This is a genomic window from Actinomadura kijaniata NBRC 14229 (genome assembly GCF_001552175.1).
Lineage (GTDB): Bacteria > Actinomycetota > Actinomycetes > Streptosporangiales > Streptosporangiaceae > Spirillospora > Spirillospora kijaniata.
In genome coordinates this window covers 1-45,125 of the sequence record NZ_BCQR01000096.1, presented here as the reverse complement: position 1 = coordinate 45,125, position 45,125 = coordinate 1, and the positions used below count along the sequence as shown (strand labels likewise).

36 protein-coding genes are annotated in these 45,125 nt (G+C 72.3%); 13 read left to right on the top strand and 23 right to left on the bottom strand.

Translation table 11 applies throughout. From position 1 onward, the window contains the following. From AKI01S_RS27975 to AKI01S_RS27945, 7 genes are all read right to left on the bottom strand, one after another. Nucleotides 1-455: MFS transporter (locus tag AKI01S_RS27975; protein WP_157420197.1), on the bottom strand; the 455-nt coding region annotated here is incomplete at its 3' end. A 100-nt stretch (nt 456-555) separates the two neighbouring features. After that, on the bottom strand, nt 556-1,344 hold the full coding sequence (locus AKI01S_RS27970; protein WP_067824465.1) for an Fpg/Nei family DNA glycosylase: 789 nt from the start codon (nt 1,342-1,344) through the stop codon (nt 556-558). Between the two features lie 61 nt (nt 1,345-1,405). Further along, nucleotides 1,406-1,870, bottom strand: a complete 465-nt coding sequence (locus tag AKI01S_RS27965) for an RrF2 family transcriptional regulator (protein WP_067824463.1) — start codon at nt 1,868-1,870, stop codon at nt 1,406-1,408. A 99-nt stretch (nt 1,871-1,969) separates the two neighbouring features. Continuing rightward, the gene (locus tag AKI01S_RS27960) at nt 1,970-3,412 is read right to left on the bottom strand and encodes a glycoside hydrolase family 3 protein (RefSeq protein ID WP_067824461.1); all 1,443 of its coding nucleotides are present in this window, start codon (nt 3,410-3,412) and stop codon (nt 1,970-1,972) included. After that, a complete protein-coding gene (locus AKI01S_RS27955) occupies nt 3,409-4,251 on the bottom strand; it encodes a carbohydrate ABC transporter permease (RefSeq protein ID WP_084000326.1) in 843 nt (280 codons plus the stop codon). Before AKI01S_RS27955 ends, AKI01S_RS27960 begins: the two co-directional genes overlap by 4 nt. Beyond that, complete coding sequence (locus AKI01S_RS27950) at nt 4,248-5,219, bottom strand: carbohydrate ABC transporter permease (RefSeq protein ID WP_067824459.1); 972 nt, start codon at nt 5,217-5,219, stop codon at nt 4,248-4,250. Before AKI01S_RS27950 ends, AKI01S_RS27955 begins: the two co-directional genes overlap by 4 nt. Before the next feature lie 30 nt (nt 5,220-5,249). Continuing rightward, nucleotides 5,250-6,521, bottom strand: coding sequence for an extracellular solute-binding protein (locus AKI01S_RS27945; protein WP_067824457.1), 1,272 nt, complete (start codon nt 6,519-6,521; stop codon nt 5,250-5,252). Between the two features lie 252 nt (nt 6,522-6,773). Between AKI01S_RS27945 and AKI01S_RS27940 the strand changes: the two genes are divergently transcribed. Beyond that, complete coding sequence (locus tag AKI01S_RS27940; RefSeq protein WP_067824455.1) at nt 6,774-7,994, top strand: ROK family transcriptional regulator; 1,221 nt, start codon at nt 6,774-6,776, stop codon at nt 7,992-7,994. A gap of 97 nt (nt 7,995-8,091) precedes the next feature. Here the strand turns inward: AKI01S_RS27940 and AKI01S_RS54375 are convergent, their stop codons facing one another. Continuing rightward, on the bottom strand, nt 8,092-8,226 hold the full coding sequence (locus tag AKI01S_RS54375) for a hypothetical protein (RefSeq protein ID WP_281186153.1): 135 nt from the start codon (nt 8,224-8,226) through the stop codon (nt 8,092-8,094). A gap of 243 nt (nt 8,227-8,469) precedes the next feature. Between AKI01S_RS54375 and secA2 the strand changes: the two genes are divergently transcribed. Both secA2 and AKI01S_RS27930 read left to right on the top strand, forming a co-directional pair. Next, entirely contained in the window at nt 8,470-10,767 is a 2,298-nt protein-coding gene (gene secA2, locus AKI01S_RS27935; protein ID WP_067824469.1) for an accessory Sec system translocase SecA2, read from the top strand. Nucleotides 10,768-10,855: 88 nt separating this feature from the next. Next, nucleotides 10,856-12,367 carry a serine/threonine-protein kinase gene (locus AKI01S_RS27930; RefSeq protein WP_169814028.1) on the top strand — a complete coding sequence of 504 codons (1,512 nt, stop codon included), beginning with the start codon at nt 10,856-10,858 and terminating at the stop codon, nt 12,365-12,367. Between the two features lie 91 nt (nt 12,368-12,458). On the opposite strand, the gene AKI01S_RS53725 is transcribed toward AKI01S_RS27930, so the two are convergent. After that, a complete protein-coding gene (locus AKI01S_RS53725) occupies nt 12,459-17,939 on the bottom strand; it encodes an Lhr family helicase (RefSeq protein WP_245681810.1) in 5,481 nt (1,826 codons plus the stop codon). Between the two features lie 119 nt (nt 17,940-18,058). On the opposite strand from AKI01S_RS53725, the gene AKI01S_RS27915 reads away from it, so the two are divergent. Then, nucleotides 18,059-19,327, top strand: coding sequence for an alpha/beta hydrolase (locus AKI01S_RS27915; RefSeq protein WP_067824451.1), 1,269 nt, complete (start codon nt 18,059-18,061; stop codon nt 19,325-19,327). A gap of 29 nt (nt 19,328-19,356) precedes the next feature. Further along, on the top strand, nt 19,357-19,551 hold the full coding sequence (locus AKI01S_RS27910; protein ID WP_067824449.1) for a DUF3046 domain-containing protein: 195 nt from the start codon (nt 19,357-19,359) through the stop codon (nt 19,549-19,551). A gap of 17 nt (nt 19,552-19,568) precedes the next feature. On the opposite strand, the gene AKI01S_RS27905 is transcribed toward AKI01S_RS27910, so the two are convergent. From AKI01S_RS27905 to AKI01S_RS27890, 4 genes are all read right to left on the bottom strand, one after another. Then, nucleotides 19,569-20,036, bottom strand: a complete 468-nt coding sequence (locus AKI01S_RS27905; RefSeq protein WP_067824447.1) for a DUF350 domain-containing protein — start codon at nt 20,034-20,036, stop codon at nt 19,569-19,571. A 16-nt stretch (nt 20,037-20,052) separates the two neighbouring features. Continuing rightward, a complete protein-coding gene (locus AKI01S_RS27900; protein WP_067824445.1) occupies nt 20,053-21,210 on the bottom strand; it encodes a glutathionylspermidine synthase family protein in 1,158 nt (385 codons plus the stop codon). A 4-nt stretch (nt 21,211-21,214) separates the two neighbouring features. Continuing rightward, nucleotides 21,215-21,532, bottom strand: coding sequence for a hypothetical protein (locus tag AKI01S_RS27895; RefSeq protein ID WP_084000324.1), 318 nt, complete (start codon nt 21,530-21,532; stop codon nt 21,215-21,217). Nucleotides 21,533-21,796: 264 nt separating this feature from the next. Further along, entirely contained in the window at nt 21,797-22,657 is an 861-nt protein-coding gene (locus AKI01S_RS27890) for an ATP-grasp domain-containing protein (protein ID WP_067824441.1), read from the bottom strand. A 245-nt stretch (nt 22,658-22,902) separates the two neighbouring features. On the opposite strand from AKI01S_RS27890, the gene recA reads away from it, so the two are divergent. From recA to rny, 3 genes are all read left to right on the top strand, one after another. Next, nucleotides 22,903-24,030 (top strand): recombinase RecA, encoded by a 1,128-nt coding sequence (recA, locus tag AKI01S_RS27885; protein ID WP_067824439.1) that lies wholly within the window; start codon nt 22,903-22,905, stop codon nt 24,028-24,030. A 1,475-nt stretch (nt 24,031-25,505) separates the two neighbouring features. Next, the gene (locus AKI01S_RS27880) at nt 25,506-26,813 is read left to right on the top strand and encodes a RecX family transcriptional regulator (RefSeq protein ID WP_369688746.1); all 1,308 of its coding nucleotides are present in this window, start codon (nt 25,506-25,508) and stop codon (nt 26,811-26,813) included. Between the two features lie 367 nt (nt 26,814-27,180). Then, nucleotides 27,181-28,737, top strand: a complete 1,557-nt coding sequence (rny, locus tag AKI01S_RS27875) for a ribonuclease Y (protein ID WP_067824438.1) — start codon at nt 27,181-27,183, stop codon at nt 28,735-28,737. 17 nt (nt 28,738-28,754) lie between these two features. Here the strand turns inward: rny and AKI01S_RS27870 are convergent, their stop codons facing one another. Continuing rightward, the gene (locus tag AKI01S_RS27870; RefSeq protein ID WP_067824437.1) at nt 28,755-29,300 is read right to left on the bottom strand and encodes a hypothetical protein; all 546 of its coding nucleotides are present in this window, start codon (nt 29,298-29,300) and stop codon (nt 28,755-28,757) included. Further along, the gene (locus tag AKI01S_RS27865) at nt 29,300-29,524 is read right to left on the bottom strand and encodes a hypothetical protein (protein ID WP_067824436.1); all 225 of its coding nucleotides are present in this window, start codon (nt 29,522-29,524) and stop codon (nt 29,300-29,302) included. The genes AKI01S_RS27870 and AKI01S_RS27865 overlap by 1 nt, the downstream gene beginning before the upstream one ends. A 105-nt stretch (nt 29,525-29,629) precedes the next feature. Here AKI01S_RS27865 and AKI01S_RS27860 point away from each other — a divergent pair, with 105 nt between their 5' ends. Continuing rightward, nucleotides 29,630-30,574, top strand: a complete 945-nt coding sequence (locus AKI01S_RS27860; RefSeq protein ID WP_157420196.1) for a trypsin-like serine peptidase — start codon at nt 29,630-29,632, stop codon at nt 30,572-30,574. Between the two features lie 88 nt (nt 30,575-30,662). Here the strand turns inward: AKI01S_RS27860 and AKI01S_RS27855 are convergent, their stop codons facing one another. The 6 genes from AKI01S_RS27855 to AKI01S_RS27830 form a co-directional block, all read right to left on the bottom strand. Next, nucleotides 30,663-32,627 carry a S9 family peptidase gene (locus tag AKI01S_RS27855; RefSeq protein ID WP_067824434.1) on the bottom strand — a complete coding sequence of 655 codons (1,965 nt, stop codon included), beginning with the start codon at nt 32,625-32,627 and terminating at the stop codon, nt 30,663-30,665. An 88-nt stretch (nt 32,628-32,715) separates the two neighbouring features. Next, nucleotides 32,716-33,810, bottom strand: a complete 1,095-nt coding sequence (locus tag AKI01S_RS27850) for an NAD(P)-binding domain-containing protein (protein ID WP_084000323.1) — start codon at nt 33,808-33,810, stop codon at nt 32,716-32,718. 78 nt (nt 33,811-33,888) lie between these two features. After that, the gene (locus AKI01S_RS27845) at nt 33,889-34,902 is read right to left on the bottom strand and encodes an amino acid ABC transporter permease (RefSeq protein WP_067824432.1); all 1,014 of its coding nucleotides are present in this window, start codon (nt 34,900-34,902) and stop codon (nt 33,889-33,891) included. Then, the gene (locus AKI01S_RS27840) at nt 34,899-35,585 is read right to left on the bottom strand and encodes an amino acid ABC transporter permease (protein WP_067824430.1); all 687 of its coding nucleotides are present in this window, start codon (nt 35,583-35,585) and stop codon (nt 34,899-34,901) included. Before AKI01S_RS27840 ends, AKI01S_RS27845 begins: the two co-directional genes overlap by 4 nt. A gap of 77 nt (nt 35,586-35,662) precedes the next feature. Then, entirely contained in the window at nt 35,663-36,535 is an 873-nt protein-coding gene (locus AKI01S_RS27835) for a glutamate ABC transporter substrate-binding protein (RefSeq protein WP_067824429.1), read from the bottom strand. Nucleotides 36,536-36,573: 38 nt separating this feature from the next. After that, on the bottom strand, nt 36,574-37,296 hold the full coding sequence (locus tag AKI01S_RS27830; protein WP_067824428.1) for an amino acid ABC transporter ATP-binding protein: 723 nt from the start codon (nt 37,294-37,296) through the stop codon (nt 36,574-36,576). A gap of 299 nt (nt 37,297-37,595) precedes the next feature. On the opposite strand from AKI01S_RS27830, the gene miaB reads away from it, so the two are divergent. Then, complete coding sequence (gene miaB, locus AKI01S_RS27825) at nt 37,596-39,119, top strand: tRNA (N6-isopentenyl adenosine(37)-C2)-methylthiotransferase MiaB (RefSeq protein ID WP_067824427.1); 1,524 nt, start codon at nt 37,596-37,598, stop codon at nt 39,117-39,119. Between the two features lie 78 nt (nt 39,120-39,197). Here miaB and AKI01S_RS27820 read toward each other — a convergent pair whose 3' ends face one another. Then, nucleotides 39,198-39,413, bottom strand: a complete 216-nt coding sequence (locus AKI01S_RS27820) for an antitoxin (RefSeq protein ID WP_067824467.1) — start codon at nt 39,411-39,413, stop codon at nt 39,198-39,200. Nucleotides 39,414-39,524: 111 nt separating this feature from the next. Here AKI01S_RS27820 and miaA point away from each other — a divergent pair, with 111 nt between their 5' ends. Then, nucleotides 39,525-40,412 (top strand): tRNA (adenosine(37)-N6)-dimethylallyltransferase MiaA, encoded by an 888-nt coding sequence (miaA, locus tag AKI01S_RS27815; protein ID WP_067824426.1) that lies wholly within the window; start codon nt 39,525-39,527, stop codon nt 40,410-40,412. 67 nt (nt 40,413-40,479) lie between these two features. Beyond that, complete coding sequence (gene dapF, locus AKI01S_RS27810; RefSeq protein ID WP_067824425.1) at nt 40,480-41,322, top strand: diaminopimelate epimerase; 843 nt, start codon at nt 40,480-40,482, stop codon at nt 41,320-41,322. Nucleotides 41,323-41,589: 267 nt separating this feature from the next. On the opposite strand, the gene AKI01S_RS27805 is transcribed toward dapF, so the two are convergent. Next, the gene (locus AKI01S_RS27805) at nt 41,590-43,560 is read right to left on the bottom strand and encodes a sensor histidine kinase (RefSeq protein ID WP_067824424.1); all 1,971 of its coding nucleotides are present in this window, start codon (nt 43,558-43,560) and stop codon (nt 41,590-41,592) included. A gap of 160 nt (nt 43,561-43,720) precedes the next feature. On the opposite strand from AKI01S_RS27805, the gene AKI01S_RS27800 reads away from it, so the two are divergent. Beyond that, on the top strand, nt 43,721-45,125 hold a 1,405-nt coding region (locus AKI01S_RS27800; RefSeq protein WP_157420195.1), incomplete at its 3' end, for a S1 family peptidase.

Here is a 45,125-nt window from a genome sequence, read left to right as displayed (position 1 = left end):
ACCGACGCGGCCGACACGCCGCCGAAGACGACCGCCGTGGCGCGGGCGACGCGGCGTTCGGGCACCAGGCGCGCGGCCAGGCCCCCGGCGACCGCCCAGAACCCGCCGACGCTCACCCCGACGGCCAGCCGGGCGGCCAGCACGACGCCGAAGTGCGTGGCGGCCGCGCAGGCCAGGTTCGCCGCCGCCATCAGGGCGAGCAGGGCCGCCAGCAGGACCCGCCGGTCCACCCGCGCGGCGGCCGTGGTCAGCACCGGCGCGGCGACCGCCGCGACCAGGCCCGGCGCGGTCACCATCAGCCCGGCGACGCCCTCGGACACCTCCAGCGCGGTGGCGGCCGGGGTGAGCAGGCCGACCGGGAGCAGCTCCGAGGTCATCAACGCGAAGATCCCGAGCGTCACCGCGGCGACGGCGGCGCGGCCGTCGGTCGCGGGCGGGTCCGCGATGGTGGTCATGGGATACCTCGTCTCCGGTCGGTGATCACAATACCTTAATCGGGATAGGAATCATCCAGATTAAGGCGCCGGAACGCAAGAGGGCCCGAGCGGGTGCGGATCAGGGGGCGGGCTGGCAGCGCGGGCACCAGAACGTCACGCGTTCGCCCGCCTCACCGGCCTGGTCGGCGCGGCGGACGCGGGTCCCGCAGCGCAGGCACGGCTTCCCGGCCCGGCCGTAGACCCAGTGGCGGCGGCCGGGGCGCAGGTCGCCGGTCGTGATGTGGCCGTCGCGGTCGCGGTTGGCGTACAGCAGGCGGTGGGACAGGTCGACCATGGCGCGCAGGTCGGGGACGTCCGCCACGGGCGTCCAGGGGTTCACGCCCCGCAGGAAGCACACCTCGGCCTTGTAGATGTTGCCGACGCCCGCCAGGCGCGTCTGGTCGAGCAGGGACTCGCCGACGGCGCGCTCGGGGCGTTCGGCCAGGCGGCGGACGGCCTCGGCGGCCAGCCCGTCGTCCCAGCCGGAGGAGAGCAGGTCGGGGCCGAGATGACCGACGACCGCGTCCTCGTCGGCGGTGCGCAGCAGGTCCACCACGCCCAGCGCGTGGCCGAGCGCGTGCCACTCGGCGTTGCCGAGCACGAGGCGGACGCGGTGGTCGCGGGGGAGCGGGCCGGGGCGGCGGATCCGCCAGCTCCCGTCCATCCTCAGGTGCGTGTGGACGGTCAGCCCGCCCTCCACGCGGACCAGCAGGTGCTTGCCGCGGGAGACGGCCCGCTCGACGGCGCGGCCGCGCAGGTCGGCGGTGGCGTGGCGGGGGACGCGGAAGTCGCTCACCGTCAGCGTCCGCCCGGCGAGCGCCTCGTGCAGGCGCCGGGCGGTCCGCCAGACGACATCGCCTTCCGGCACGTCAGATCACTTCAGGTCACGTCGGATCGGGTCAGATCGGGTCAGGTCAGATCGGGTCAGGTCAGATCAGGGAGGGGCTCTCCCAGGCGGCGGGGTCCTCGGTGAGCTTCTTGACCGGGCCCGGCAGCTCGCCGGAGGCGATGTGCTGGAGGTTCACCCGCTCCAGGATGCCGCGCTCGCTGGCGCGCAGCGCGATCCACACCTCCTGGAGCGCGTGCGCGGGGCCCTGGTAGCCGACGTTCTCGGGGCGCTCGCCCCGCACCCCCAGCAGCGGCCCGTCGATGGCGCGGATGATGTCGGCGAGGGAGATCTGGTCGGCGGGGCGCGCCAGCCAGTAGCCGCCCTCGGGGCCGCGCTGGCTGCGGACCAGGCCGCTGCGGCGCAACTGGCCGAGGATGTTCTCCAGGAACTTGGGTGGGATCTCCTGCGCTTCGGCGAGCTGAACCGCCGTCACCGGGTGACTCCCGGCCACGGCGAGTTCGGCGGCGGCGCGCAGCGCGTAGTCGACCCGGGCGGACAATCTCATGAACGTATTATCTCTTGCCGATCGGACTGGTCGGGCTTACCCCGGGGGTTGGCCCACGGCCCGGCGCGCGCAGCGGTCGCACGCCGGGCCGCGGTCGTCTCACGCCGGGGTCAGGCCCAGCAGCTCGGCGGCGGCCCGCGCGTTGGCGTCGGCCGCGCCGTAGGTGGCCAGGTGCACGGCCCCCTCGGGCTGCCACACCGGCAGCCCCATCTCCACCAGCACCGCGTCCGGGCGGGCCGCCAGCAGGGCGGTCGCCAGGGCCCGCTGCCCGGTGTGCCGGTGCGCGTCGCGCAGCACGACGACCAGCCCCCGCCCGGTGGCACGTTCCAGCAGGGTGGCGGCCTCGGCGGCCGTTCCTTCGGCGGGAACGGTCTCCGGCGCGAACGGTCCGAGCCCCCACGGCGTCGGCCCGACCGCGATGTTGCCGGTCGCGGCCAGCTCGACCACCAGCGGGGCGCCGTCCCAGGAGGGCAGCTCGCCGGTGATCCGCACGGCCCGGCGCGCCGCCTCCAGCCCCGCCGACCGGTCCACGGCGGCGGGACTGTACCCCGCCAGCCAGCGCCGAACGGCCCCTGTGCGTTCGGCGGCGTCGGCGAGACGTTCGAGGGGCAGCCGCCCGGAGCGGACGGCCGCCTCGATGGCGGCGAGGGTCGCGCGGACGCTGTCCTCCTGCTCGCGCGGCCCCAGGCACAGCAGGTCGGCGCCCGCGACGAGGGCGCGCACCGCCGCCTCGGGGATGCCGATCTCGCCGCTGGCGCCCCGCATGTCCAGGGCGTCGGTGACGATCACGCCCCGGTAGCCCAGGCGTTCGCGGAGCAGCCCGGTGATCACGGCGGGGGACAGCGTCGCCGGGACGCCGTCGGTGATCGTCGGGAGGTTCAGATGGGCGGTCATCACGGCCTGCACGCCCGCCGCGATCGCGGCCCGGAACGGCACCAGCTCGCGCCGCTCCAGCAGGTCCAGGTCCGCGTCCACGATCGGCACGCCCAGATGGGAGTCCTCGACGGTCGCGCCGTGCCCGGGGAAGTGCTTGGCGCACGCCGCCACGCCCGCCTCCTGGGTGCCGGTGACCGCCGCGACGGCGTGCCGGGCCACCAGCTGCGGGTCGGACCCGAACGCGCGGGTGCCGATCACCGGGTTGTCGTCGGCGGTGTTGACATCCACCGACGGCGCGAAGTTGAGGTTGACGCCGACCTCGACCAGCTCGGCCCCCAGCGACCGGTACACCCGCCGGGTCAGCTCGACGTCGTCGGCCGCGCCGAGCGCCGCGTTGCCCGGATAGGGGCTGGGGACGGCGTGGCCGCCGAGACGGGTGACGTCGCCGCCCTCCTCGTCGATGCCGATCAGCGGGTCGCCGACCTTGCGCATCTCGGCGGTCAGCGCGGCCAGCGCCTCGGTGTTCGGCACGTTGCCGTTGAGGGCGAACAGCGTCACGCCGCCGAGGCCGCGCTCCAGCTCGTCCAGCAGCCAGCGCGGCGCGGTCGCCCCCGCGAAGGAGGGCAGCAGCGTCCCGCGCGCCAGGCGGGAGATCTCGTCGCTCATCCCTTCACCGCCCCGGAGGTCAGCCCGGACACCATGCGGCGCTGGACGAGCAGGAAGAAGATGATGACCGGGATGGTCAACAGGGTCGAGGCGGCCATGATCGGTCCCCAGGCGTTGCTGCTGCGGCCGAAGAAGAACTGCAGCATGATCGGCAAGGTGTACTTCTGCTGGTCGTCGAGGAACGTGTAGGCGAAGATGAACTCGTTCCAGGCGGTGATGAAGGAGAAGATGCTGGTCGCCACCAGGCCCGGCGCGACCAGCGGCAGCAGCACGGTGAAGAAGGTGCGCACCGGCCCGGCGCCGTCGATGGACGCCGCCTCCTCCAGCTCCTTCGGCACCGCGGCCACGAAGCCGCGCAGCATCCAGATCGCGAACGGCACCGCGAACGCGATGTAGACGACCACCAGGCCGACCAGGCTGTCGAGCATCTGGAGCTGCTTGAGGTCCAGGAACAGCGGGATGACCAGCGCCTCCAACGGCACCATCTGCACCACCAGCAGCATCACCAGGAACGTGGTCCGGAAGCGGAACCGGAACCGCGCCACGGCGGTGGCCGCCATCAGCGCCAGCAGGCCCGACACCAGCACGGTGACGACGGCCAGCACGAGGCTGTTGGCGAAGTACCCCCAGAACGTCCCCTCGGCGATGCGGCCGTTGAGGACGAAGTCGAAGTGCTCCAGCGTCGGGTGCGACGGCAGCGGCCTCGGCGTGCTGCTGAAGATCTCGTTGTTGGGCTTGAAGGCGGTGGACGCCATCCAGAAGACAGGGAACACCGCGGCCAGGAACACCAGGACCCCGGTCCCGTTCAGGGCGATCCGGCCGATCGTTCGCGACTTCACTTCGTCTCCCCCTGACGGACCATGACGCGCACGTACACCGCGGTCACCACCAGCAGGATCACCGTCAGCACCAGGGCGATCGCCGAGCCCGCGCCGAGCTTGGGATTGAGCGACCCGAACGCCTCGGAGTAGGCGTACAGCGACAGGTTGAACGCGTCGCGGTTGGCCATCCCGGACATGATGAACAGCTGGGTGAACACCTTGAAGTCCCAGATGATCGACATGACCAGCAGGACCAGGAAGATGGGCTTGAGCAGCGGGAAGGTGATGCTCCAGAACGACCGCCACGGGCCCGAGCCGTCCACCCGGGCGGCCTCGTACAGCTCGCTCGGCACGCTCTTGAGCCCGGCCAGCACCGACACCGCCACGAACGGGCACGCCTGCCACACGACGCAGACCGTCAGCACGGTGTAGGTGGACAGCGGGGTGGAGAACCAGTTGTAGTCGTTCCAGCGGGACCCCACCAGCCAGTCGGGCAGCAGGTCCAGCAGCCAGTTGACCAGGCCGCCGGTGGAGCCGAACAGCCAGGTGAAGATGATGGCCGCGGTGACGGGCGGGGTGGCCCAGGCGACCATCACGCCGCCGGCGACCACGTTCGACATCCGCCGGCCCAGCTTGTGCAGCAGCAGGCCGACCAGGGTGCCCACGACCAGCGTCAGCGCGACCGCCACGACGGCGAACAGCACGGTGTGCTTGAGCGTCGTCCAGAAGAACGGGTCGCCGAAGATCCTGTCGAAGTTCTCGGTGCCGACCTGCTCGGCGGGCTCGCCGCGCAGCTGGCGGTTGCCGACCTTCTGGAAGGACATGATCCCGATCTGGACCATGGGCCAGAACATCAGGACGGCGATGACGATCACCGTGGGGGCGATCAGCAGGTAGGGCCCCACGCGGGGCCGGCGGCGGGGACGCGCCGGGCCGGAGTCGTTCCGGCCCGGCGTGTTCCGCACCGCGGGTGCGGTGTCGAGCATGGACTCAGTCCGTTCGGGAGCGGTCGGGGCCTACGGGTTCAGCAGGGTGTTGGCCTGCTCGTTGGCCTTCTTCAGCTCGTCGTCGACCGGCTTGCCCTGCATGATCGCCTTCATGGCGTTCGGCAGCACCTTCTTGGCCTGCTCGAACTCGCCCCAGCCCGCGCTGATCGGCGGGAACTTGGTGTTGCCGGCGATCGCGGTGAAGACCTCCAGCTTGGGGTCGGAGAACTTCACGTCCGAGCGCATGGAGGAGAAACCGCTGTAGTCGGCCCACGCCTTGGCGTTCTTGGCGTTGTTGAGGACCGTGATGTAGTCGAACGCCGCGTCCTGGGCCTTGGAGTCCTTCCAGACCGCGAGGTCGGAGCCGCCCGCCATGACCGGGGCGTTGCCGCCGGACTTGGCGGGGATCGGGAAGACCGCCCACTTGTCGACGTTCTTCTCGGAGATCTTCTTCATCTCCTTGAGCGCCCAGGAGCCGTCGATGTACATGCCGAGCTTGCCGAGCGCGAAGTCCTGCTGCGGGCCCTGCAGCTCGTTCTTGCCGACGAACTTCTCCGGCGCGACCTTCTCCTTGGTCACCAGGCCGGTGTAGAACTCCACGGCCTCCTTGACCTGGGGCTGGTCGAGCTTACCGGCCCACTTGTCGCCCTCCTTGACGGCGATCTCGCCGCCGTTGCCCCAGACGAAGCTCATCAGGGCGTTGGTCTGGTCGCTCGGCACGCCGATGCCCGGGACCTTCTTGGCGTCCTGGACCTTCTTGGCCGCGGCGGCCAGCTCGGCCCAGCTCTTCGGCTGCTCGATCTTCAGCTCGTCGAACCAGTCCTTGCGGAACCACACGCCGCGCACGCCGCCGTACCACGGCACCGCGTAGGTCTTGCCGTCCTTCTGGTCGTTGGCCAGGGCGTTCTTGCTGAGGGCCTTGCCGTCGGCCCAGGCGTTGAACTTCTCGGTGACGTCGGCCAGCGAGCCCTGCTCGATGTGCGACTGCACGTCGGTGTTGCCGAGCTCGGTGACGTCGGGGCCCTCGCCTCCGGCGGCGGCCTTCTGGAACGTGGTGGCGACCTGCGGCCACGGCACGTACTTGACGACCACGTCGGTCTTGGGGTGCTTCTGCTTGAACTCGGCCTCGACGTCGTCGAGGAACTTGGTCTGCTCGGGCGTGCCCTCGCCCATCATCCAGACCTTGAGCTGCGCCGGGTCCGATCCGCCGCCCGCGCCCTCGGTCTTCTTCTCGCCGCCGCCACAGGCCGCGGCGGCCAGGGCGATCGCGGCCGTGGCGGCCGCAACCTTGATGTACTTCACCGGGGTTCCTCTCCTCCATCACCACGCGGCCGGATGGCCTGCGATGCCGTCGGTCGGGCCCGGAACCTTTAGGGTCCGGTCATGCCCTGTCCGTGCCGTGCACCGCTCGCGGGCGCCCTGCTCGCCAGTCGGCGCAGTCTCGCGTTCGCCCTCCCGGGTCGCGGGGCGGCGGGACGCTTGCGCGTAAACTAACAAGAAACTTTCCTAAACAAAACCGCTCGTTAGCGGATTGAGACGTCAGGGGGACCCAGCATGGTCAACCGCCCGGGGACGCCACGGTTGCTGCGCGAGCTGAACGACCGCGCCGCTCTGGATCTGCTGGTCAGACAGGGCCCGCTGACGCGCGCGCAGATCGGCGAGCACACCGGGCTGTCCAAGGTCACCGCCTCCCAGCTCCTCGCGAGGCTGGAGGAGCGCGGTCTGGTCGAGGTCGTCGGCGAGCAGGCGGGCGGCCGGGGGCCGAACGCGGCGCTGTACGCGGTGGTGCCGTCCAGCGCCTACGTCGCGGGCCTGGAGGTCGGCCCGGACGGCGTGACCGCCGGCGTCGCCGACATCACCGGCTGCGTGGTCGCCCAGGTTACTGTCGACCCGAACGGCACCGACAACCCCGTCAAGACCATCCACAACGCGGTGGTCAAGGCGTGCCGTTCGGCAAGGGTGGGGCTGGGCCGGCTCCACGCGTTCGTCATCGGGACGCCGGGCGTGGTGGACCCGCGCTCGGGGGACGTGCAGTTCGCGTTCGACCTGCCCGCCTGGCACGAGGGCGTGCTGGAGGCGCTGCGCACCGACCTGCGGCGGCCGGTGACGATAGAGAACGACGTCAACCTCGCCGCCGTCGCCGAACGCGCCTACGGGGCCGCCCGGGACGCCGAGGACTTCGCGCTGGTGTGGCTGGACCGGGGCATCGGCCTGTCGGTGATGCTCGGCGGGCGGCTGCACCGGGGCCGGTCCGGCGGCGCGGGCGAGATCGGCTACCTGCCGGTGCCCGGCGCGCCGCTGCCGGTCGGCACGGCCAGGCGCGGCGAGGCCCAGGAGGGCGTCACCGAGTCCACCTCCTGGGGTATCCCCGCGCTGGCGGGCGGCTACGGCTCGCTGGTCGGCGCCGACGCGGTGCGCGAACTGGCCCACCGGCACGGCATCGCCGAGCCCACCGCCACCGAGTGCGTCGCCGCCGCTGCCGCCGACGAGGAGCGGGGCGGGGCGTTCCTGGACGAGCTGGCCGACCGGATCGCCTACGGCGTCACCTCGGTCAACATCGTCCTGGACCCCGGCCTGGTCGTGCTGTCGGGAAGCCTCGGCCGGGCGGGCGGACGCCCCCTCGCGACCCGCATCGAACAGGTCGTCGGCCGCCTCAGCCCCACCCGCGCCACCGTCGCGGTCACCGCGGTGGAGGGCAACCCGGTCCTGCGCGGGGCCCTGCACGCGGCGCTGGAGCAGGCGCGCGACGAGGTCTTCTCGTCCGAAAAGGAGTGACCGGCCGCCGACCGGCGGCTCCGGTCCGGCGGCCACGCTGAGGCGCGAGGGTGCGCGTCGTGGCGGGCCGCCGGGCGTGACGTCCTGCTTGGACGTCCTACTTGGCGGTGGCCGGCACCGTCTCGGCGGTGCCGGTGCGCCGCTGGTCCTGCATGGCGCGGTGGATGACGGCCTGGTTGATGACCTGGCGCTTGCGTCGCTGGGCGGCGGCCCAGCGTGCCGTCGGTGTCATGGTGACTCCCGTTCCGCGGTGGCGTTTCCCCGGCCACCGCAACCCCGTATGACCTGATCATCCCAGGTCTCGGGAGTCCCGGGCATCCACCCTGGGGAGGAAATCGGCCTCCCACCCGTTACGGACGCAGGACCTGGGTCCTCGGGACCATCGGGACACCGGAGAACTGGGATCATGAAAGGGCGCCCGGTGGGAGTCCCCGCCGGGCGGGGCATGACCGAGCGCTCTCGGGAGGGGACCGTCATGGCGTTGCGCGACCGGCTCCGGCGGCTGGTGCAGAAGCCCGGCAGCACCGACCTGGCGCCGTTCCGGGCGGTGGTGGCGGACGCGGCGACGCGGGAGGAGCGCGTGCGCGCCCTGTCCGACGCCGAGCTGACCGCCGCCGCCGGGGCGCTCGACGAGAACGACCCGGCCGAGCTGTGCGCGCTGGGGCGGGAGGCCGCGCGGCGGGCGCTGGGCGAGCGGCCCTACGACGTCCAGCTGTTCGGGACGCTGGCGCTGCTGTCGGGGCACGTCGCCGAGATGGCCACCGGTGAGGGCAAGACCCTCGCCGGAGCGTTGGCCGCCGCCGGGTACGCGCTGCGCGGCCATCGCGTCCACGTCATGTCGGTCAACGACTACCTGGCCCGCCGCGACGCCGAGTGGATGGGGCCGCTCTACGAACGGCTCGGGGTGACGGTGGCCTGGATCGGCCAGTCCTCGACCCCCGCCGAACGCCGCGCCGCCTACACCGCCGACGTGACCTACGCGCCGGTCAGCGAGGTGGGGTTCGACCTGCTGCGCGACCGGCTGGCCACCGACCCCGGCGACCCGCTGCAACCCGCGCCCGACGTCGCTTTGATCGACGAGGCGGACTCGGTGCTGGTGGACGAGGCGATGGTGCCGCTGGTGCTGGCCGGGGCCTCGGAACTGGACGCCGCCTCGCCCCGCTACGCCGACCTGGTGCGCCGCCTGCGACCGGGCCTGCACTACGCCACCGACGAGGAGGCCCGCAACGTCCAGCTCACCCCGGCGGGCGCCCGCCAGGTGGAGCGGGTCCTCGGCGTCGACCTGTACGCGCCGGAGAACCTGGACACGCTCACCGCCGTCAACGTCGCCCTGCACGCCGAGGTCCTGTTGCACCGCGACGTGGACTACATCGTCCGCGACGGCCGGGTGAAGCTGATCAGCGAGTCCCGCGGCCGGGTCGCGCTCCTGCAACGCTGGCCCGACGGCCTCCAGGCCGCCGTCGAGGCCAAGGAACGCCTGGAGGCGTCGCCCAGCGGCGAGATCCTGGACTCGGTCACCGTCCAGGAGCTGATCGGCCGCTACCCGGTCCGCTGCGGCATGACCGGCACCGCGATGGCCGTCTCCGACCAGCTCCGCGAGTTCTACGACCTGGGCATCGCGGTCATCCCGCCGCACCGCCCCCGGATCCGCGTGGACGAGCCCGACCGCCTCTACGCCACCACCGAGGACCGCGACACGGCCCTGGTCGAGGAGATCGTCGAGGTCCACGCCACGGGCCGCCCCCTCCTGATCGGCACCCGCGACATCGCCGAGTCCGAACGCCTGGCCCGCCGCCTGACCCGTGCGGGCCTGTCCCCGGTGGTCCTGAACGCCAAGAACGACGCCGAGGAGGCCGAGATCATCGCCGCCGCCGGGGCGCTCGGGGCCCTGACGGTCTCCACCCAGATGGCGGGCCGGGGCACCGACATCCGCCTGGGCGGCGCGTCGGAGGCCGACCGGGACGAGGTCGCGGCCCTCGGCGGCCTGCTGGTCATCGGCACCGGCCGCTACCACAGCAGCCGCCTGGACGACCAGCTGCGCGGTCGCGGCGGCCGCCAGGGGGACCCGGGTGGCTCGGTGTTCTTCACGAGCCTGGGCGACGACCTGGTGGCCCGCTACGCGCCCGACGAGCGCTACAAGGGCCCGACCGACGCCGACGGCCGCGTTCACGACAAGGGGGCCCACTGGATCGTCGCCCACGCCCAGCGGGTGGCCGAGGGCGTGTCCCTGGAGATCCACCGCAACACCTGGCGCTACAACCACCTGATCGGCCTCCAGCGGAAGGAGCTTCTGGCCGAACGCGACGAGATCCTGAAGGGCGACGGCGCGACGAGGACGGTCTCCGAGGGCGCCCCCGCCAAGTACGCCGAACTGGCCGGGATCGCGGGGGAGGAGGCCGTGGCGGAGGCGGCCCGCCAGGCGATGCTGTTCCACCTGGACCGCTGCTGGTCCGAACACCTGGCGTTCCTGGCGGACCTGCGGGAGGGCATCCACCTGCGCTCGCTGGGCCGGGGCCTGGACCCCCTGGTGGAGTTCAACCGGGAGGCGGTCCCCGCGGGCAAACGCCTCCCGGCGGAGGCCCGGACCCGCGCGCTGAAGGCGTTCGAGTCCCTGACGGCGACCCCCGAGGGGATCGACCTGACCGGGGCGTCCCTGAACCGCCCGTCGGCGACCTGGACCTACATCGCCCACGACAACCCGTTCGGGACCCTGGACGACCGGGCCTTCCGCGGCCTGGTCACCCTGTTCCAGGGCAAACGCCGCCCGTCCTGAGAGCGGGCCGCCGGATTCGTCGCGCGGCGGCCCGCTCCGCCCGCACTTCCTACAGACACCGTTGTCTCCCTGACCTACGATGCTCGGCATGACTCGCTTGATCGCCGGCCGTTACCGGCTGGTCGCGGAGCTGGGGCGCGGCGGCATGGGGATCGTCTGGAAGGCGTGGGACGAACGCCTGAAGCGCCACGTCGCGGTCAAGGAGCTGGCGTTGCCGCAGGACCCCGACCACCCGGGACGCGGCGAGACGGAACAGCGGTTCCTGCGCGAGGCCAGAGCGGCGGCGGCACTGGACCACCCTCACATCATCTCGGTGTACGACGTCATCGAGGAGCCCGGCGAGCCGGTCTTCCTGGTGATGCGGTATGTGCCGGGCAGGTCGTTGCAGGAGGTCGCGCCGCTGCCTCCCGACCGGGTCCGCGTGCTCGGCCTGGCGCTGCTGGACGCGCTGGAGACCGCCCACGGCCAGGGAATCGTGCACCGGGACGTCAAGCCCGCCAACGTGCTGATCACCGATACGGGGCATGCGGTCCTGGCGGACTTCGGGATCGCCGCGGTGGCCGACGCCACGCACAGCCTGACACGGACGGGCCTGGTGGTCGGCTCGCTGGGCTACATCGCCCCCGAGCGGTTCTCCTCCGGGACGGTCGGACCGGAGTCGGATCTGTGGTCGCTGGGCGCGACCCTGTACTACGCGGTGGAGGGGAAGCGGGCGTACCGCGCCGATGACGGCATGGAGGTGCACATCGCCCGCCTGATGATGGGCGAGGACCCGGAGATGAACCGGGCCGGGCCGCTCGCACCGGTCATCGCGGGGCTGATGGAGAAGAACCCGGCCCGCCGGTGGGACCACGACCGGGCCCGGCGAGCCCTGAACGGCGAGAGCACCGGACCGACCAGGAGCCTGCCGCCCGTGCGCCGGTGGGCCGCGAGCAGAGCGGCCCGGCTCCTGGCGGCCCTGTCGCTGTCGCTCGTCCTGGTGGGCGCCATCGCCTACTCCGCCGCCGGGCACCGGGGCCCGGAACGACCCGGCCCGCGCGGGAGCGCCACCCCTGCGGCGGGCGTGTACAAGCGGATGCCGGACTTCTGCGGGTACCTGAAACGCAACGATCTGCGGGGGCGCAGGGAACTGGCGGCCGATGATCTGCTGGACAAGAGCAACAACAGCCGGGAGGCGAACTGTGGCTGGAAAAGCTCCGGCAGCCCGGTTCAGTTCACACTGATCATCAGCGCGGAACTGTACGGCAGCGAGGCGGCGGCGGTCAGGGAGATGGCCAACCACACGCTCGGCCGCAGTTCGTCCGGCGTCAGCGCCGACAACCCGACGGTGACCAGCCGCGTGGAGGGGCTCGCGGAAGAGGCGGTGAAGTCGGTCTTCGACGAGAGCCGCGGGAAGAGGGGGCGGCACAACTCGACCGTGGTCTGGTTCCGGCGGGACAACCTCATCGTCAGCGCGCACTACATGCAGTTCGAGGTCGCCCCCTCGGGGGAAGCGGACCCCAAGGGCATGACCTCGGAGCGAGCGCTCAAGATCGCCGGGATGCTCGACGGCTTCCTCAGGGACGAGCCGGAGAACCAGGAGGAACCGATCCGGGGCTGACCCGCCTCGTCCGCCTGCCGGGAGCGGCCGACGCGGAGCCGATCACCTGCCCGGTGCGGCGAACCGGCAGGTGCCCGGCCCCGGCGGGCGGTCAGGAACGAAGCCGCAGGCCCCTCGGCGTGGGATGGAAACCGGCGGCCTCCAGGGCGGCGGCCAAGGGGGAGTTGACGATGGACTCGCCGTCGGCGCGTTCCACGGTCAGTTTGCCCAGGGCACCCTCGCGGACGGCCAGGGCCAGGGCGTCAACGGCCGGTTGCAGCACCTCCGGGTCGTCGTCCCAGGTCAGCAGTGTCTTGCCGCCGCGTTCCACGTACAGGGCCAGGCGGCCGTCCACCAGCGCCACCAACGCGCCCGCCTTGCGGCCCGGCTTGTGGCCGCTGGCCACCTCGTCGGCGCGGTCGGGCCAGGGCAGGGCCGCGCCGTAGGGGTTGGCCGGGTCGGTGGCCGCCAGGATCAGGGCGCGGCGGTCGGTGTCGCGGCGGGACGGGGTCTCCCACAGCACCGCCAGCTCGTCGGGGGCGGACGGCTCGGACGGCCGCAGCGCGCGGAGGCGGTCCACCGCCCCCGGCAACGCGAACTGCGCCGCCCCCAGGCCCTCGACGAAGTAGCCGCGGCGGCACCGGCCGCTCTCCTCGAACGCGCGCAGCACCGGGTACACGCCCGCGAACCCGCCCGGCGTGCGTTCGGCGGCGACCGCGCCCCGGATCACGATGCCGTAGCGGTCCAGCAGCGCTTCGGCGAGCGCGTGGGAACGCAGCGTCGGGGCGCTCTCGCGTTCCGGCAGCGGCCACCAGCGACCCGCCACCGTGGGCGGCCCGGTCCGCGACGGCAGGACGGGACGGCCCCGGCGGGTGCTCCGGGAACGGTGGCTGGGGCGCCCGGAGCCGAGCGTCGCGCGCAGCGGCGCGAGGGTGTCGTTGGTGAGGCGGCCCGCCCACACCAGATCCCAGACGGCCGTGACCAGGTCCTGGTCGTTCGCGGTGGTCTCGCGGTTGACCCTGTCGGACAACTGCCGGAAGAACAGGGCGCCACCGCCGTCCAGGATGTCCAGCACCGCCTGGTGGACCGGCGTGAGGGTGATCTCGGCGGGTTCGGGCATCAGCAGCGGCGCGGTGTCGGCCAGGTACAGCGACACCCAGCCGTCACCGCCGGGCAGCCCGCCCTGGCCCGCCCACACGACCTCGCCCGAGGAGGTCAGCTCGTCGAGCATGGCGGGGGAGTAGCCCGCCACCCGCGACGGCAGGACCAGCGACTCCAGCGCCGACGCGGGGATCGCCGCGCCCTGCAACTGCTCGATCGCCTGCACCAGCGCGTCGATGCCGCGCAGCCGCGACCCGCCCGCGATCCCGTGCCACGCGGGCAGGAACCGGCCGAGCGCCTCCGGCGGCGACGGTTCCACCTCGGCGCGCAACCGCGCCAGCGACCGCCGCCGCAGCGTTCGCAGCACCCCGGCGTCGCACCACTCGGTGCCCAGCGCCGCACCGCCCGCGTTCGCCCCGGTCCGGGCCTCCCCCGCGGGCCGGGCGTCGTCCGCGCGCCGTTCCGCGATCACCTCGACCGGCAGGAACTCGCCCTCCACGACGCGTCCGGCCCCGGCCAGCCGCCGCAGCGCCTCCACGACGACCGCCACGCCCAGCCCGAAGCGGTACGCGACGTCGGCCGCCCGGAACGGCCCGTGCGTCCGCGCGTACCGGGACACGAGATCCCCGAGCGGATCGTCCACCGGCTCAAGGAACGCCTCGGGGATCCCGACCGGCAGCGGCGCTCCGAGCGCGTCCCGCAGCCGCCCGGCGTCCTCGACCGCCGCCCAACGCTCCTCCCCGGCGATCCGCACCCGAATGACGCGCCGGGTCTCCTCAAGCTCCGTGAGCCACCGCCCACAAACGTCCAGGACCTCAGCCCCACCCGAGACCACACCAGCGGCACCACCACTCCCCACCCCAGCCCCACCGACGACGTCCACACCATGTGCGGCATCGCCACCGTGGACAGCCTCCGCATCACGAGGGTCCCCCGACCCATCGGCGGCCCCTGCGTCGTGCACGGCTTCCGCGCCACGGATGGCTCCCGCTTGGCCGGCCCCCTGCGCATGGTCGCTGGTCTCCGCACCGCGGGCGGTGCCCGCGTTGTGCGTGGTTTCTGTGCCGGGGGCGGTTTCCGCTTCGTCAGCAGCCTGTGTGTGATGAGCGGTTTCCGCAGCAGGTGCGGACCTTGCTGCGTCGGCGGCCTGCGCGTGGTCGCTGGTCTCCGCACTGTGGGCGGTGCCCGCGTTGTGTGTGGTTTCTGCGCCGGGGGCGGTTTCCGCTTCGTCAGCAGCCTGTGCGTGATGAGTGGTTTCCGCAGCAGGTGCGGACCTTGTTGCGTCGGCGGCCTGCGCGTGGTCGCTGGTCTCCGCACTGTGGGCGGTGCCCGCGTTGTGCGTGGTTTCTGCGCCCGGGGCGGCTTCCGGTTCGTCAGCAGCCTGTGCGTGAGGGGTGGCTTCCACTCCGTGGGCGTCATCTGGGGAGGGGGTGGCCTTATGGAAGGTCTGTGCGTCTTCGGTGGGTCGGGTGTTTTCTGCGTCGCTGGTCTTTGGGGCGTTGTTGGGACCTGCGGGATGGGGTGCCTTGTCAGGGGCGGGGGGCTGTGCTGGTGGGGCGAGTGGTTCGGGGACTGTGGCGGAGGTGAGGGAGGCGTGCAGGGTGGTGCGGGCTGCTACCTCCACCGTTGTCAGTGGGCCCAGTGCGCGGAGGAGGTCGGCGACTCCCTCCAGGTCGCGGGCGCGGCGGTCGGGGGTGAGGCGTTGGAGTTCGCGTTCGGTGTCGGCGACCACCTCGGGGTCGAGGAGTTCGCGCAGGTCCGCCTGGCCCAGGAGCTCGGCCAGGAGGGTGGAGTCCAGGGCGAGGGCCTGGGCGCGGCGTTCGGCCAGCGGGGAGTCGCCCTCGTACATGAACGCGCCCACGTAGTGGAACAGCAGCGAACGCGCGTACGGCGACGGCTGCGGTGTCTCCACCTCCACCATCCGCACCTTGCGGCCGGACAGGTCGCGCATGAGCTGCACCAGGCCCGGAACGTCGAAGACGTCCTGCAGGCACTCGCGCATCGTCTCCAGCACGATCGGGAACGACGGGTACTTGCTCGCCACGCCGAGGAGCTGCGCGGCGCGCTGGCGCTGCTGCCACAGCGGCATCCGCTTGTCGGGGCGGCGGCGCGGCAGCAGCAGGGAACGCGCCGCGCACTCCCGGAAACGCGCCGCGAACAACGCCGAGCCGCCCAGCTCGTCCACCACGATCCGTTCGATGTCCTCGGCGTCGAAGGCCGCCAGGTCCAGGCCGGGCGGCTCGTCCATGTCGGGGAGCCGGATCACGATGCCGTCGTCGGCGTGCATGGCCTGGGCGTCCACGCCGTACCGCTCGCGCAGGCGACCCGCGATGGCCAGCGCCCACGGCGCGTGGACGCGCGCGCCCAGCGGCGAGTGGACGACCATCCGCCAGTCGCCGAGCTCGTCGCGGAACCGCTCCACCACCAGGGTGCGGTCGTCGGGCACGTGGCCGGTGGCCTCGCGCTGTTCGGCCAGGTAGGAGACCAGGTTCGCGGCGGCCCACTCGTCCAGGCCCGCCTCGGCGACGCGGGTGCGGGCGGAGTCGGCGGGCAGCTCGGCGAGCTCGCGGGTGAACGCCCCCAGGGCGCGGCCCAGCTCGGCGGGGCGGCCCAGGGCGTCGCCGTGCCAGAACGGCAGTTTGCCGGGCTGGCCGGACGCGGGCGAGACCAGGACGCGGTCGGGCGTGATGTCCTCGATGCGCCACGAGCTGGCGCCGAGCACGAACACGTCGCCCACCCGCGACTCGTACACCATCTCCTCGTCCAGCTCGCCCACGCGTGAGGACTTCTCGCCCACGAGGAACACGCCGAACAGGCCCCGGTCCGGGATCGTGCCGCCGCTGGTGACGGCCAGGCGCTGCGCGCCGGGCCGGTCGCGCAGCACGCCCGTCACCCGGTCCCACACCAGGCGCGGCCGCAGCTCGCCGAACTCGTCGCTGGGGTAGCGGCCCGCGAGCATGTCCAGGGTCGCCTCCAGCGCCGAACGCGGCAGCGTCGCGTACGGCGCGGCCCGGCGGACCACGGTCTCCAGCTCGTCCACGGTCCACTCGTCCATCGCGACCATCGCCACGATCTGCTGGGCGAGCACGTCCAGCGGGTTGCGCGGGTAACGCAGCTCCTCGATCGCGCCGCCGCGCATGCGCTCCGCGACCACGGCGGTCTGCACCAGGTCGCTCCGGTACTTGGGGAACAGCACGCCCTTGGACACCGCGCCGACCTGGTGGCCGGCGCGGCCGACGCGTTGCAGGCCGCTGGCCACCGACGGCGGCGACTCCACCTGGACGACCAGGTCGACCGCGCCCATGTCGATGCCGAGCTCCAGGCTGGAGGTCGCCACCACCGCCGGGAGCCGCCCCTGCTTGAGGGCGTCCTCGATGACGGCGCGCTCCTCCTTGGACACCGACCCGTGGTGGGCGCGGGCGATCTCGGCGGGCGCGCCCCGCGCGGCGCCCGCCTGGGCCATCATCTGCGCCGGGGTGGCCATCGATCCCCGCAGCGCGCGCTCGATGTCGTCCGGTCCGATCCGCCGCGGCTCCCGGGTCCCCTCCGGCTCCTCCTGGTCGGCGAGGGCGCGTTCGTAGGCCAGTTCGTTGAGGCGGCCGCACAGGCGTTCGGCCAGGCGGCGGGAGTTGGCGAACACCAGCGTGGAGCGGTGCGCCTCGATCAGGTCCAGCAGCCGGTCCTCGACGTGCGGCCAGATGCTGCGCTGGCGCGGGTCGGCGGTCCCCGAGTCGTCGGTGAACCGGCCGATCTCGCCCAGGTCCTCGACCGGCACGACGATCTCCAGGTCGAAGACCTTGTCGGAGGGCGGCTGCACGACGGTGGCGGGCCGCGCGCCGCCCAGGAACGCCGCGACCTCCTCGGGCGGCCGCACCGTCGCCGACAGGCCGATCCGCTGGGCGGGCCGCTCCAGCAGGGCGTCCAGGCGTTCCAGCGACAGCGCCAGGTGCGCGCCGCGCTTGGTGCCCGCCACGGCGTGCACCTCGTCCACGATCACCGTCTCGACGCCGCGCAACGCCTCCCGCGCCTGCGAGGTGAGCAGCAGGAACAGCGACTCGGGCGTGGTGATCAGGATGTCCGGGGGCTTGGTGGCCAGCCGCCGCCGCTCGTCGGCGGGGGTGTCGCCGGAGCGGATCCCGACCCGCACGTCCGGCTCGGGGAGGTCGAGGCGGCGGGCGGCCTGCCGGATGCCGGTGAGCGGGGCGCGGAGGTTGCGTTCGACGTCGACGGCCAGGGCCTTCAGCGGCGACACGTACAGCACGCGGCACCGGTGCAGGGGATCCTCGGGGACGGGCCCGGTGGCCAGCCGGTCCAGCGACCACAGGAACGCCGACAGCGTCTTGCCCGATCCGGTCGGCGCGACGACCAGCGTGTTGTCGCCGCCGGAGATCGACTCCCAGGCCCCCGCCTGCGCGGCGGTGGGCGCGGCGAACGCGCCGGAGAACCACTCCCTGGTCGCCGACGAGAACCGTCCCAGCACGTCACCGCTCATGCCGACCATCCTGCCAAGCGCCACTGACAGAACGCGGCGGGGGTGGCGCCCGTCACGTTGTAAGCAAGCACTTGTAAGGGAATGCTCTGTGAAGGTCGTCACCGCGAGGGAGCCCCCTGATGCCCTACGTCCTGCTGGCCTTCGGAGCCCTGTCGCTGCTGCTCGCCGTGAACGCGCACGTCCCGCGCAGGAGCGCGCTGCTGCTGGTGCCGAGCTTCTTCGCCGGCTGGCTGACGATCGAGATGGCCCCGCACCTGCTGGTCCTGGAGATCGCCGGGCTGGGCCTGCTGGCCGCCGGGGGCGGGCTCGACGCCTGGCCGGGCTGGGCCGGGCTGCTGCTCGGCCTCGGCGGCGCCGCCGGGACGGTCGCGACGATCATCGCCGCGCGCCGCACCGTGGTGACCCTGCGCGACAGCGGCGTCCCCTTCGACCTCGACCCCGAGGACGCGCCCCGCTATCCCCGTTCCCACCTGGTCTTTCCGCCGCTGTGCCTGATCCCGCGCCGGGGCGTGAAGGTCCAGCGCAACATCGTCTTCCGCGAGGAGGGACGGCTGCGTCTCAAGCTCGACGTCTACCGTTCCGCCGCCGACGCCCCCGGCGGCGGGCTCCGCCCCGGCCTCATGCAGGTCCACGGCGGCGCGTGGATCATCGGCGACAAGCGCGAGCAGGGCCTGCCGCTGCTCAACCACATGGCCGTCCAGGGCTGGGTCGGCTTCAACGTCAACTACCGTCTCAGCCCCCGCGCGACCTGGCCCGACCACCTCCTCGACCTCAAGCACTTCATCGCCTGGTACCGCGAGCACGCCGAGGAGTACGGCGCCGACCCGGACTTCCTGTGCGTGACGGGCGGCTCGGCCGGCGGGCATCTGACGGCGATGGTCGCGCTGACGGCCGGCGTCCCGGAGTTCCAGCCGGGGTTCGAGGACGTGGACACCGGCGTGCGGGGCGCGGTGCCGTTCTACGGCGTGTACGACCTCGTCGAGCCGGGGCCGTGGCCGGTCCCCATGGGCGCGACGCCGTTCATGCAGAAGATGGTGCTGAAGAAGTCGTTCCGCGACGAGCGCGAGGCGTTCGCCAAGGCGTCACCGGTGACGTACCTGAACGAGGACGCGCCGCCGTTCTTCGTCATCCACGGAAGCCACGACTCGCTCATCCCGGTGGGCGAGGCCCGCCGGTTCGTGGAGAAACTGCGGGACGTGTCGAAGGCCCCCGTCCTCTACGCGGAGATGAAGGGCGGGCAGCACGCGTTCGACGTCTTCCCCTCCTACCGGACGGCGCGCGTGGTGGAGGCGGTCGAGCGCTACCTCACCGGACTGCACCGCCAGTACCGCGAGGGCGTTCGCGACGCGGTCCCCGACGAGGTCGCCGACTCCCTGGAACGGCGCTGACCTCCCGGCGCGTCGGATAGCGTGGTCCCGTGCGGCTCACGGTTTTCTGGCAGCGGATGAACGAGCAGTTCGGTGAGGGCTACGCGGAGAGCGTCGCCAGGGACTACGTCCTGGCCGAACTGGGCGGCCGCACCGTCGAACAGGCCCTGGCCGACGGCGAGCCGGCCAAGCGCGTCTGGCAGGCGGTCGTCGCCACGTTCGACGTGCCGCAGCGCCTGCACTGACGGCCCGCGCCGGCGGGTCAGTAGACCGAGACGGCGACCACGAAGCCGATCATCAGGTTGGCGACGGCCAGCAGGATCGCCGCCGGTTCGAGCCGGTCCTCGGCGTCGTCGGCCAGCTCCCGCACGTTGATCCCGATCAGCCGGTCGAAGATCATCGTGGCGAGGCCCTGCGCCAGGATGCCGACCAGCCCGAACACCGCCGTCCGCGACAGGCCCTCCACCAGGTCCCCGCCCGCCGCGAAGATCGACACCGCGGTGATCAGGCCGACCCCGACCATGGAGGCGCACACCAGCAGCGTGGCGTTGGGGTTGCGGTGCTGCCGCAGCACCGTGATCAACCGGCCGGGGACGACCAGGTCGGTCATGTAGAACCCGGCCACGAACAGCGCCAGCCCGACGGCGGCGTAGGCCAGCAGCGCCCCGGTGCCCTCCAGCAGGAACAGGCCGAGATTGTCGTCCGCCGCCGTCTGCGCGAGCGTGGTCATGGATCTCCTTGGAAGGTCACAGCGGAATGCGATGGGGAACGAACGACGAGGTGTCGTCGGTGATCAGCCCGGCGGTCTCCCGGATGCCCAGGCCCGCCGACTCGTCGTGGACCACCCACGCGCCCAGCACCGGGTGCTCGCCGTCGAAGTCGGGCAGCGCGCAGAACTCCTGGAAGACGAAGCCCTCCTTGCCGTACTCGCCCTGCGTGCGGTGCTCGCCGCCGTCCGGCGTGACGATCCGCATGCTCGCGCCCTCCCGCCCCAGCAGCGGCTTCTGCACGTAGGAGGTGAGGTCGGCGGGCGTGTTGAGGTAGGTGGGCAGCAGGTTCGGGTGGCCGGGGAACATCTCCCACAGCAGCACCAGCAGCGCCTTGTTGGAGAGCACCATCTTCCAGATGGGCTCGATCCAGCGGGTCGGGGCGCCGGGGATGTTGCGGCCGAACGGTTCGGCGACGATCCACTCCCACGGGTACAGCTTGCACAACGCGCCGATCTCGCGTTCGTCCAGGTCGACGAAGCGTTCCCGGGCCGAGTCCCAGCCGATGTCCTCCATGGCGATCGCCGTGCCCGGCAGGCCCGCCTCCTCGGCGGTCTCCTGCATGTAGGCGATCGTCATGACCTCCTCGCCGGTCTCGTCCTCGTGGGTCCAGGCGAAGTGGAGCGGCCCGCCGCCCAGCGTGGAACCGATCTGCTTCCACCGGTCGACGAGGCGTTCGTGGATGGAGTTCCACTGGTCGTCGTCGGGGTACACGTCCTGCAGCCAGTACCACTGGACGATCGAGCTCTCGACCAGCGCGGTGGGGGTGTCGGCGTTGTACTCCAGCAGCTTGGCCGGACCGGTCCCGTCGTACCGCAGGTCGAACCGCCCGTACAGGTGCGGGTCGTCGCGCCGCCACGACTCCTCGATCAGCGGCGCCACCCAGTCGGGGATGCCCAGAACGTGGTAGCGGCCCGTGGTGACGACGTGCTCCACCGCCTGGAGGCACATGCGGTGCAGCTCCTCGACGGTCTCCTCCAGCGCCAGCACCTCGTCCATGTCGAAGACGTAGTGCACCGACTCGTCCCAGTAGGGCCGGGGCAGGTGTTCGGGGTGGGCCGTCCGGTGGAACGCCAGTCCCTGCGACTCGACCTTCTGCGGCCAGTCGGGGCGGGGCGTCGAACGCTCGCGTCGCACTCGCTCAGCCCCCGCTTCGGCCGCCGCCGCCGAACCCGCCGCGCACCAGCGTGTGCCCCGAACTCGACTTGATCTTCCCCTTGCTGGGGCCGTAGGAGCTGCCGCCCGACACCGTTCCGGTGGAGCCGTCGCGCTTGCCGCCGTAGTACCAGAAGTAGCGGCCGTAGCTCACCGTGCCGCGCTCGATGTCCCGCTTGTCGCAGTAGGAGTCGGGGACGACCCGGTAGCCGCCCTTGGAGCCGGGCAGCGTGCGGTCCACGCACCACGCCGTCGTCGTCTTGGAGCCGCAGGCCACCAGGGTGAGCGACAGCGCACTGACCATGCCGACCTTGACGGTCCGGGAGCGGAGCCTGCGACCGGGATCCTGAGGAGGCAACGTGAACACGCCCTTCGAAACGAGGTGGCCGACACCCGCACGACTCCGCACGGTGGGGCCACCGTGCGGCAGCGATTCGGCGTCGCGGGGGTTAGCTTAGAGGTGGACTCCGCTGAGACGGTAGGGGAGTCCTCCCGGTTCCGGGCATGGCGGACGGGCGTTCCGGGCCGTTCCGGCGGATTCCGTCCCAAGGGAGTCGACGCCGGGCGCTCAGTCCGGAACGGGCAGGTGGGCGTACAGATCCATCGGATCGGTCGTCGAGGGCAGGTCGCTGACCTGACCGTCGCCCACCTCCACGACCCGCCACTCGCCGTCGCTGCGCAACGCCAGGTCGGTGGTGATGAAGCGGCAGCCCAGCGCCCGCACCGCCGGGGCCACGGCCGCCAGGTCCGGGTCGGGGAGGGTTCCCGGGCTGTCCGGATGCGGCCCCACCAGCACCGCCTCGCCGTCCACCCACCACACGCGCGACTCGCCCGCGCCGTCGAACCGTTCGAACTCGCGGATCACGACGCCGCCCGCCAGGAACTCCCCCTGCAGCGCGACCATCTTGCTGACCACGGCGCGCAGCCGGGTGAGGTTCCTCACGTCCGGCACGTAGCACGCCTCGTCCCACTCGTGCTTGCGGGACTTGACGTAGTCCTTCACGACGGCCGGGCCGCTGCGCAACGGCCGTACCAGGTCGCTCAGGTCGCCCGGATCCTCGCCGGGGGACAGGGGCCGCCACACGCTGTTCGGGGTCAGTCCGGCGAACGTGTCGTGCCAGCCGGGCAGCTCGTGGGCGCGCTGGTAGTCGTCGGGGTGGGTGAGCAGCGGGGAGCCGCGCCGCCGCAACGCCCCCGCCAGCGCCGTGTACTCGGCGGAGGTCAGCATCCAGCCCCGGTACCAGGCCGGGCCCAGGTCGCGGGGGACCGACCGCACGGCGTGCTCGACGTCGCCGCGTTGCAGGGCGTCGTGGTCGATCAGGGCGATTTCGCCATAGTGGTCCCGCACGGCGGCGGCCTCACGGGCGAAGTGGGGATCAACGCGCCGAGGGTGGAGCGGATCGACGCAGAAGAGAACGGTCAGCGTCATGAAAAACCCTCCGTGAACGCCGCCAGCGTACGGGCAATCCCGCCTCCGGCGCACGGAGATTCCCGGGCGAATCGCCGGACGCGGCCCTGATCGAACGGATGTTCGGTAAGCTGATGGGGCGCGCGACGTTATCCACAGCACCGCGTCGAAGCCGCGAAAGTGTCAGTGGCTTCTCGTAACGTCGCCTACGACATCGCAACCACACCGGCGACGTATGGACGACGGTAGAGACAAGGGGCATCGCAATGGCAGCGAACGACCGGGAGAAGGCCCTCGAGACCGCGCTCGCGCAGATCGAGCGTCAGTTCGGCAAGGGCTCGGTCATGCGGATGGGGGAAGAGGCCCGCGTCCCGGTCGAGGTCATCCCGACCGGTTCCATCTCCCTGGACATCGCACTGGGCATCGGCGGCCTGCCGCGCGGCCGCGTCGTGGAGGTCTACGGTCCGGAAGGCTCCGGTAAGACCTCGATCGCGCTGCACGCCGTGGCCAACGTGCAGAAGAAGGGCGGCATCGCGGCGTTCGTGGACGCCGAGCACGCCCTGGACCCCGAGTACGCGAGCAAGCTCGGGGTGGACATCGACGCGCTCCTGGTCTCCCAGCCCGACACCGGCGAGCAGGCCCTGGAGATCACCGACATGCTGATCCGCTCCGGCGCGATCGACATCGTCGTGATCGACTCGGTGGCCGCGCTCGTCCCCCGGGCCGAGATCGAGGGCGAGATGGGCGACAGCCACGTGGGTCTCCAGGCCCGCCTGATGTCGCAGGCCCTGCGGAAGCTGACCGGCGCCATCAACCAGACCAAGACCACCGCGATCTTCATCAACCAGCTGCGGGAGAAGGTCGGCGTCATGTTCGGCTCCCCGGAGACCACCACCGGTGGCCGGGCGCTGAAGTTCTACGCCTCGGTCCGGCTGGACGTGCGGCGCATCGAGACCCTCAAGGACGGCACCGAGGCGGTCGGCAACCGTGTCCGCGTCAAGGTCGTCAAGAACAAGATGGCCCCGCCCTTCCGGGTCGCCGACTTCGACCTGCTGTACGGCCAGGGCATCTCCCGCGAGGGCGGCCTGATCGACCTGGGCGTGGAGCACGGCTTCGTCCGCAAGTCCGGTGCCTGGTACACCTACGAGGGCGACCAGCTCGGCCAGGGCAAGGAGAACGCCCGCAACTTCCTCAAGTCCAACCCGGACACCGCCGACGAGATCGAGAAGAAGATCAAGGAGAAGCTGGGCGTCGGCCCCAAGGTCGACAAGCCGGCCGAGGAGGGCGCCGCCGGGGCCACCGCGCCCGCCGTGCCCCCCGCCATCACCCCGGCCGCCAAGCCGGCCACCGCGGCCACCCGCAAGAACTCCAGGGCGGCCAAGAGCGGCGACTGACCGGGAACTCCCGACGAACGTTCCGTTGAACCGGGTGACTCCTGACGGCGGTTCGAGCGATGATCCCTTGCACTGGGCGGCGGCGCCCTGCCCGCCCCATCCGCGGGCCCTTCCCCGAAGGCGCCGCCGCTCCGCTCGGCTCCGCCCGTTCCACCGCCCACCCGATCAACGGACCGATCAAGCCCCGCCTCCCGCACGCAGAGGCCCGGCCCACAGCAACCCCAACAGCGCCGCACCCCGACAGCGGCCCACACCACGGCCTCCGGACCAACACGTACGAAGACCGAACAACAGCACATCCTCACCGCCCCAAGAGGTGCCCAACTACCTGGCCCAGCCCCCGCCGACAAGACCCGGCGGCGGCCCTCAACGGCGTAGTTGGACATCTCCAAACGAGCGGCGAGGGAACACCACCCCAAGCCCCTGCCAAAGGCGCACGAGTTCCGCGCACGCACAGCAGGCCGAGCAGCCCCCAAGAAAAGCCACAACACCCACTCGGCGTGGTGGGCAAGGTGGGCACGGTGGGCACGGCGGCACGGTGGGCACGGCGTGGCCTTTTCGTGATCATGTGGTGGGCTCTGGAGCGGCCGGACGGCGGCCGTTCCCGGTGGCGTCGGTCATGCGGCGCCGTGGGGGGAGCTGCGGTGGTGGCTCGGCGCTGTGGTCGGGTTGCTGGAACGTGTCGTGGGGAGGCGATCGTGGAGTGGCGTTCCGCGTGGTTCGGTCGCGACCCCGCTCTTGTCCTGCATGGTGAGGCGAAGCCGCCGAGACGCTTGTGACCGGCGTGGACGGATCGCAGAGGAGGAACGCTCGTGGACCCCGAGGAAAAGCCCCGGCAGGAGCCCTCCGACGAGGCCGGGACCGAGAACGCGGACTGGCGGCCTGCGGCTGAGGGGCCGTTCGCCGATCTTGGGCGTCCCGCCGAGCGGCGTTCCTGGTTCGTTCCGCCGGAGCCTTCCACCGCTCCGACCCCCTGGGCTGCGGATACGACCAACCCGTGGACCGGCGGGCCCACCGGTTCTGACGCGCCGTCCGAGCCGGACGCCTCGGCGGAGGCCGAGAAGCCGGTGAACCCGTGGACCGGCGAGCCGCTCACGTCGTCGCCCACCGACGCGTCCCCTGCGGACGAACCCCTGGCGCCCGAGGCATCTCCACCGCGCGGCACCCACCTCGCGGGCTCTGAGGCCGGCGAACGTGAGGCTCCTTCCGTTCCCTGGGAGCGCAGCGCCGGGACGCCGCCGCCCTCGCCGTTCCCGAAGCCGGATGCCGACGCCCCGAACCCCTGGACAGACCAGCCCGCCGTGCCCGTGCCCGTGCCTGTGGACGAGGACGAGCCGTCTGCGGACGTGGCGGAGAGCGTCGAGGACGCAGACGTTCACGCGGGCGTGGAGAAACGTCCTCGGGGACGTTCCGGGCGGGCTCATGCGGCGGAGAAGACCCAAAAGCGGGACGATCACGCCGACGGGTCGGAGCGGATGGGCGCGCCCGGGGCTGACAGCGCAGTGGATGAAGCTGTCGGCGGAGACGGCAAGCAGGCGCGGGGGTCCGGCAAGCGGCGGACCAGGAAGGTGAGTGCGCCCCAGCACGGCGGGATCGAGGAAGCCGCCGGTGGAGATGATGAGCAGGCACAGGAGTCCGTGGGACGGCGGGCGGCGGACATGGACGCCCCCTCCTCGGGCGGCGGAGTAACGGAAGCCGTTGGCGAGGGCGAGGAGCGGGCGCAGGAGCCCGTGGGACGGCGGGCGGCGGACATGGACGCCCCCTCCTCGGGCGGCGGAGTAACGGAAGCCGTTGGCGAGGGCGAGGAGCGGGCGCAGGAGTCCGATCGGCGGGACGTACGCGTGGATGCGTCCTCCTCGGTCGGCGGGGCGGCAGAGGGCGTTGGCGGAGGGGATGAGCAGGCCCAGGAACCCGCTGGGCGGCGGGCCGCGCACGTGGAGGCCACCCCGTCGGACCGTGAAGTAGCGGAGGACGCCGATGGGGAGCGGACGCGGGGGACCCGTCGGCGGCGGAGCGCCCGGGCGGACGCGTCTCAGGCTGAGGAAGCCGTCGGCGGCGAGTGGGGGCAGAGCGCCGGGCGTCGGCGGGGCCAGGCGGCCGGTGGGGCGTCCCCGGAGGAAGACGCCGCTGGGGAGAGCGAGGCCGCGGACGGCGCCGAGGAACGTGGTGGGCGCTCCCGGCGGCGTGGGAAGCGGCGTAAGGCTCCCTGGGACGGTTCCCGGTCCGCCTGGGAGGAAGGGACCTCTCGGGAGGAGCGTGCGGAGCAGAAGACCTCCGATCCGGAGGCGCGGGCCCGGGAGATCTGCCTGCGGCTGCTGACCGGGTCGCCCCGGACCCGGTCCCAGCTCGCCGAGTCCCTCAAACGTAAGGGGATCCCTGACGACGTCGCCGAGCGCGTGCTGGGACGGTTCGCGGATGTCGGACTGATCGACGACGCCGCGTTCGCCCAGGCCTGGGTCCAGTCGCGGCACGCGGGGCGCGGGCTCGCGCGGCGGGCGCTGGCCGCCGAGCTGCGGCAGCGGGGGGTCGACCAGGAGACCGTCAGCGAGGCCGTGGAGGCGCTCGACTCCGAGCAGGAGGAGGTGCGGGCCCGCGAGCTCGTGGAACGCAAGCTGCGGTCCACGCGGGGAGTGGACCCGGTCAAGCGGACGCGGCGGCTCGTCGGGATGCTCGCCCGCAAGGGGTACTCCTCGGGACTGGCCTACCGGGTCGTCAAGGAGGTCCTGGAGGCCGAGGGGGACGATGTGCCCGAAGGCGACTGGGGGGCCGACGACACGCCGTAGTCATGGGATGCCTGACGGGCGTCTCCCGTTCCTGGCAGCCGATGGGGCAGGTGAGCGGCGGTGGGCGTCGGTAAGGGACTACTCACGCCGACGTTCGGTTAGTCCGGAATGACCCTCGTTTGCTTGCTCATTACCTCCGTGCCGCTTACCGTTACGGCAGTGAGGAGTTACTCCGCGCACCGCGGATTGCCATAAGACTGAGCATGTTCTAGCAGCTGAGAGGCATAGAGGACGCCGTCTTGGCCGTCGTCGGCCGAGCCCCGTGCGGGTGCTCGGACGATGCCGCGTACCCGGCGGGGTGCGGGTAAATCCTCGCGGTGACAGGGCCCCGAACCCCCGAGGCCCGCGGCGAGGAAGGGTCGGCCTCATGGTGAGCGTCCTGTTGGGTGTGGCGCTGCTGGTGGCCCTGGTCGCCCTGGTGGTCACGGGGCGCCCGGGCGTGGGGCGGCGCGGCCGGGAGACGGCCCGGCAGGAGGCGCGGGACATTCTGGACCGTGCCGAGCGGGAGGCCAAGGAGCTCCTGGAGCAGGCCGACAGGCAGGTGCGGGAGATCGTCGAGGCGGGGCGCGAGGAGGCCGAGCAGCAGGCCCGCGCCGCCCGGGAGGAGATCCGCACCCTGCGCGAGGACCTGGAGCGCCGCGAGTCCCGTCTCGCCGAACGCGAGCAGCGCCTCGACAGCGAGGTCCGCCGGCTGGAGGAGTGGTCCGGGCGGCTCGCCGAGACCAAGCGCGGCCTGGAGGAGCGCAGGGTCGAGCTGGGGAAGGCCGAGGAGGAGCGGCGGCGGATCCTGGAGCAGGCCGCCGGGCTCACCGCCGAGCAGGCCAAGGCCGAACTCGTCGCCGCCGTCGAGAACCAGGCCAAACGCGAGTCCATCCCGCTGGTCCGCGAGATCGAGAACGCCGCCCGCGCCGAGGGCGACAAGCGCGCCCGCAAGATCGTGACGTTGGCGATCCAGCGGGTCGCCAGCGAGCAGACCGCCGAGTCGGTGGTGTCGGTGCTGCACCTGCCCAGCGACGAGATGAAGGGCCGCATCATCGGCCGCGAGGGCCGCAACATCCGCGCGTTCGAGTCCACCACCGGCGTCAACCTGATCATCGACGACACGCCCGAGGCGGTGCTGCTGAGCTGCTTCGACCCGGTGCGCCGCGAGGTCGGGCGGCTGACGCTGGAGAAGCTGGTCCAGGACGGCCGCATCCACCCCCAGCGCATCGAGGAGGTCTACGAGCGCAGCAAGCGCGACGTGGAGCAGCTGTGCGTGCGGGCGGGGGAGGACGCCCTGGTCGAGGTCGGCATCACCGACATGCACCCGGAGCTGATCGCGCTGCTGGGCCAGCTGCGGTACCGCACCTCCTACGGCCAGAACGTCCTCAAGCACCTGATCGAGTCGGCCCACATCGCCGGGATCATGGCCAGCGAGCTGCGGCTGCCGGTCGAGCTGGCCAAGCGCTGCACCCTGCTGCACGACATCGGCAAGGCCCTCACCCACGAGGTGGAGGGCAGCCACGCCCTGATCGGCGCGGAGATCGCCCGGCGCTACGGCGAGCACGAGGACGTCGTGCACGCCATCGAGGCGCACCACAACGAGGTCGAGGTCCGCACCGTCGAGGCCGTGCTCACCCAGGCCGCCGACGCGATCAGCGGGTCCCGGCCCGGCGCGCGCCGCGAGTCCCTGGAGGCCTACGTCAAGCGGCTGGAACGCCTGGAGCAGATCGCCCGCGAGAAGCACGAGGGCGTGGAGAAGGTGTTCGCGATGCAGGCCGGGCGCGAGATCCGCGTCATGGTCAAGCCCGACGCCGTCGACGACATCCAGGCGCAGGTGATCGCCCGCGACATCGCCAAGCAGGTCGAGGACGAGCTCACCTACCCCGGCCAGATCCGGGTGACGGTGGTCCGGGAGTCCCGCGCCACCGAGTTCGCCCGCTGACCCCTCCCGCCGACCCGTCAGGCGGCTCGTTCGCGCAGCCCCGCCCAGAGCCGCCCGAGGTCGGCGTCCAGCCGCCGCAGGACGCGCACCGACTCCTGGGAGCCGTCGGCGAGCAGCCCCCACAGCAGGTCGTCGCAGTCGGCGAACGCGCGCCCGCCCCGCCGCGCCGCCCACAACGCCACCTCCAGCGTCTTGCGGCCGCCCTCGTCGCACACCACCCGCGTCGCCGGACCGGTCAGCACGATGCGCAGCGGACGCAGCCGGGAACGTTCGAGCCGCCACAACGCCGGGTCGTCCGGGTGGGTGGAGGTCGCGTCCACGGCGCGGCGGCGCACCTCGTCCAGGTCGATCCCGATCGTGGCCAGCAGCTCCCGGTCCCGCCACGGCGGGACGTCCAGCTCGGCGCGGATCGCGGGGGCCGCCGCGCCGGGCAGCGGCCGCTCCTCGGCCAGGGCCAGCAGCAGCGGGCCCGTGCCGAGCGCGGTGTGCCGCGAACGCGCGGCCAGCACGCCCGCGCGCACGACGGTCCGCCGCGCGGCCGGTGAGAACCGGTCGAGTCGCATCACTTCTCCCTCACGGAACGGCGGGCGTGCTTCTTGTGGACCGACTGGCGGCGGACGCCGAGCGCGTCGGCGATGGCCTGCCAGGACCAGCCCCGCGCTCGGGCGTTGTGCACGTGCAGCGCCTCCAGCTCGTCGGCGAGCCGCCGCAGGGCCGCCACGGCGGCCAGTCCGGTCCCCGGGTCGTCGCTGTCGGCGGCGGCCGCCAGCTCCGTCATCGTCGGCATGGTGTCAGCCTAAGCTGACATATGCCCGTTTGTCAGCCTTGGCTGACAAACGTCAGGTGATCGTGCGCGTTGTGCAGTGATCGAAGAATCTGTAGGTTCTGGCGAATGCGTAAGGGGCAGATGCGATGGACGGTGGCGGTCGTGGCGTCGACGGGGGTCGTCGCGGCCGGAGTGGGAGCGGTCGTCCACTCCCGGACCAACCCCCCGGTCCGCGAGGCGGCGGACGTCGCGGCCCCCCTCCAGGTCAGCGCGGCCGAGGCCGACCAGACCGAGAGGTACTGGACCGCCCGGCGGATGACCGCCGCCGCGCCGGTGGCGGGACGCGCCCTCCAGCCGCAGGTCGGAGCGCGTGCCGCGACGCCCCGGGGCGTCCCCACGGCCAAGGCGTTCGGCGGGGTCCGGACGATCGGCGCGCTGTTCTTCACCACCCAGGACAAGCGCGACCACTACTGCACCGCCTCGGTCATCGCCAGTAACTCCAAGCGGCTGCTGCTGACGGCCGCGCACTGCATCCACGGCGGCAAGGGCCACGGCTACGTCAAGAACGTCGCGTTCGTGCCCAAGTACGACCGGGGCCGGGCCCCCTACGGCGTCTGGACCGCCCGGTCGGCGCTGGTCTACTCGGGCTGGCAGAAGCGCGGCGACCCCGACCTGGACTTCGGGTTCGTCACGCTCAACCCCCGCAAGGGCCGCAACATCCAGAGCGTCGTCGGCGCCTACCGCCTCGGCATCAACCGCGGCACCGGGCTGTGGGTGAACGTCGCGGGCAACCCCAAGGCCGCCTGGGACCGCCGCGACCGCCCGATCTGGTGCCGCGTCAAGACCAGGCGGCAGTCGCGCTACCAGATCCGCATGGACTGCGGCGGCTTCTACGGCGGCACCAGCGGCAGTCCCTGGATCCTGAACTACAACCCCCGCAACAACACCGGCTACGTCAACGGTGTCCTCGGCGGCTACCAGGGCGGCGGCAACACCCACTACACGTCGTACTCGCCCTACTTCGACAAGGACATCCACAACCTGCGCAAGCTCGCCGACAGCCGCGCCTGACCGGAGCCCGCAAGCGGCGCGGCCCGCGTGACCGGGAACGCCCCGGTCACGCGGTATCCCCGCGCGATGCCCTCGCGCGGCGCCCGCGTCAGCCCACGCTGAGGTCGATCGGGTCGACGTCGCGCGGCTTGAACCCGAGCGTCCGCCCGTAGAACGCCAGCTCCGACTCCAGGCACCGGACCACGGTCCCGGCGCGCCGGAACCCGTGCGCCTCGCCCTCGAACGTCAGGTACACGTACGGGATCTTCTTCTCCGCCAGCGCCTCCGCGAACCGCTCCGACTGGTCGGCGGGCACCACCGGGTCGTCGAGCCCCTGAAGCAGCAGCACCGGGCACGCCACCCGGTCCGCCCGCCGCAGCGGCGAACGCTCCTCGTAGGCGCGCTCGAAGCCTGGCAGCGGACCGATCAGGCCGAACAGGTACTGCGACTCGAAGTCGTGCGTGGTCGCGACGAAGCTCTGCAGCTCGCTGATGCCGTAGTAGGACGTGGCGGCCTTGAACAGGTCCGTCTGGGTGATCGCCGCCAGCGTCGTCCAGCCGCCCGCGCTGCCGCCCCGGATCGCCAGCCGCTCCGGGTCGGCGATCCCGCCGTCCACCAGCGCCTGCGCGGCCGCGATGGCGTCCTCCACGTCCACCACGCCCCACTGGCGGCGCAGCCGTTCCCGGTAGGCGCGGCCGTAGCCGGACGAGCCGCCATAGTTGACGTCGATGACGCCGATGCCGCGGCTGGTGAAGTACGCCCGCTCCAGGTTCAGGACCGTGGAGGAACGGCTGGTCGGGCCGCCGTGCACGAACACCACGTAGGGCGGCAGCTCGTTGTCGGGGCCGACGGCCTCGGGGTTGGCGGGCGGGAACACGTAGGCGTGCACCGGCCGCCCGAACGGGCCCTCCAGCCTCTCCGCGCGCGGCGTCGGCAGGTAGGCGGCGTCGGGCAGCTCCTCCAGCTCGCGCTGCAGCTCTTCGGCGCGCCCGGTGGCGGTGTCGATCCGCACCACCGACGGCGGGACGGCCGCGCCGCCGCCGATGCCCACGACGGTGGTCCCGTCGGCCGACACCATGGGCTGCCAGTGGTCGTAGGGGACCTCCAGGTCGACCAGGTCCAGCGTGTCGGGATCGTAGATCCCGATCCGCTGGTCGCCCTCGCCGTGCAGCACCGCCAGCCGCCCGTCCTCCAGCAGCGCGTATGGCATCCCGCCGAGCTGCCACAGCGGCGCGGCGAACTCCTCCTCGGCCGGGTACAGCGCCTGCGGCGACTCCCCGTGCAGCCCGACCTGGTAGATGTTCCACCAGCCCGGCCAGTCGGAGATCACGTACAGGGTGCTGTCGTCGGCCCACAGGGGCGCCAGCGCCGACTCGTTCAGCCCGCCCTTGACCGTGCGCGGCGCGGTGGCGACGCCGTCCTCCAGGGCGGCGACCCGCACCTCGGTGCCCTCCCACGGCATGCGCGGGTGGCTCCACTGCACCCACGCCAGGTGCCCGCCGGACGGCGACGGGGCGGGGGAGGCGTAGAAGTGCGCGCCGGTCACCAGCTCGCGGACCGCGGCGGCGTCCTCGGCGGCGCTGCCGTCCAGCGGAACGGCGACGATGGCGCGGCGGACGCCGTCGGGGGTGTGCCCCTCGCACACGCACCACACCTCGGTCCCGTCGGGGGACAGGACGTAGTCGGCGTAGCGCAGCCCGCCGGGGACGGCCGGTTCGGGGGTGAGGGGACGCGGCTTCGGATCGTCGGGGTCGAGGCGGTGCAGCCGCTGGTCCTCGTAGTGGGAGAAGACCAGCGCGTGGCCGTCCTCGACGGGAACGGGCAGGTAGGAACGTCCGCCGTACTCGTGGACACGGGTGCGCGCGTCCCAGGGGGCCGCGAGGAGCTCGGTCCGCTGCCCGCCCGCCAGATGGACGACCGTGGTGCGCCCGCCCTCCTCCGGCCGTGTCTCCTGCCACCACACGTCGCCGCCGGACACGAGGGGGAAACCGAGCCGCAACCGGGCGCGGGCGACGTCGGTCGCGGAGATGGGAGAGGGCCAGGAGCCGTAGGGGAGGGTCGCGCGAGCGGTCATAACCGAATCGTCCCGCATGCGCGGGGTGGTTGGGGCCATGACGGGGCAGTTGACTTCGGAAAGATACAAGCCGCTCACCGGGGAGGTCTCAGACGGGCGTGACGACCCTCACTCTTGGTTCGTTCCCGCCCGTTCCGGTCGTGCCCGGCGACCGTCCCACCAGCAGCCGGACGATCTCCCGCACCGCCGCGCGGCCCGCCCGGTTGGCGCCGATCGTGCTCGCCGACGGCCCGTATCCCAGCAGATGGATCCGGGGGTCGGCGGCGACGCGGGTGCCGTCCACGGCGATCCCGCCGCCGGGGCCGCGCAGCCGCAGCGGGGCCAGATGGTCCAGCGCCGCCCGGAATCCGGTCGCCCACAAAATCACGTCGGCCTCGATCGCGGTCCCGTCGGCCCAGACGACGCCGGCCGGGGTGATCCGCTCGAACATCGGCAGCCGGTCCAGCACCCCGCGCTCGCGCGCCGCGCGCATCTCGTCGGTGAGCAGCAGGCCGGTCGCGCCGACCACGCTGCCCGGCGGCAGGCCGCGCCGCACCCGCTCCTCGACCCGCGCGACGGCCTCACGGCCCCGTTGATCGTCGAACGGCCCCTCGCGCCATACCGGTGGCCGCCTGGTCACCCACGTGGTCCCGGCGGCCACCTCAGCGATCTCCACCAGTGCCTGGGTCGCCGAGGCGCCGCCGCCCACGACCACCACCCGCCGCCCGGCGAACTCGTGCGGCCCCCGGTAGTCGGCGGTGTGCAGCTGCCGTCCCCGGAACGTCTCCATCCCCGGGTAGTACGGCCAGAACGGCTTGTCCCACGTCCCCGTCGCGTTGACCAGCGCCCGCACCAGGTAATCGCCGTCGGAGGAACGCACCAGCAGCCGCCCGTCGGGGGCGTCGGTCACCGAGGTCACGTCGGCGGGCCGGTGCACCGGCAGGTCGAACGCCGCCTCGTACCGCGCGAAGTACTCCGACACCACCCGCGCGGCGGGCCGCGCCGGGTCGTGCTCGCCCAGCGGCATCCCCGGCAGGTCGTGGATCCGGTGGGCCTTCCCCAACGTCAGCGTCGGCCACCGGTGCTGCCACGCCCCGCCCGCGCGCGGCGCGTGGTCGAACATGACGAACCCGATCCCCGCGCGCCGCAGGTGGTATCCGGCCGACAGGCCCGCCTGCCCCGCCCCGATCACTGCGACGTCCACCTCGTGAGCCACGCCCGCGACAACCGAAAGGGGCCCCGCCGGATTCCCGGCGGGGCCCCAGGGGCGAACGGGGGGGGGTCAGCCGCCCGCGGCGCCGCCGTCACCGCCGGCGCCGACCGCACCACCGTCACCGGTGATCCGGCCGGTGGCGGTCATGCCGGCCGCGCTCGGCGTCCCGGCGGCGACCTTCGCGCTGCGGCGGGTGCGCGACTCCAGCTTGTTGGCCAGGCCGCTCAGCGCCATGTTGAGCCCGATGTAGATGATCGAGATCACGAACGCGGCGGGCAGCAGGTTGAAGTAGTTCGCCGGCAGGATCTTGAAGCCGTAGCTGGTCAGGTCCTCGAAGGCGATGATGAAGCCGAGGGCGGTGTCCTTGAGCAGCACCACCATCTGGCTGACGATGGCCGGCATCATCACGGTGACCGCCTGCGGCAGCAGGATCATCCGCATGACCTGGTTCTTGCGCATGCCGATCGAGTAGGCCGCCTCGGACTGGCCGCGCGGGATCGACTGCACGCCCGCCCGGATGACCTCGGCGAGCACCGACCCGTTGTACAGCACCAGGCCGAACACCAGCGCGGCGAACGCGGGCACGGTGACCACGCCGCGGCTGATCTCCACGCCGAACGGGGCGCCCAGGGTCTCCACCATGACCCGCTGGAAGTTGCCCAGCGGGCCGTCGGCGATGATCGGGCTGATCGACGGCGGCACAAAGAACGCCAGGAAGATCAGGATCAGCAGCGGCATCGCGCGGAAGAACTCGACCACCGCGCCGGCCGGCACGCGGAGCCAGGCGTGGTCCGACAGCCGGGCCAGGCCGAAGACCGCGCCGAACGCCAGCGCCAGCACCGAGCCGACCAGGGCGGCCTTCAGCGTGTTGGCCAGACCCTTGAGGATGTAGCCGGTCCACACCTCGGGCTTGAGGAACGGCTCCCACAGGTTCGCCGCGAACTGCCCCTTGGACTTGAGCTGCCAGCCCATGACGGCGAGCACGGCGACCAGGACCACCGCCGAGATGACGGTGAGGATCAGGTTGCGCCGCTGGGCCCGGGGGCCGGGGGCGTCGAAGAGGACACTGGCCTCAGCACTCACCGCGCCACCGCCATTCGCTTGGCCAGCCAGCCGAAGAAGAAGCCTGCCGGCAGGGTCAGGATCAGGTAGCCGATCGCGAAGCCGATGAAGATCGGGAGCGAGGCGCCCAGATCGAAGAACATGATCTTCATTTCGGAGACGGCGTCCACACCGTAGGCGACGGCCGCGACGATCGTGGTGTTCTTGATCATCGCGATCAGCACGCTGCCCAGCGGCCCGATCACGGCGCGGAACGCCTGCGGCAGGATGATCATCCGGAGCGACTGGCCGAACGTCAGCCCGATGGACCGCGCCGCCTCGGCCTGCCCCAGCGGGACGGTGTTGACGCCCGAGCGCAACGCCTCGGAGACGAACGCGCCGGTGTACACCGACAGCGCGGTGACCGCCCACCAGTAGCCGTTCACCGACGGCGTGTCGGAGAAGGTCACCTTGAGCACGTCACTGAGCCCGGACACGCACAGCAGCGCCACCAGCGTCAGCGGCGTGTTGCGCAGCACGTTCACGACGACCGTGCCGACACCGCGCAGCACCGGGGTGGGCGACACCCGGAACGACACCAGCACCGTACCGATGATCAATGCCAGGACCGCGGTGACCGAGGCCAGCCGGATCGTCGCCCAGAAGCCCGACAGGATCTTGTCGAGGTTGTCGAAGACCTCGGTGAAGTTGAACAGTTCGTTCATCAGTTTTCACCCGTTCAGGGCCGCGCCGGTGCCCCGAGAAGCGGGGACACCGGCGCGGCGCGGTCCGTCAGAGCAGGTCAGGCGCAACCCTCGAAGGTCGGGGCCTTGTCGGTCTGCAGCTTCAGGCCCGCACCGGTGAAGTGCTTCTCCAGCAGCTTCTTGGCGGTGCCGTCGGTGTACATGTCGGTGATGGCCTTGTTGACGGCCTCACAGCCCGCGGTGTCGCCCTTGCGGATGCCGACGCCGTACTTCTCGTCGGTGAACGGGTCGTTGATGACCTTGAACTTGCCCTTCTGCTGGGCGGCGAAGCCGGCCAGGATCAGGTCGTCGGTGGAGACCGCGTCCACGGCGCCCGAGGCCAGCTTGGCGGTGCAGTCGGCGTAACCGGTCGCGTCCACCAGGGTGGCGTCCAGGTCCAGCTTGCCGTCGGGGGCCGGGTCGGTCACGCGGCGCCAGGAGTTGGAGCCGGCCGCCTTGCAGATCTTCTTGCCCTTGAGGTCGGTGGCCTTCTTGATGCCGGTGTTGTCGGACTTGACCATGGTGTCCTGGTGGGCCACGTAGTACGGGCCGCCGAAGGTCACCTTGGGCTTGCGGGAGTCGGTGATCGAGTAGGTGGCGATCACCAGGTCGACCTGGCCGGTCTGCAGGAAGGACTCGCGGTTCTCGGAGCGGGCCTCCTTGAACTCGATGCCGCTCTCGGGGACGCCGAGCTTGCCCGCGATGTACTTGGCGACGTCGACGTCGAAGCCCTCGAGGCTGCCGTCGGGCTTCTTCAGGCCCAGCGCCGGCTGCTCGTACTTCACGCCGACGATCAGCTTCTTGTCCGACTTGGCCTTGTCGACCAGGCCCTTGGACTCGGCGGCCTTCTTCTCGGTGTCGCTGCCACAGGCGGTGAGGCCCAGGGCCAGCGTGGCGGCGGCCGCGGCGGCCACGATCTGACGTACACGCATCTGTAGTACCTCTGCTTTCAATGCCGGAGCCGCGCGGCTCAGTGCGTGAGGATCTTGGAAAGGAAGTCCTGGGCGCGCTCGGTCTGCGGGTTCGTGAAGAACTCCTCGGGGGTGTTGGACTCGACGATCTGCCCGTCGGCCATGAACACCACCTTCTGCGCAGCCTTGCGGGCGAAGCCCATCTCGTGAGTGACCACGATCATCGTCATACCCTCCCGTGCCAGGGAGGTCATGACGTCGAGCACCTCGTTGATCATCTCAGGGTCGAGGGCCGAGGTCGGCTCGTCGAAGAGCATGACCTTCGGCTTCATCGCCAGCGACCGCGCGATGGCCACCCGCTGCTGCTGGCCGCCCGACAGCTGGGCGGGGTACTTGTGCGCCTGGTTGGCGATCCCGACCCGCTCCAGCAGCTCCATGGCGTGCTTCTCGGAGGCCTGCTTGTCCTGCTTGCGAACCTTGACCGGCCCCAGCGTGACGTTCTCCAGGATCGTCTTGTGGGCGAACAGGTTGAAGGACTGGAACACCATGCCCACGTCGGAGCGGAGCCGGGCCAGTTCCTTGCCCTCCTTGGGCAGCTCCCTGCCGTCGATCAGGATCTTGCCGCTGTCGATCGGCTCCAGCCGGTTGATGGACCGGCACAGCGTGGACTTGCCGCTGCCCGAGGGTCCGATCACCACGACCACCTCACCGCGCTGCACGGTCAGGTTGATGTCCCGGAGAACGTGGAGGTCGCCGAAGTGCTTGTTGACGTTCTCGACCACGACGAGCGGCCCGCCACCGGGAGTGTCATCCTGGGGCCCGCCACCGCCCTTGGTGAGGTCGGGCCCGCCTGCGCTGTCCGTCATGGGCTCGGACTTTACGACATCCAGGATGCCGGAAAAGGCTCCCGACGGTTCCGATCCGATCACGAATACCCACGTCGGTGGCGTGCCCGGTAGTGCTCTGGCACTATCGGACCGCACCGTTGCCCCCGGCGCGTCGCCGGGGAGTGATCAGGCGGTGACCGGATGGTGATCATCGCACGGGAGGTCGGCCGGTCCGCGTACCCTTGGTGACTGTCATGAGTGCGCCTACCGAGAGCCCCCGCACGTACGAGATCCGTACCTACGGGTGCCAGATGAACGTCCACGACTCCGAGCGCCTGTCGGGCCTGCTGGAGGACGCCGGGTACGTCCGCGCCGAGGGCGGGGAGCCCGACGTGGTGGTGTTCAACACCTGTGCCGTCCGGGAGAACGCCGACAACCGCCTCTACGGCAACCTCGGGCACCTGCGCCCGGTCAAGGACGGCCACCCCGGCATGCAGATCGCCGTGGGCGGCTGCCTGGCGCAGAAGGACCGCGACACGATCGTCAGGCGGGCCCCGTGGGTGGACGTGGTGTTCGGCACCCACAACATCGGGTCGCTCCCGGTGCTGCTGGAGCGGGCGCGCGTCCGGCAGGAGGCGCAGGTCGAGATCGAAGAGTCCCTGGTGACCTTCCCCTCGACGCTGCCGACCCGCCGCGAGTCGCCGTACGCGGCCTGGGTGTCGATCTCGGTGGGCTGCAACAACACCTGCACGTTCTGCATCGTGCCGTCGCTGCGCGGCAAGGAGAGGGACCGCCGTCCCGGCGAGATCCTGGCCGAGGTCGAGGCGCTGGTCGCCGACGGTGTCGTCGAGATCACCCTGCTGGGCCAGAACGTCAACGCCTACGGCAGCGGCTTCGGCTCCCTGGCGTCGGCGCCGGAGGAGGTCCGGGCGATGACGGAGGGCGGGCAGTCGGCGTTCGCGGGCCTGCTGCGCGCCTGCGGGAACGTCGCGGGCCTGGAGCGGGTCCGCTTCACCTCCCCGCACCCCAAGGACTTCACCGACGACGTGATCGCCGCGATGGCCGAGACGCCCAACGTCATGCCGTCGCTGCACATGCCGCTGCAGTCCGGCTCCGACCCGGTGCTGAAGGCGATGCGCCGCTCCTACCGGCAGGAGCGCTACCTGGGGATCATCGAGAAGGTGCGGGCGGCGATCCCGGACGCGGCGATCACCACCGACATCATCGTGGGCTTCCCCGGCGAGACCGACGAGGACTTCGAGCAGACCCTGCACGTGGTCCGCGAGGCGCGGTTCTCGTCGGCGTTCACCTTCCAGTACTCCAAGCGCCCCGGGACCCCGGCCGCGACCATGGACGGGCAGATCCCCAAGGAGGTCGTGCAGGAGCGCTACGAGCGGCTGATCGCCCTCCAGGAGGAGATCTCCTGGGCGGAGAACAAGAAGCAGCTCGGCCGCACCCTGGAGGTCCTGGTCGCCGAGGGCGAGGGCCGCAAGGACGAGGCGACCCGCCGCCTGTCCGGCCGCGCCCCCGACAACCGCCTGGTCCACTTCGCGGTCCCGGGCGAGCCGGTCCGCCCCGGCGACATGGTCACCGTCGAGGTCACCTACGCGGCCCCGCACCACCTGGTCGCCGACCGGACGCACGGCGTGCGCCGGACCCGCGCCGGCGACGCCTGGGAGGCCCGCCGGGCCCAGCCCAAGGGCGTCTCCCTGGGGATGCCGTCCATCGGCCGCCCGGCCGCCCCGCCGGCCACGACGGGCTGCTCGGTCCCCTCCTGACGCCGCCGCGACCGTCGCCCGCCGCCGCGCGGGCGCGGCCGGACGGGCGACGCGGCGAGCCGGTCAGAGCCGGATGGGCTACTGCGGCGGCTGGTTCGGGTCGGCGGGCCTGGGCCGGTCGCCGGGACGGGCGCCCTCGATGTAGTCCCGGGCCTTGTCCTGCCCCATGTCGACCTTGTCGGAGTACTTGCCGCCGGTCCTCTTGTCGATCATGTCACCGGCCTTGTCCACGCCCTGTTCCGCCTTGTCGGGGTGCTGGCCGAGCATCCCCTTGACCTTGTCCACGAAGCTCATGTGGATCCCCCCGAATCCCCGTTGGTCGGCGTCCGCGTTCCGGCGGACGCCCCTCACGGTCTGATCCATACCCGTTCTGTTGCCAGAATTAAGCGTGTGACCTCTCCAGACGTGATCGCGGTCGTCGGCCCCACCGCCGCCGGGAAGTCCGACCTGGCGGTGGAACTGGCGCTGCGGGTGGGCGGCGAGGCGATCAACGCCGACTCGATGCAGTTCTACCAGGGCATGGACATCGGCACCGCCAAGCTCACCCCGGCGGAGACGCGCGGCGTCCCGCACCACCTGCTGGACATCTGGGACGTGACGGTGACCGCCAGCGTCGCGGAGTTCCAGCGGCTCGGCGCCGAGAAGATCGCCGAGGTCCGGGGGCGGGGCAACGTCCCGATCCTGGTCGGCGGGTCCGGGCTGTACGTGCGGGCCGCCGTCGACCACATGGAGTTCCCCGGGACCGACCCGGCGGTGCGGGCGCGGCTGGAGGCCGAGCTCGCCGAGGTCGGCCCCGGCGCGCTCCACCGGCGGCTGCGGGAGAGGGACCCCGGGGCCGCCGAGGCGATCCTGCCGAGCAACGGGCGGCGGATCGTGCGGGCGCTGGAGGTCATCGAGATCACCGGGCGGCCGTTCACCGCGACGCTGCCCGAGCACCGCTACCGCTACGGCTCGGTCGTCCAGATCGGCCTGGAGATCCCGCGCGACGAGCTGGACGAACGGATCGCGCTGCGCGTCGCGCGGATGTGGGAGGCGGGCCTGGTCGACGAGGTCCGCGAGCTGGAGAAGCGGGGCCTGCGCGACGGGCTGACCGCCGGGCGCGCCCTCGGGTACGCGCAGGTGCTGCGGTTCCTGGCGGGGGAGTGGACCGAGGAGCGGGCCAGGGAGGAGACGATCCGCCTGACGCGGCGGTTCGCCCGGCGGCAGGAGTCGTGGTTCCGGCGGGACCCGCGCGTGGTGTGGCTGCCGTACGACGCGCCCGACCTCGTGGAGCGGGCGCTGGCCCTGCTGTAGCCCACCACGGCCGTCACCCACCACGGCCGTCACCCACCACGATCGGAAGCCCCATACGATCGGTGGCATGCGTTTTGCCAAGGGACACGGGACCGAGAACGACTTCGTCATCCTGCCGGACCCGGACGGGAGCCTGGAGCTGACGCCGGAGATGGTGGCGCGGCTGTGCGACCGGCGCGCCGGGATCGGGGCCGACGGCGTCCTGCGGGTGGTGCGGACCAAGGCCGCCGGTGTCCCGGGCGTCGCTGACACGGACGCCGAGTGGTTCATGGACTACCGCAACGCCGACGGCAGCGTCGCCGAGATGTGCGGCAACGGCGTCCGCGTCTTCGCCCGCTACCTGGTGGAGGCGGGATTGGCCGCCCCCGGCGAGTGGGACCTGGCGACCCGCGCGGGGCTGCGCCGGGTCGTGCTGGGCGCGACCGGCGACGTGTGCGTGGACATGGGCGCGCCGCGGCACCTGGGAACGGGCGAGGCGTCGGTCGGCGGGCAGACGTTCACCGGCGAGCGCGTGTCCATGGGCAACCCGCACCTGGCCTGCCGCGTCGACGCGCCCGTCGCCGCGCTGGACCTGACCCGCGCCCCCGGCTTCGACCCGGCCGCGTTCCCCGAGGGCGTGAACGTGGAGTTCTTCCGCCAGGTCGGCGACCGCCACCTGGAGATGCGCGTCTACGAGCGCGGCTCGGGCGAGACCCGTTCCTGCGGCACCGGAACGGTCGCGGCGGCCGTGGCGGCGGCGGTCGGCGAGACGGGCGGGGAGCCGTCGCGGGGCGAGTGGACCGTGGACGTCCCCGGCGGCCGCCTCACCGTGCTCCTGGACGGTGAGACCAGCCATCTGTGCGGTCCCGCCGTGCTGGTCGCCGACGGCGAGCTGCGCCCGGAATGGCTGGTCACCGCATCGAACGGGTGACCATGTCCAGATGTCCCGGATGAGTCGGGACATCTGTCCCTGATACCAGGGACCCGAGCGGGCATAGTTTCCTCGTGCACACCCTCTGGTGAATGGCCCGCACGAACCGGGATGGGAGCCCCGGTCCGAGCGGCGCCCGAGGGCCGGTGGCGACCTTCTTGGCGGGGGGCGGTCACTGGCCCTCCCAGAGGGGTGTGCCTTCTCTGCCGCCGTGCTCAGCCCTCATGCTCAGCCGCCGTGCTCAGCCCTCATGCTCAGCCGCCGTGCTCAGCCGTCGTGCGTCGAGCCGTTCACCGGCAGGCGGGCGTGGACCACGGTCCCGCCGTCCGGACCGGGCCCCACCGTGCAGGAGCCGCCCAGCTCGGCGGCGCGCTCGCGCATCGACGACATCCCGACACCCGAACGCGCGCTCGGCGGCATCCCCACGCCGTCGTCGCCGACCGTGACGTGCAGATCGCCGTTGAGGTGCAGGCGGACCACCGCCGACCCGGCGCGGGCGTGCCGGTGGACGTTGGTCAGCGCCTCCTGGACGATCCGGTAGGCGGCGACCTCGGCCGCAGCCGGGAGCGCCTCCAGGTCGCCCTCCACCTCGACCTGAACGCTCGGGCCGTCGCCCGCCTCGACGACCCCGCCCAGCGCCTCGATCGCCCCGGCCAGGCCCAGGTCGTCCAGCGCGGGCGGGCGCAGCCCGTACACCAGCTCGCGGATGTCGCCGATGGTGCGCCCCATGGTGGCGCGCAGGTTCTCCAGCAGCGCGTCCACGGCCTCGGGGTCGCTCCTGAGCTTCAGCCGCGCGGTGTCCACCGCCATCGCCAGGCTGGCCAGGGTCGGGCCGAGGCCGTCGTGCAGGTCGCGGCGCAGTCGGCGGCGCTCCTCCTCGCGGGTGCGCAGGATGCGCTCGCGGGACCGCTGGACGTCGGCGGCCAGCCGGGTGGCGTTGGCGAGTTCGGCCAGGTTGCGCGCCATGATCCCGGCGAGCCGGGCGTCGGGGGAGCGGGGCACCGAGAACACCAGCCGCCCCACCGGGTCGCCGTGCCACACCAGGGGGACCAGCCGGGGCCGGTCGCCGAGGGACCCCTCCTGCGCGACCGTCACCACCCGGCCCTCGCGGTCCAGGACCTCCACGACCACGCCGGTCGCGCGCAGCGCCTCGCCGACCAGGCCGATCGCCCCGGCCAGCGCCGCGCCCGGGTCGGAGGCGGTCTGCAGCCGCCGCTGGAGCCGGTCGGCCAGCCGGTAGGGGTCGCGTTCGCCGTGCATGACCCGGTCCACCGCGCGTTGCAGGGAGCGCCGCACCGGCGCGAACGCCGCGCCCGCCACGATCGCGCCGACCAGCCCGGCGGTGCGGCCCGACATCGACGCCACCGCCCCGGCGAGCGCGACCAGCGACAGGTACACCACCGAGATCACGGCGGCGACGCCCAGGTAGACCAGGGTCCGGTTGATGACGACGTCGATGTCGTAGAGCCGGTACCGGGTGATGGCGATCACGATGCAGACCGGGACGGCGGCGGTGACGACGTTGCGCAGCGCCCCGGGGACCGGGACGGCCTGGCCGACGACGTTGACCGCCATCGCCAGCACGCCCGCGTACATCACCCAGGCGATCTGCCGCCGCACGTCCGGCGTGGCCCGCCGGAACCGCACCACCACCGACCCCAGGCACGCCGCCAGCGTCGCCAGGATCGTCACGCTGATCGGCCAGGGGATCTCGCCCAGCGGGTAGATCGCCACGCCGCCGTCGACCCGCCGGACGCCGGGGTCCACCGTGAGGTGCGCACACACCACCAGCGGCACCGCGCACGCCGCCGCCAGCACCGGCCGGAACCACCGCGACACCAGCCGCCCGTCGGGGAAGATCAGCGGCAGCACCAGGACCAGCAGGTAGAAGTCCACCGCCCACAGCCACAGGCCCAGCCACTCGAACGCCCCCGCGCCCGGCGCGTCGCGCAGCCGCAGCCAGGGGCCCAGGTGCAGGGCGAGCATGTACAGCGCGGCGGCCAGGCCCGCGACCATCACGACCCAGGCCACCCGCAGCCGCGGCAGGTGCCGCAGCAGCAGCGCCGCCGCCGGGGTGTAGGTCAGCGCGACCACGGCCTCGGGGTGCCACAGCGGCTGCCGGAGGCGTCCGGGCAGCCCGGAGCGCAGCGCCAGCGAGGCGGCGACCATCGCGACCGCCGCCAGCACCAGCAGTAAGGCCGTTCTCCCGGCCCCCCGCACGCGTTCCGGCACGCCCATCAGCACTCCCTGGCTCAAAAGTAATGGAATGCTAAAACGTCCTGCTCGCTGTCCCGTCCCAACGGGGGCGTCCGCCTCAGGACAGCGGGACGGGGACCCGCCCACGATGGCCCGGACACAAGGACATCGGACGGGGGTCCGGGGGAGGCGGTGCGACGGCATGCGCAGAGTGATGGGGGCTCTGGTCGCGGCTTGGCTGGGGGTGGCGGCGCTACCGGGAACGGCGGCGGCCGAGGAGCGGAGGGCGCCGGAGGCGACGCGGCTGGCGGCCCGGTCCCACCCCGCGGTCCAACTGATCATGACGCGGTACTCGGCGGAGCTGACCGTTCCGTCGGTCGGCCTGCGGGACGCGGCGTTCCGGCGGCTGACCCGCGAGGTCACCACCGACGTGCTGAAGGGGGAGATCCCGCGCGACAAGCTCAGCATCGCCAAGGCGCTGGTCGGGCGGATGGGCAAGGACGTCGACGCCTACCTGCGGCCGATCGGCCCCGACCGCACGGTCCGGGCGTCGACCGCCGGGACCTGCACCGGCTGGTGGGTCACCGCCGACGGGTACATGGTCACCGGCGCGCACTGCGTGAAGCCCGACGAGAAGCAGATCGCCACGACGTTCGCCAAGCAGGCGCTGACCGACCTCGCCAAGCGGGACGCCGGCAACGTCCGGGCGCTGCTGGCGGGCGTGCGGGCCGACGACGAGCTGAACCGCATGAGCGCGGCGATGTTCGCCGGCTTCAACGCCGGGCACCTGCGGATGCGCGGGCTGTCCCAGACGACCAGCGTGCTGCGGAGCGTGCCGGGCGGCGGCGTCGACAAGACCGCCAGGGAGCTGCCCGCCGAGGTCGTGGCGACCGGGGAGGGCTACCCCGGCAAGGACGTCGCGATCCTGAAGGTCGGCAACGTCGCCAACCTGCCCACCCTGGAGCTCGGCGACGACAGGGACGTCCAGGTCGGGGACACCTTCTTCATCGACGGCTTCCCCGGAACGGTCACCGGCAACGGCACGCTCAGCCTCGACAGCCGCCTCCAGCCCACCTTCACCCAGGGCCCCTACAACGCCCAGCGCACGACCCGGAGCGGCGTGCCCTACTTCCAGACCCAGGCCCCGGCCTACGGCGGCAACTCCGGCGGCCCGGTCTTCAGCGACGAGGGCAGGGTCGTCGGCATCCTGATCGCGGGCCTCAACGACGCCGACGGGCAGGCCGCCCAGAACCAGCAGCTGGTCCTGCCGGTGAGCGTGGTGAAGGAGAAGCTCCGCGAGAGGAACGTCCGCCCGGCGCTGTCCCCGGCCTCGATCGCCTACAACCAGGCGCTCGACTCGTTCTTCCAGCGGCACTACAAGAGGGCGGTGCCGAAGTTCCGCCAGGTCCAGAACCTGTACCCGGAGCACCCGTACGTGGCCAAGTACCTCAGCGACTCGCAGGCGGCCATCAGCGCGGGCAGGGACGAGACGCCGTTGCCGGCGGCCGTGTGGCTGGCGGTCGTCGGGTGCGGCGGGGTCGCCGTGGCGGGTGTCGTGCTGCTGGTGGTGGTCGCCCGGCGGCGGCGCGCGCCCGCTCCCGCCGGTC

Coding starts and splice junctions, on each gene's coding strand:
- AKI01S_RS27950 (WP_067824459.1), bottom strand. CDS start 5,219: ATGCTCGACACCGCACCCGCGGTGCGGAACACGCCGGGCCGGAACGAC.
- AKI01S_RS27865 (WP_067824436.1), bottom strand. CDS start 29,524: ATGCCGACGATGACGGAGCTGGCGGCCGCCGCCGACAGCGACGACCCG.
- AKI01S_RS27890 (WP_067824441.1), bottom strand. CDS start 22,657: ATGACGCTGACCGTTCTCTTCTGCGTCGATCCGCTCCACCCTCGGCGC.
- recA (WP_067824439.1), top strand. CDS start 22,903: ATGGCAGCGAACGACCGGGAGAAGGCCCTCGAGACCGCGCTCGCGCAG.
- AKI01S_RS53725 (WP_245681810.1), bottom strand. CDS start 17,939: ATGAGCGGTGACGTGCTGGGACGGTTCTCGTCGGCGACCAGGGAGTGG.
- rny (WP_067824438.1), top strand. CDS start 27,181: ATGGTGAGCGTCCTGTTGGGTGTGGCGCTGCTGGTGGCCCTGGTCGCC.
- AKI01S_RS27860 (WP_157420196.1), top strand. CDS start 29,630: ATGCGTAAGGGGCAGATGCGATGGACGGTGGCGGTCGTGGCGTCGACG.
- AKI01S_RS27820 (WP_067824467.1), bottom strand. CDS start 39,413: ATGAGCTTCGTGGACAAGGTCAAGGGGATGCTCGGCCAGCACCCCGAC.
- miaB (WP_067824427.1), top strand. CDS start 37,596: ATGAGTGCGCCTACCGAGAGCCCCCGCACGTACGAGATCCGTACCTAC.
- AKI01S_RS27805 (WP_067824424.1), bottom strand. CDS start 43,560: ATGGGCGTGCCGGAACGCGTGCGGGGGGCCGGGAGAACGGCCTTACTG.
- AKI01S_RS27915 (WP_067824451.1), top strand. CDS start 18,059: ATGCCCTACGTCCTGCTGGCCTTCGGAGCCCTGTCGCTGCTGCTCGCC.
- AKI01S_RS54375 (WP_281186153.1), bottom strand. CDS start 8,226: ATGACACCGACGGCACGCTGGGCCGCCGCCCAGCGACGCAAGCGCCAG.
- AKI01S_RS27965 (WP_067824463.1), bottom strand. CDS start 1,870: ATGAGATTGTCCGCCCGGGTCGACTACGCGCTGCGCGCCGCCGCCGAA.
- dapF (WP_067824425.1), top strand. CDS start 40,480: ATGCGTTTTGCCAAGGGACACGGGACCGAGAACGACTTCGTCATCCTG.
- AKI01S_RS27840 (WP_067824430.1), bottom strand. CDS start 35,585: ATGAACGAACTGTTCAACTTCACCGAGGTCTTCGACAACCTCGACAAG.
- AKI01S_RS27895 (WP_084000324.1), bottom strand. CDS start 21,532: ATGGTCAGTGCGCTGTCGCTCACCCTGGTGGCCTGCGGCTCCAAGACG.
- secA2 (WP_067824469.1), top strand. CDS start 8,470: ATGGCGTTGCGCGACCGGCTCCGGCGGCTGGTGCAGAAGCCCGGCAGC.
- AKI01S_RS27870 (WP_067824437.1), bottom strand. CDS start 29,300: ATGCGACTCGACCGGTTCTCACCGGCCGCGCGGCGGACCGTCGTGCGC.
- AKI01S_RS27855 (WP_067824434.1), bottom strand. CDS start 32,627: ATGACCGCTCGCGCGACCCTCCCCTACGGCTCCTGGCCCTCTCCCATC.
- AKI01S_RS27905 (WP_067824447.1), bottom strand. CDS start 20,036: ATGACCACGCTCGCGCAGACGGCGGCGGACGACAATCTCGGCCTGTTC.
- AKI01S_RS27940 (WP_067824455.1), top strand. CDS start 6,774: ATGGTCAACCGCCCGGGGACGCCACGGTTGCTGCGCGAGCTGAACGAC.
- AKI01S_RS27960 (WP_067824461.1), bottom strand. CDS start 3,412: ATGAGCGACGAGATCTCCCGCCTGGCGCGCGGGACGCTGCTGCCCTCC.
- AKI01S_RS27930 (WP_169814028.1), top strand. CDS start 10,856: ATGACTCGCTTGATCGCCGGCCGTTACCGGCTGGTCGCGGAGCTGGGG.
- AKI01S_RS27835 (WP_067824429.1), bottom strand. CDS start 36,535: ATGCGTGTACGTCAGATCGTGGCCGCCGCGGCCGCCGCCACGCTGGCC.
- AKI01S_RS27880 (WP_369688746.1), top strand. CDS start 25,506: ATGGGCGCGCCCGGGGCTGACAGCGCAGTGGATGAAGCTGTCGGCGGA.